Annotated in this window: 49 protein-coding genes (2 of these 49 only partly in view); 22 read left to right on the forward strand and 27 right to left on the reverse strand. The window is 66.7% G+C overall.

Annotation, left to right across the window (positions count from 1 at the left end):
* Positions 1–609: the 3' end of an arylsulfotransferase family protein gene (locus NDI79_RS15785; RefSeq protein WP_310929552.1), read on the forward strand. 783 nt of this gene lie to the left of the window's left edge; only the last 609 of its 1,392 coding nucleotides appear in the window; the start codon falls outside the window, past its left edge; the stop codon is at positions 607–609.
* Between the two features lie 2 nt (positions 610–611).
* Positions 612–2,204 (forward strand): glycosyltransferase family 39 protein, encoded by a 1,593-nt coding sequence (locus NDI79_RS15790; protein ID WP_310929554.1) that lies wholly within the window; start codon positions 612–614, stop codon positions 2,202–2,204.
* A gap of 22 nt (positions 2,205–2,226) precedes the next feature.
* Here the strand turns inward: NDI79_RS15790 and NDI79_RS15795 are convergent, their stop codons facing one another.
* Positions 2,227–3,366, reverse strand: coding sequence for a hypothetical protein (locus NDI79_RS15795; protein WP_310929555.1), 1,140 nt, complete (start codon positions 3,364–3,366; stop codon positions 2,227–2,229).
* A gap of 98 nt (positions 3,367–3,464) precedes the next feature.
* A complete protein-coding gene (locus NDI79_RS15800; RefSeq protein ID WP_310929557.1) occupies positions 3,465–4,052 on the reverse strand; it encodes an NAD(P)/FAD-dependent oxidoreductase in 588 nt (195 codons plus the stop codon).
* Positions 4,053–4,333: 281 nt separating this feature from the next.
* Here NDI79_RS15800 and NDI79_RS15805 point away from each other — a divergent pair, with 281 nt between their 5' ends.
* A complete protein-coding gene (locus tag NDI79_RS15805) occupies positions 4,334–4,951 on the forward strand; it encodes a VOC family protein (RefSeq protein WP_310929559.1) in 618 nt (205 codons plus the stop codon).
* Between the two features lie 38 nt (positions 4,952–4,989).
* On the opposite strand, the gene NDI79_RS15810 is transcribed toward NDI79_RS15805, so the two are convergent.
* The 5 genes from NDI79_RS15810 to NDI79_RS15830 form a co-directional block, all read right to left on the reverse strand.
* The gene (locus NDI79_RS15810) at positions 4,990–5,811 is read right to left on the reverse strand and encodes a DUF7260 family protein (protein ID WP_310929561.1); all 822 of its coding nucleotides are present in this window, start codon (positions 5,809–5,811) and stop codon (positions 4,990–4,992) included.
* A gap of 123 nt (positions 5,812–5,934) precedes the next feature.
* Positions 5,935–7,005, reverse strand: a complete 1,071-nt coding sequence (locus NDI79_RS15815; protein WP_310929563.1) for a Gfo/Idh/MocA family protein — start codon at positions 7,003–7,005, stop codon at positions 5,935–5,937.
* A gap of 86 nt (positions 7,006–7,091) precedes the next feature.
* On the reverse strand, positions 7,092–8,315 hold the full coding sequence (locus NDI79_RS15820) for an ABC transporter substrate-binding protein (protein WP_310929565.1): 1,224 nt from the start codon (positions 8,313–8,315) through the stop codon (positions 7,092–7,094).
* Between the two features lie 67 nt (positions 8,316–8,382).
* Positions 8,383–8,760 (reverse strand): RidA family protein, encoded by a 378-nt coding sequence (locus tag NDI79_RS15825; RefSeq protein ID WP_310929566.1) that lies wholly within the window; start codon positions 8,758–8,760, stop codon positions 8,383–8,385.
* Positions 8,757–8,885 carry a hypothetical protein gene (locus NDI79_RS15830; RefSeq protein WP_310929567.1) on the reverse strand — a complete coding sequence of 43 codons (129 nt, stop codon included), beginning with the start codon at positions 8,883–8,885 and terminating at the stop codon, positions 8,757–8,759. Before NDI79_RS15830 ends, NDI79_RS15825 begins: the two co-directional genes overlap by 4 nt.
* A 116-nt stretch (positions 8,886–9,001) precedes the next feature.
* On the opposite strand from NDI79_RS15830, the gene NDI79_RS15835 reads away from it, so the two are divergent.
* Both NDI79_RS15835 and NDI79_RS15840 read left to right on the forward strand, forming a co-directional pair.
* Positions 9,002–9,721, forward strand: a complete 720-nt coding sequence (locus NDI79_RS15835; RefSeq protein ID WP_310929568.1) for a helix-turn-helix domain-containing protein — start codon at positions 9,002–9,004, stop codon at positions 9,719–9,721.
* A 114-nt stretch (positions 9,722–9,835) separates the two neighbouring features.
* A complete protein-coding gene (locus NDI79_RS15840) occupies positions 9,836–10,873 on the forward strand; it encodes a zinc-dependent alcohol dehydrogenase family protein (RefSeq protein WP_310929569.1) in 1,038 nt (345 codons plus the stop codon).
* A gap of 86 nt (positions 10,874–10,959) precedes the next feature.
* Here NDI79_RS15840 and NDI79_RS15845 read toward each other — a convergent pair whose 3' ends face one another.
* Positions 10,960–11,244, reverse strand: a complete 285-nt coding sequence (locus NDI79_RS15845; RefSeq protein WP_310929570.1) for a HalOD1 output domain-containing protein — start codon at positions 11,242–11,244, stop codon at positions 10,960–10,962.
* Between the two features lie 319 nt (positions 11,245–11,563).
* Between NDI79_RS15845 and NDI79_RS15850 the strand changes: the two genes are divergently transcribed.
* Complete coding sequence (locus NDI79_RS15850) at positions 11,564–11,791, forward strand: HVO_2142 family zinc finger protein (protein ID WP_310929572.1); 228 nt, start codon at positions 11,564–11,566, stop codon at positions 11,789–11,791.
* 52 nt (positions 11,792–11,843) lie between these two features.
* On the opposite strand, the gene NDI79_RS15855 is transcribed toward NDI79_RS15850, so the two are convergent.
* A complete protein-coding gene (locus NDI79_RS15855) occupies positions 11,844–12,338 on the reverse strand; it encodes a halocyanin domain-containing protein (protein WP_310929573.1) in 495 nt (164 codons plus the stop codon).
* 924 nt (positions 12,339–13,262) lie between these two features.
* On the opposite strand from NDI79_RS15855, the gene NDI79_RS15860 reads away from it, so the two are divergent.
* Positions 13,263–14,765 (forward strand): alpha-N-arabinofuranosidase, encoded by a 1,503-nt coding sequence (locus NDI79_RS15860; protein ID WP_310929574.1) that lies wholly within the window; start codon positions 13,263–13,265, stop codon positions 14,763–14,765.
* A 103-nt stretch (positions 14,766–14,868) separates the two neighbouring features.
* Here NDI79_RS15860 and NDI79_RS15865 read toward each other — a convergent pair whose 3' ends face one another.
* On the reverse strand, positions 14,869–17,571 hold the full coding sequence (locus NDI79_RS15865) for a glycoside hydrolase family 2 protein (protein WP_310929575.1): 2,703 nt from the start codon (positions 17,569–17,571) through the stop codon (positions 14,869–14,871).
* Between the two features lie 374 nt (positions 17,572–17,945).
* Between NDI79_RS15865 and NDI79_RS15870 the strand changes: the two genes are divergently transcribed.
* The 4 genes from NDI79_RS15870 to NDI79_RS15885 are packed head-to-tail and all read left to right on the forward strand — an operon-like array spanning position 17,946 to position 21,714.
* Positions 17,946–19,229, forward strand: coding sequence for an extracellular solute-binding protein (locus tag NDI79_RS15870; protein WP_310929576.1), 1,284 nt, complete (start codon positions 17,946–17,948; stop codon positions 19,227–19,229).
* A gap of 21 nt (positions 19,230–19,250) precedes the next feature.
* A complete protein-coding gene (locus NDI79_RS15875) occupies positions 19,251–20,174 on the forward strand; it encodes a carbohydrate ABC transporter permease (RefSeq protein WP_310929577.1) in 924 nt (307 codons plus the stop codon).
* Complete coding sequence (locus NDI79_RS15880) at positions 20,167–21,027, forward strand: carbohydrate ABC transporter permease (protein ID WP_310929578.1); 861 nt, start codon at positions 20,167–20,169, stop codon at positions 21,025–21,027. Before NDI79_RS15875 ends, NDI79_RS15880 begins: the two co-directional genes overlap by 8 nt.
* A gap of 33 nt (positions 21,028–21,060) precedes the next feature.
* The gene (locus tag NDI79_RS15885) at positions 21,061–21,714 is read left to right on the forward strand and encodes a hypothetical protein (RefSeq protein WP_310929579.1); all 654 of its coding nucleotides are present in this window, start codon (positions 21,061–21,063) and stop codon (positions 21,712–21,714) included.
* Between the two features lie 137 nt (positions 21,715–21,851).
* Here NDI79_RS15885 and NDI79_RS15890 read toward each other — a convergent pair whose 3' ends face one another.
* Positions 21,852–22,991: an ABC transporter ATP-binding protein gene (locus tag NDI79_RS15890; protein WP_310929580.1), complete on the reverse strand. Its 1,140-nt coding sequence runs from the start codon at positions 22,989–22,991 to the stop codon at positions 21,852–21,854.
* Positions 22,992–23,536: 545 nt separating this feature from the next.
* Between NDI79_RS15890 and NDI79_RS15895 the strand changes: the two genes are divergently transcribed.
* The gene (locus NDI79_RS15895) at positions 23,537–24,475 is read left to right on the forward strand and encodes an endo-1,4-beta-xylanase (protein ID WP_310929581.1); all 939 of its coding nucleotides are present in this window, start codon (positions 23,537–23,539) and stop codon (positions 24,473–24,475) included.
* Positions 24,476–24,505: 30 nt separating this feature from the next.
* On the opposite strand, the gene NDI79_RS15900 is transcribed toward NDI79_RS15895, so the two are convergent.
* The 4 genes from NDI79_RS15900 to NDI79_RS15915 all read right to left on the reverse strand — a co-directional run bounded on the left by NDI79_RS15900 (position 24,506) and on the right by NDI79_RS15915 (position 30,030).
* Positions 24,506–25,435: an NAD-dependent epimerase/dehydratase family protein gene (locus tag NDI79_RS15900; protein WP_310929583.1), complete on the reverse strand. Its 930-nt coding sequence runs from the start codon at positions 25,433–25,435 to the stop codon at positions 24,506–24,508.
* A gap of 70 nt (positions 25,436–25,505) precedes the next feature.
* Complete coding sequence (locus tag NDI79_RS15905) at positions 25,506–26,522, reverse strand: GDSL-type esterase/lipase family protein (RefSeq protein WP_310929584.1); 1,017 nt, start codon at positions 26,520–26,522, stop codon at positions 25,506–25,508.
* A gap of 96 nt (positions 26,523–26,618) precedes the next feature.
* Positions 26,619–28,382, reverse strand: a complete 1,764-nt coding sequence (locus NDI79_RS15910; protein WP_425499623.1) for an ABC transporter substrate-binding protein — start codon at positions 28,380–28,382, stop codon at positions 26,619–26,621.
* 166 nt (positions 28,383–28,548) lie between these two features.
* Positions 28,549–30,030 carry a family 4 glycosyl hydrolase gene (locus NDI79_RS15915; RefSeq protein ID WP_310929587.1) on the reverse strand — a complete coding sequence of 494 codons (1,482 nt, stop codon included), beginning with the start codon at positions 30,028–30,030 and terminating at the stop codon, positions 28,549–28,551.
* A 132-nt stretch (positions 30,031–30,162) separates the two neighbouring features.
* Between NDI79_RS15915 and xacR the strand changes: the two genes are divergently transcribed.
* Positions 30,163–30,918 (forward strand): HTH-type transcriptional regulator XacR, encoded by a 756-nt coding sequence (xacR, locus tag NDI79_RS15920; protein WP_310929588.1) that lies wholly within the window; start codon positions 30,163–30,165, stop codon positions 30,916–30,918.
* Positions 30,919–31,291: 373 nt separating this feature from the next.
* Here xacR and NDI79_RS15925 read toward each other — a convergent pair whose 3' ends face one another.
* The 5 genes from NDI79_RS15925 to xacF form a co-directional block, all read right to left on the reverse strand.
* Positions 31,292–32,071, reverse strand: coding sequence for an SDR family NAD(P)-dependent oxidoreductase (locus tag NDI79_RS15925; RefSeq protein ID WP_310929589.1), 780 nt, complete (start codon positions 32,069–32,071; stop codon positions 31,292–31,294).
* 115 nt (positions 32,072–32,186) lie between these two features.
* Positions 32,187–33,554 carry a glucuronate isomerase gene (gene uxaC / locus NDI79_RS15930; RefSeq protein ID WP_310929590.1) on the reverse strand — a complete coding sequence of 456 codons (1,368 nt, stop codon included), beginning with the start codon at positions 33,552–33,554 and terminating at the stop codon, positions 32,187–32,189.
* A gap of 58 nt (positions 33,555–33,612) precedes the next feature.
* Entirely contained in the window at positions 33,613–34,578 is a 966-nt protein-coding gene (locus NDI79_RS15935) for a mannonate dehydratase (RefSeq protein ID WP_310929591.1), read from the reverse strand.
* Positions 34,578–35,030, reverse strand: a complete 453-nt coding sequence (locus NDI79_RS15940) for a universal stress protein (protein ID WP_310929592.1) — start codon at positions 35,028–35,030, stop codon at positions 34,578–34,580. The genes NDI79_RS15935 and NDI79_RS15940 overlap by 1 nt, the downstream gene beginning before the upstream one ends.
* 80 nt (positions 35,031–35,110) lie before the next feature.
* Positions 35,111–36,556: a 2,5-dioxovalerate dehydrogenase gene (gene xacF, locus NDI79_RS15945; RefSeq protein ID WP_310929593.1), complete on the reverse strand. Its 1,446-nt coding sequence runs from the start codon at positions 36,554–36,556 to the stop codon at positions 35,111–35,113.
* Between the two features lie 168 nt (positions 36,557–36,724).
* On the opposite strand from xacF, the gene gfo6 reads away from it, so the two are divergent.
* Positions 36,725–37,816, forward strand: a complete 1,092-nt coding sequence (gfo6, locus tag NDI79_RS15950) for a D-xylose 1-dehydrogenase Gfo6 (protein WP_310929595.1) — start codon at positions 36,725–36,727, stop codon at positions 37,814–37,816.
* 32 nt (positions 37,817–37,848) lie between these two features.
* Here the strand turns inward: gfo6 and NDI79_RS15955 are convergent, their stop codons facing one another.
* The 5 genes from NDI79_RS15955 to NDI79_RS15975 form a co-directional block, all read right to left on the reverse strand.
* Entirely contained in the window at positions 37,849–38,199 is a 351-nt protein-coding gene (locus NDI79_RS15955; RefSeq protein ID WP_310929596.1) for a hypothetical protein, read from the reverse strand.
* 130 nt (positions 38,200–38,329) lie between these two features.
* Positions 38,330–40,633 (reverse strand): ABC transporter ATP-binding protein, encoded by a 2,304-nt coding sequence (locus tag NDI79_RS15960; protein ID WP_310929597.1) that lies wholly within the window; start codon positions 40,631–40,633, stop codon positions 38,330–38,332.
* Positions 40,634–40,639: 6 nt separating this feature from the next.
* A complete protein-coding gene (locus tag NDI79_RS15965) occupies positions 40,640–41,665 on the reverse strand; it encodes an ABC transporter permease (protein ID WP_310929598.1) in 1,026 nt (341 codons plus the stop codon).
* Positions 41,655–42,653: an ABC transporter permease gene (locus NDI79_RS15970; RefSeq protein ID WP_310929599.1), complete on the reverse strand. Its 999-nt coding sequence runs from the start codon at positions 42,651–42,653 to the stop codon at positions 41,655–41,657. Before NDI79_RS15970 ends, NDI79_RS15965 begins: the two co-directional genes overlap by 11 nt.
* 30 nt (positions 42,654–42,683) lie before the next feature.
* Positions 42,684–44,444 carry an ABC transporter substrate-binding protein gene (locus NDI79_RS15975; protein ID WP_425499624.1) on the reverse strand — a complete coding sequence of 587 codons (1,761 nt, stop codon included), beginning with the start codon at positions 44,442–44,444 and terminating at the stop codon, positions 42,684–42,686.
* A gap of 244 nt (positions 44,445–44,688) precedes the next feature.
* Here NDI79_RS15975 and NDI79_RS15980 point away from each other — a divergent pair, with 244 nt between their 5' ends.
* The 3 genes from NDI79_RS15980 (at position 44,689) to NDI79_RS15990 (ending at position 49,384) form a co-directional block, all read left to right on the forward strand.
* Entirely contained in the window at positions 44,689–46,755 is a 2,067-nt protein-coding gene (locus NDI79_RS15980; protein ID WP_310929601.1) for an alpha-glucuronidase family glycosyl hydrolase, read from the forward strand.
* Between the two features lie 111 nt (positions 46,756–46,866).
* Positions 46,867–48,981: an endo-1,4-beta-xylanase gene (locus tag NDI79_RS15985; protein ID WP_310929602.1), complete on the forward strand. Its 2,115-nt coding sequence runs from the start codon at positions 46,867–46,869 to the stop codon at positions 48,979–48,981.
* Between the two features lie 169 nt (positions 48,982–49,150).
* Positions 49,151–49,384 carry a hypothetical protein gene (locus NDI79_RS15990; RefSeq protein WP_310929603.1) on the forward strand — a complete coding sequence of 78 codons (234 nt, stop codon included), beginning with the start codon at positions 49,151–49,153 and terminating at the stop codon, positions 49,382–49,384.
* A 23-nt stretch (positions 49,385–49,407) separates the two neighbouring features.
* On the opposite strand, the gene NDI79_RS15995 is transcribed toward NDI79_RS15990, so the two are convergent.
* Positions 49,408–50,313 carry a HEAT repeat domain-containing protein gene (locus NDI79_RS15995; protein WP_310929604.1) on the reverse strand — a complete coding sequence of 302 codons (906 nt, stop codon included), beginning with the start codon at positions 50,311–50,313 and terminating at the stop codon, positions 49,408–49,410.
* 104 nt (positions 50,314–50,417) lie between these two features.
* Between NDI79_RS15995 and NDI79_RS16000 the strand changes: the two genes are divergently transcribed.
* The 3 genes from NDI79_RS16000 (at position 50,418) to NDI79_RS16010 (ending at position 54,730) form a co-directional block, all read left to right on the forward strand.
* Positions 50,418–51,722 carry a DUF7405 family protein gene (locus NDI79_RS16000; protein WP_310929605.1) on the forward strand — a complete coding sequence of 435 codons (1,305 nt, stop codon included), beginning with the start codon at positions 50,418–50,420 and terminating at the stop codon, positions 51,720–51,722.
* Positions 51,719–53,407, forward strand: a complete 1,689-nt coding sequence (locus NDI79_RS16005; protein WP_310929606.1) for a CRTAC1 family protein — start codon at positions 51,719–51,721, stop codon at positions 53,405–53,407. Before NDI79_RS16000 ends, NDI79_RS16005 begins: the two co-directional genes overlap by 4 nt.
* Positions 53,408–53,491: 84 nt before the next feature.
* Positions 53,492–54,730: a mandelate racemase/muconate lactonizing enzyme family protein gene (locus NDI79_RS16010; RefSeq protein WP_310929607.1), complete on the forward strand. Its 1,239-nt coding sequence runs from the start codon at positions 53,492–53,494 to the stop codon at positions 54,728–54,730.
* Between the two features lie 211 nt (positions 54,731–54,941).
* Here NDI79_RS16010 and NDI79_RS16015 read toward each other — a convergent pair whose 3' ends face one another.
* Positions 54,942–55,721 carry an SDR family NAD(P)-dependent oxidoreductase gene (locus tag NDI79_RS16015; RefSeq protein WP_310929608.1) on the reverse strand — a complete coding sequence of 260 codons (780 nt, stop codon included), beginning with the start codon at positions 55,719–55,721 and terminating at the stop codon, positions 54,942–54,944.
* A gap of 118 nt (positions 55,722–55,839) precedes the next feature.
* Here NDI79_RS16015 and NDI79_RS16020 point away from each other — a divergent pair, with 118 nt between their 5' ends.
* Together NDI79_RS16020 and NDI79_RS16025 are read left to right on the forward strand one after the other, a co-directional pair.
* Complete coding sequence (locus NDI79_RS16020; protein ID WP_310929609.1) at positions 55,840–56,883, forward strand: zinc-dependent alcohol dehydrogenase; 1,044 nt, start codon at positions 55,840–55,842, stop codon at positions 56,881–56,883.
* Positions 56,884–57,071: 188 nt separating this feature from the next.
* On the forward strand, positions 57,072–57,671 hold the beginning of the coding sequence (locus NDI79_RS16025; RefSeq protein ID WP_310929610.1) for a GntP family permease. 795 nt of this gene lie beyond the right edge of the window; 600 of the gene's 1,395 nt are visible here — the first part of the coding sequence; the start codon lies at positions 57,072–57,074; the stop codon falls past the right edge of the window.

Below are 57,671 nucleotides of genomic sequence, written 5' to 3' on the forward strand. Positions count from 1 at the left end.
ACGCTCGGGACCGACGACAACCACTCGATACTGTACGAACAGCACAACCCCGACTTCATCCCCGCCGAGGAGGGCGGACCGGCGCTGCTCGTCGCGGACTCCGAGAACGGCCGCGTGATAGAGTACCAACGCGAGGGCGGCGAGTGGGTCGAGTCGTGGACGTGGGTCGACCGGCGGATGCAGTGGCCGCGCGACGCCGACCGCCTGCCGAACGGTCACACCCTCGTCACCGACTCGAACGGCGACCGCACCTTCGAGATAGACGAGGAGGGCGAAGTCGTCTGGACCGCCTCCATCGGCTTCCCGTACGAGTCCGAGCGGCTGGGAACCGGCGACGAGAGCGCCGGCGGGGAGAGCGCCGCGAGCCTCGGCCTCCCCTCGCGGACGGCCTCGGACCTCGAACCGACGCTGACCTCGCGCGTCGCGTCCGTCGTCCCGCCGACGGTGCGTAACGCGATATCCTACGCCTTCCCGCGCTGGGTGGGGCTCCTCGAAGGCCTCGCCGCCCTCGCGCTTCTCGGGTCGCTCGTCGCGTGGGGTGTGCTGGAGTACCGCTGGTCGGACCGGACCGTTAGCTTTCAGTCGCCGCTGCGCGTCCGGAGGAAGTAGACGTGGCAGATCCTTCGCTCCGCTCCCGGTTCGCCCGGTCGGTCCGGTTCGAAGACGACCTCCCGATAGACGTGCGCGACGGGGTGTGGCTCGCGCTCGCGGTCCTCCCGGCGCTGGTCTCCGTCGCGGTCTACCTCGCGACGAACCCCTACCCGGCCTACGGTGCGGGCCTGTACGCGCAGATCGCCCGCGAAATCGTCGCCAACGGCTACCTCCCGCCGGCGCGCATTCCCGGCTACACGGCCGACGGCGTCCCGTTCGCCTACCCGCCGCTGCAGTTCTACGTGTTCGCCGTGCTCCGCGATATCGGGGTCGGCCCGGTCGCAGTGGCGCGGTTTCTCCCCGCCGTGGCCGTCGTCGCCGTGCAGGTGCCCGTGTACGTGCTCGCGCGCGACCTGCTGGACTCTCGGCCGGCGGGGACCGTCGCGGCGGCGGGCGTCGCGCTGAACCCGCAGATACTGGAGTGGCATCTCTCGGCGGGCGGCGTCGTCCGCGGCTTCGCCTTCCTGTACGCGCTGACGGCCATCTGCGCTGGCTACCGGCTGTTCACGACCGGCGACCTCCGCGCGCTGGTCGCGGGCGTCGTCGCCTTCGGACTGACGGTGCTGTCGCATCCGACGTACACCCTGTTCACCGTCGTGAGCTACCTGCTGCTCTGGCTCGCGCTCGACCGCTCGCTCGCCGGTCTCGTCCGCGGCGCCGCCGTCGGCGTCGGCGGCGCGGTGGTCGCCAGCCCGTGGCTCCTCTGGGCCGTCTCCACGCACGGCCCCGGCGTGTTCACCTCCGCCGCGGGGACGCACGGCGGCATCGGCGGCGGCGTCGGGGCGATATTCGGCGGCATCTCGGTCTACAGCCTCGTTCCCCTGCTCGCCGCGGCCTACCTCCTCGTCGTCCGCCGGGACCTCCTCCTCCCGGCGTGGGTCGTCGTCGCCGAACTGCTGTTCCAGCAGCCGAGGTTCGTCTACACCGTCGGAACGTTCGCCCTCGTCGCCGTCGGCTTCGACCTCGTCCGGCGCTTCTCCCTCGCCGAACGGCTCGGCCGGACCCTCGGCGGTCGGGCGGACGGCACCGACTGGCGCGCCGCGGGCGTCGCGGCCCTCGTCGTCGTCGCGTCGCTCGGCGGCGGCACGGTCCTCGCCTACCAGAACACCCTCCCGTCGGACCCCTCGACGCCGGAGTTCCTCGACGACGAGGCGGTGGACGCGATGGCGTGGGCCGAGGCGGAGACCCCGCCGGACGCCACGTTCGTCGTCCTCGGTGACGCCGCCGAGTGGTTCCCGGCGCTGACCCAGCGGACGATTCTGGTCGGCATGTGGGGCGTCGAGTGGGAGGAGCCGGAGGTGTACGAGGCTCAGACGGACGCCTACGTGAACGCCTCGACCTGCCAGAGCGTCGGATGCGTCGAGACGGCCATGCAGTCGGTGGACGCCAACCCGGACTACGTCTACGTTCCGAAGGGACGCTACACGGTCCGCGGCGCCAGCGAGGTGCAGTTCGGCACGCTCGAACGCTCCTTCGAGGCCTCGCAGCGCTGGGAACTCGCCTTCGAGAACGACGGCGTCGCCGTCTACCGCTCGCTCGCCCGCGGCGAGTAGCCGCCTCGCCGACTCTCCTCACTCACACGACGCCGAACAGCGGTAGCCCGAGCGCCACGAGCCACGCCACGGCCCCGGCGCTGATGGTCTGTCTGTCCTGACGCGCGACGCCGACGGCGAACAGGCCGAGCGCGCTGACCAGCGCGATTCGGTGGAGGACGAACTGCACGGAGACGGCGTTCGCGCCGACGGCGCCGAGGTCGAGGACGACGCCGGCGCCCAAGCCGGCGGCGGCGAGCAGCGCCGACTGCGTCGCCGGCCGGTCGCGCGCGAAGACGGTGACGAGGAACGGCGGCCCGGCGACGATGACCGGGTAGAGCGCCGCGGCGAACAGTTTCGGGGTGACGCCCGGAATCGCGTGCTCCAGCGCGATACCGGCCGACCGGACGCCGAGGATGAGGCCCGCGAGCGTCACCGGCAGGACGGCGGCGTCGGCGACGTCGCGGTGCCGGTGTCCGAACGGGACGACGGAGGCGACTGCGCCGGCCGCGCCGGCGACCGAGACGAGTTCGATGATGGTTATCCAGCCGTCGCTGCCGCCGCCGCCGAGGCCGTGGTACTCGCGGCTGATGCGCTCGACGAACGGTTCATCGCGCAGGTCGCGTTCGAGGAAGCGCGCGCCGGGAGCGACGCCGGTGACGGTGTGCCGCAGGCGGAGCCAGTCCCAGTACTCGGTGTGCGCCTGGAACGCGGTCCAGTTGCCCGACGGAGCCGGATACGCCCGGATGTGTATCCGCTCGCCGAGGTAGGTGCCGGTCGCCAACTGGTACTCCGACTCGAACCAGCGGCCGGTGATGTTCGGGTCGACGGTGACGTACGTGTAGCGCGACGCGCCGCGGGCCGGTTGCCACTCCGACTCGCTGATGGTGGCGTTGTCGTCGTCGACGACGGCCGTCCAGTTGGTCTCCGCGCGGCGCTCCAAGGCCATCCTCGTCCGGTCGGGGTCGCCGACGATGAGGACGTTGAGCGCGAGGGTTCGGCCCGTCACGGACCGACTCCGACTCGTGTACGGCCACACCTGCGTTCCCGTCTCCTCCGGTTGGATGAGTTGGTCCTCCCGCGGCAGCACCGTCTCCTCGCTCCCGGGAGCGCCGAGCAGGATGCTCCCCGCGAGAGCGAGAACGACGAGGGCCACGAGCGCTGTTCGTCGGTGGTATCGCACGGTCCGATACTCCCACCGCGTCCGACGCTCTTTGCAGTTTCCGTTCGGATCGCGCGAAAATGTCGAAATGTAGAGAAAACGGACCGCGCGGCGCCGACTCAGACGTCGTCGTCGACCATGGCGCCGAACGTCTCGTCGGCGTCCGCCGGCACGTCGAAGTCGTGGTAGTTCTCGCCCTTCTCCGTCGAGAGGATGTTGAGCGCGGCGGCGGCGCCGTCGCCGGCGGCGATGACGGCCTGCCACTCCTCGGTGCGGACCATCGCGCCCGTGGCGTACGCGCCCTCGACGCTCGTCTCCATCGTTACGCCGACGTCGACGGTGTCCTCGTCCGTCAGGTCGCAGCCCAGCGACTCCGCGAGGTCGCGCTTCGCGCCGGTCGCGAGGACGACGTAGTCCGCCTCGCGGTCCTCGCCGTCGACGGTGACGGCGAAGCCGTCGCCGTCCGACGACACGTCGGTCACCTCCGCCTCCTCGCGTTCGACGCCGAACGTATCCACCTGCCGGCGGAGCGTCTCCAGGAACACGGTGCCGTCCTGCGACCCGATGCCGGGGTAGTTGAACAGGTGGGCCTTGTGCATCCACGTCGAGTCGGTGTCGAACACGGTGGTCTCGAGCCCGTTCTTCTGTGCGAACAGCGCGGCGCTCAGGCCGGCGGGGCCGCCCCCGACGACGATGACGTCTGTCATGGCTACGAGTACTCACGTGGAGGTGAAATGGGTTTGTACAGGTGAGAGCCTCGCCGCTACCGGGACCGCTCAGACCCCGGGGCGCCACCCGCGCAGGAACGCCGCCGACAGGCCGCCGACCGACAGCGCGAACGGGACGGAGACGCTTCGGACCACGAGGACGGACGAACGAGCGCGTCGACGGTGTCGTCGGGCGGGGACGGACGGTCGTGACCCGCGTCACACGTGGGGACTCGGATGTCACTGGCCCGCTTATTACGTTCACGTTCGTAAGCCGATATATGAGCGAAGAGAACCCCGTCACCGCGGAACTCCCGGACAGCCCCTTCCACACCACTGGTACCGACCACATGACCATCTGGGGGAGCAACGAGGAGGACACCGTCGCCTTCTACCGCGACCTCCTGGGGATGCGCCTCGTCCTCCGGCAACCGAACCTCGACGACCCCTCGCAGACGCACCTGTTCTTCGACACCGGCGACGGTCGCATCGTGACGTTCTTCGTCAGCGACGACCGGCAGTCCAACCGGATGGGTCAGCGCGGCGGCGTCGGCTCCGTCCACCACCTCTGCTTCAGCGTCGCGCCGGAGGAGTTCGGCGAGATGGTCCAGGCCATCGAGGACGACGGCCGCAACTACAACATCTTCGACCGGGGCATCTTCTACTCGCTGTACACCCACGACAACAACGGTCTCGTCATCGAACTCTCGACGGACAAGTACGACATCCCCGACGACCGGCGCGCGGAGGTGCTCGCGAAGACGCAGGAGATACGCGAGGCCGACGGTGCGGAGTACGCTAAGGACGAGCACCTCGCGGAGGCGCTCGAATCGCTCGGACTCGACGCGACGGCGCACGACCTGCCGGACGCCGAATCGGGCGTCGGCGGCGTGGAGTAGTCGGAGCGCCGCCGCCTCCCCTCCGACCGCTTTCACCCTCAGGCGCGCCGGACGAGGTGCGCCCGCACCGCTCGCTGACACGACTCGCAGACGCCGTCGAGACGGGCCACGGCGCTCAACGCGGGATAGTTCACGGGAAGCCCCTGATACAGGTACAGCGCCAACGCCCGGTGGCCCACCTCGACGGCCGCCGACCGTCCGGTCGACTCCCGCAGGAACGACTGTCTGTCCGCGACCGTCGCCTCGCACCGCTCGCGGTGCGCCGCGAGGGTCCGGTGCCGGTCCCGGAGCGCGTCGAATCCCAGTTCCGACAGCGGCGTCCGTTCCGCCGCGGCGACCCACGAGGTGACGTCCTCGACGTCGGCCGCGGCGTCGTCCAGCGACGCCGCCTCCCGGTCGAGCGCCCGGTCGGTGACCGCGACGCCCGCCCGCTGGGTCCGCGCCTCCGCGACGACGGCCCGCTTGGCCTTCGGGGTGAACGCCGCCCCCGTCGCCGGCGCGAGGGCGTCGGCGACGGCGTCGGTGAGTTCGTTCCGGATGGTCGCCGAGAGCGACTCGGGGTCGTCCACGTCGGCGATGCTGTGCGGGCGAACCGTCTCCGCGAACGCCTTCCGGACCGCTCGACACCCGTCGCCCCCCGTCGCCGCCGCGCGGAACTGCGCGCCGGTCGTCGCAGTCGCCCTCGGCGCCCCCGACGGCGCCGGTTCCGTCGGCACCGCGGCGACCCGGCGGACGAACGACTCGTAGGCCGTCCGCTTCGCTTCGAGCGCGGTCCCCTCCTCCCGCACGCGGGCCGCGGCGCGGTCCACGCGCGTCTTGACGTCTGTGAGCGCCGCCCGCGCGGTTCGGCCTCCTTCCATATTTTTAGGCCAGCCTAAACGAACAAAGCGGTGCCGGGTTCGGCAATACTACTGAAAATCCGCGATAGCTCCCGCCGGTGCCGCGGACGGACTCCCGCCCGTCCCGCGACGGGTTCGGTCCCGTCAGTCGAGGGCCACGTCTTCGGGGTCGACGGCGACGAACGACCCGTCGCTCCGGGCGGACTCGTAGGCCGCCTCGGTGACGGCCGTCACGCGCAGGCCGTCGAGCGCCGTCGCCGCGGGTTCCTCGCCCGTCTCGATTGCTTCGAGGAACGCCTCGGCCTTCGTCTGCTGGTCGGCGCGCAGGAGGCGCGGGCGGTGCTCGCCGCTCTCTTCGTCTATCTCGACGTACTCGCTGGGTTCCCAGTCTTTACTGTTGAGCGCTATCGCCCCCTGCTCGTCCCACATCCGGATGTGCTCGCGCATGCACGGCGTCTCGCCCGACAGCGAGAACGTCGCGGTGGCGCCGTTCGTGAACCGAACCGTGACGTTCGCGCGGCCGTCGACCTCTTTCTCGTCGTCGACGAAGTGCATGTTCGCCGAGACGGCTTCGGGGGTGAGTCGGGTGCTCCAGAGCACGCCGTCGAGCAGGTGGCTCCCGGTGTCGTACAGGTAGCCGCCGCCGGAGAGCGCGGGGTTCTGCCGCCAGGCACCCTCGAAGCGGTCGACCCAGTCCTGCGAGACTTCGGCGGTTATCCAGCGCGGGTCGCGGTCCTCCTGGTCCCACAGTTCGCGGGCCCGGATGAACGCCTCGTAGAGGTGACGCTGGTAGCCCACCATCAGCACCTCGTCGCGTTTCTCGTCGCGTTCGACGAGGTCGCGCGCCTGGTCGAGGTCGGTCGTCAGCGGTTTGTCACAGAAGACGTGCAGGTCGCGGTCGAACGCGGCGATAATCTGGTCGTAGTGGAGCGTGTGCGGCGTTCCGATGAGGACGGCGTCCAGCGATTCGGCGTCGAGCATCGTCTCGTAGTCGGTGTACTGCGACTCCGAGTCGACCTCCAACTCCTCGCCGGCCTCCGCCAGCACCGTCTCGTCGATGTCGACGAGGGCGACGACGCTCGCGTTCTCGTGTTCGACGAACCCCTCGCCGACGGTCTTCCCGATGTAGCCGCCGCCGACGACGGCGATTCGGAGCGGACCGTCGGTGCCGTCGTTACGAATCGATTCCTCGTTCTTCACACTCGTATCGCTCATGCACCGGACGACTCCGGGGGGGCCAATAGGTGCTTTGTTTCGGGTCGGAGCGCCGGGGAATCGAAGACCGGCGCCCGACGACCCGCTCAGAACTCCCCGTTCACGATGTCGGCGACGCGCCCCCGGTCGAACAGTTCCGCACCGTCGGTCACCTCGCCGAACTCCTCGGGGTAGAGCTGTTTCGCCGCGCGTTCGGTGAGAAAGAGGTTGTGGACGGGACCCTGGTTGAGGTAGCCGCCGCGGTAGACGCGCCCCTCCCGCACGGCCGTCAGTTCGCCGCCGACGGCGTGGTCGCGCATGTACGCCAGCACCGTGTCCCGGAACTCGGTCGCCGAGTCGCGTTCGTGTCCGCGAATCAGTATCACGTCCGGGTCGACTTCGAGCAGGGTCTCGTAGTCGAGTTCGCCGCGGTTGGTCGTGCTCAGGTTCTCGACGTCCGTGCCCTCGAGGGCGTCGGTGACGCCCAGGTCGCGCCACTGCTTCTTACTCGTCCCCTTGTCGTGCAGGCGGTACGGCGAGAACGTCTCGGGTTCGTCGGTTCCCTCGTAGGTGAGAAACACGTTCGGCCGTTCGGACTCCGGCGGCAGTCGCGACTGCACGTCCGCGAGGAACTCCTCGTGCAGCGACGCGAACGCCTCGTAGCGCTCCTCCTCCCGGAACAGGCGTGCCACCTTCTCGAAGGCCTCGTACAGCGTGTAGTAGCGGTAGTCGTGCCACTCGTCCGAGCGGCGGAAGACGAGGTTCCCGAAGAACGGCGCGACGTTCGTCGCCACCTCCTCGACGTCCTCCTCGCCCCAGTCGAACCAGTTGACGAGCATGTACGGGTCGTACAGGTGCACGTCGGCGTCGAGTTCGTAGAACTCCTCTTTCGTCCGGACCTCCGGGTGCCGCGCTATCGCCTCGCGGTCCACGTCCACGCCGGGGAGTTCGTCGTAGACGTCGGTGTAGTAGCGGTCCGCGCCGCCGATGCCGGCGATTCCGTCGCCGCGACCCAGCGCCACCGCCATGTCCGCGTAGCCGCCGTCGTAGGCGACCCAGCGCTCGGGTACCGAGTCGAACGCGACCTCTCCCATCGGCTCCATCGACACCGTGTAGGACTCCGTTCCCGTCACGGTCGAGTTCTCAGTCCCGGCCGCAGTCGGGGTTTCCGTATCCGCGTCCGTCGCCGCTCTATCCGCGTCCGCCGCCGTCGACTCGGACCCGCCCCCCGCGGCGCATCCGGCGAGCAGTCCGGCGCCCGCCAGCGCCCCGCCGTACGTCAGATACTTCCGCCGCGTCGTCCGCTCGAATCCCTCGTCGTCTCGTGCCATGACTTTAGGCAAACCTAAAACGATAAAGCCGTTCCGATATTTCGGCGAGCCTAAAATAGGCCGTCCGTCAGCGCTCGACGGCCGTCGCCTCGATTTGGACCGCCGCCCCGTCCGGCAGGTCGGCGACGCCGACGACGGTCATCGCGGGTCGGCGCCCCTCGAAGTACGACTCGTAGGCCGCCTCGATGTCGTCGATGCGGTCCGCCTCCGTCGTGTAGACGGTCGTCCGAAGCACGTCGTCCATCTCCACGCCGGCGCGTCGAACCGCCGTCTCGACGCGTTCGAGGGCGTCGACCGTCTGCTCTCCGACGCTCATCTCGTCGGCGTTCGCCCGCGTCGGGAACTTCCCGTCGAAGAAGACGAGTTGGAGGTTCCGCTTCCGGACGCCGTACCCCGCGGTGGCGTCGAGGTTGTCGCTCTCGTACCGCGTCACGTCGCCGTTCATCGGTCCACCTCCGCGTCGCTCGGTTCGGGGGTGTCGGTCGGCGGTGATTCCGTCTCTCGGAAGCGCGTCGTGTCGCTCATGATATCACGCTTGTCCCCCCGCATCCATCGACCTGTCGTTAGCACCTGCTAACTCCGATATCGGCACCGAACTATCATCCTATTCGAGCGCTGCTCGTGTCTTTCCTGCACGTTCGAAACAATTAGCACAAGCTAAGTCCGACCGGTCCGAACCCGGTCCCATGCGAGAGTTCGAGTTCGTCGTCACGTTCGAACGGGGCGCGGACGACCTGATGGACCTCTTCTTCGAGTACCCGTCGCTCACCACGCGGTCTTCCACCTGCTTTACCACCCACGACCGGATGTGGCGCATCGACCACGTTCGGGGAGAGCAGGAGGCGCTGGCGTCGTTCGACGACCTGTTCCTCGACGAGGGCCGCTGCAACGAGTGCTTCGACGTGGTGAACTGCGACACCTCGCGGATGTACCACGTCCTCGACCGGAAGAAGAACGCCCGGACCGTCTACACCTTCCGGGAGGAGGTTCACCGGTGTCACTCCATCCCCCACCACGTCGTCGACCACCTCGGCGACGGCGTCGTCTTCGAGTCCCGGCGTACCGACGGCGAGTACCGCTGGCGCATTCTCTACCCCGGCGAACAGCCCATCGGCGACCTGTACGACGCCATCGAGTCGAACCTCCGGGAGGGACTCACTCTCGAAGTGTCGCACCTCTCCCGCGCCGGCAACTGGGACGTCGACTCGCGCGTCGCCGCGCAGTTGTCGCCCGCCCACTGGGAGGTGCTCGAAGCGGCCGTCGAACACGGCTACTACTCCCGCCCGCGGGACGTCACCGTCGCGGAGTTGGCGTCGCTCCTGGACGTCCCCCGGTCGACGGTACAGTACCGACTGCGGACGGCCGAGGACCTCATCGTCGAGCAGTTCGTCGACGCGGCGCTCTGAGGGCGGCGAGCGAGGGTGCTCGGTTCGGACGGCGCGCGGAGTCGCGTCCGCGTCGCTGTCAGAAAGCACGGCCGCAGTGCGGAGTTTTTTGCGTCTCTCGCGCGCAGTCGACGTATGCGCGCAGCAGTCTACCACGGCCCCGAGGACGTACGCGTCGAAGACGTCGAGGACCCCGAACTCGACTCCCCCCGAGGGGCCATCGTCCGCGTGACGCACACCGCCGTCTGCGGGTCGGACCTCTGGTTCTACCGCGGTCAGAGCGACCGAGACGCCCCCTCGCCCGTCGGGCACGAACCGATGGGCATCGTCGAGGAAGTCGGCGAGAAGGTCCGGTCGGTCGAACCCGGCGACCGCGTGTTCGCCCCGTTCGTCATCAGTTGCGGGCAGTGCGAGTTCTGTCGGAAAGGACTCCACACCTCCTGCGTCGACGGCGGGTCGTGGGGCGGCGACAACGGCGGCGCGCAGGGGGAGATGGTCCGCTGCCCGCGCGCCGACGGAACGCTGGTCCGCGTCCCGGACCGCCACGCCGACGACGAGGACACCCTCAGAGCGCTCCTCCCGCTGACGGACGTGATGGGGACGGGCCACCACGCCGCGGTCAACGCGGGCGTCGAGGCGGGTTCGACCTGCGCCGTCGTCGGCGACGGCGCGGTCGGACTCTGCGGCGTCCTCGCGGCGCGGCGACTCGGCGCGGAGCGCATCATCGCCATCGGTCACCACGAGGACCGCCTCGAAATCGCCGAGGAATTCGGCGCGACGGACCTCGTCACCGAACGCGGCGAGGCGGCCGTAGAGCGCGTGACCGAGATGACGAACGGCGGCGTGAACCACGTCTTGGAGTGCGTCGGCGCCACTTCCGCGATGGAGACGGCGACGGGCGTCTGCCGACCCGGCGGGACCGTCGGCTACGTCGGCGTCCCGCACGGGATGGGCGACGGCCTCGACCTCCACGAGTTCTTCGGGAACAACATCTCGCTGCGCGGGGGCGTCGCCCCCGTCCGCGCCTACGCCGAGGAACTGATGGCGGACGTGCTACAGGGGACGCTCGACCCCTCTCCGGTGTTCACGAAGACGGTCGATTTGGACGGCGTTCCGGAGGGGTACGCCGCGATGGACGACCGCGAGGCGGTGAAAGTCCTCGTCAAACCGTGAACGGCCGCTCACGGGCGGTTTCGAGCCGGTAAAAGCCGACGTTCCGGGTGCCGGACGGCGTCTCATCCCCGCCGTCCGACGAGGGGTTACGTCGGGGATTCTCCGGAGAACTCGTAGTCGATTCCGCCGTCGGGCGTCACCGTCACGCGGCCGCCCTCGTAGTCGAAACTGATCTCGAAACTCGCGCTCGAGGACGCCTTCAACAGGTTCTCGATGGCGTCGGGATCAGTCACGCGCGAGAGCGGTCGGAGCTCCCACGGCCGGCAGCCCTTCGTCTCTGCGACGAGCGACACGATTTCCAGCGTCGCGCTCTCGCGAATCTGCGGGTCTCCTGCCGCGGAAGTTCCTCCGTTGGATGACGATTGTGACATAGATGTTCTCCCTGTCGACGGCCCTCCGAACGTCGCCGCGTCGGGAGTTCCCCGAGCGCGTGGTCCGAACGACCGCGACTACACTCTAACGTGATAGTTCGAGTGGTATAACAGTTACCGTGAAATTCTCAGTAATGGTTCCTTCCCGCAATCGGTGGGAACGTCACGCATTCCCTGCGACCGGACGTCCACGTTCCCCGCGTATCCCGGCCGCCCTCCCGGCGGATCGTCGCTCGCCCTTAAACAGTACCAAGACGTTTGAATGTCTCTATATCCTTGACCGATACGTTGACATTCTCTTCGGGGCATCTGTTCGAGCATGAGCCTCGAACGTCCCCCGGACGTCCCTCCCCAGTGGTGTTCGGACTGCGGTGACGAACTGCTGTTCAGCGGCGTCCAGTCCGCCGGCTACGCCCAGTTCTTCTGTCAGAACTGCCGCTACCGACGCGACGTGTACGTCGGAGACCCGACGAACGCCTCGATTTCCGGCGACTCCGGTTCCGAGAACGCCGTTCCCGACGACTCCGCGCCCGCGGCGGACGACTGATTCCGGCGAACGCCGCGTCTTCGAGGCGGTTCGAGCGACGCGCTCACCCGACTCACTCGACGACGACGACGCCTTTCATCCCCATCGACTGGTGCGGCAGGCAGGCGTACTTCGAGACGCCCGACGCGTCGAACGCGTGCGAGAACGTCGTTCCCTCGCCGCCCGTGAGTTCGCTCCTGAACGACCCGTCCTCGGCGACGACGTTGTGCGCGCCGCCGGCCCCCGTCCACTCCCACGTGACCGTCGTTCCCGACGAGACGCGCACGACGACCGGAGCGAAGGCGAAGTAGCCGCCGTTCCCCTCGGTGCCGACGCGTACGCGAACGTCCGAGGCGTCCGTCCGGTCGACCAAGGTATCCGCGTTCGCGACGCCCTCCAACCACCCGTCGAACGTCCGGTCGTTCGGTTCGGTGTCGCCGCGCGCCGTCGTCTGTCCCCCCTCGGCCCCCGTTCCGCCGCCGAGACATCCGGCGAGCAACGGCCCGGCGGCGAGTGTCGCGGCGCCGCCACGGAGGAAGCGCCGTCTGGAAATGCGTTCGTCGTTCACGAGTATTCCTGCTATCAGTCGTTGCGCCGGTATTTCTCGGTTTCCTTCCGAACCGGCGTCGGTCGAACTCGACGTACCGCGGACCCAGTCGGTATCTCTTCATTCTTCTTCGTGCGACGAAATTGCTTCCGAAGCGACCGTGTACAGCCACCGTGCCGTTCGTATGCCACTACTTCCGCTGTACTCTCCCGACTAATTACAAATACTTCTATCTTTTTGAGATATAGAAGTATCTCCGGACGCGGTGTCAGACCGGCGTATGAAAAAGTGCTACCGATGTTTTGCACGAATAATACAGAGAACTGGGAAATATGGGGGACGATATGGGTAAAAGCGAGTGGAAAGATAAAGAAGAGTTTGAAAAGATATCGGTCTCGGCATCAAATGGAGCTTGATAGACTATACTGATACCGAAGATAGATATATTTAATTGCACAAAACTACCTTTGCGCGTTACTATTCCACCTTAGTGTTCTGAATTGGAGAACAGCAATTGGGGTATGGTACCGACCCTCGTAACCGTCCATTCGCCCCTCTCGCCGTCCTTTTCTATATATTACAGCCATAGTGTTGTCTCTTTCAGCTACCTCGCCAACACATCCCGCTCGAACCGTATACTCTCCGGTCCGCCTTGAACAGTCTTTCCAGTCCAGGCCGTGACGCCGCTCCGAGACCGTTCTTTCGTTGAGAACGGAGGTCCAAAGAGAAAAATACCGATTTGGGGAGTAACTCACCATCTGTCTCGGTATCTAACCGAATTCTCTCTGTTCTCCCTAACAGAATACGCATTGTCACAAATTGTCAATATATGGTCACACTGAGTGATGTTCCGCCTCTCAGTCAGTCGATTATCTCGCGAATCCGTCTCGAAATAGCACGAACTATCGATTCATTTATGCCCACGGGGGAAGCACCGACCATCGCATGACGAACGCGCAGGTCACAGTCCATACCCAAGCGGTTATCGACCGGATCGAACCCGAAGTCCACGGTCATTTCTCCGAGCATCTCGGTCGATGCATCTACGATGGCGTCTGGCGGAGCGAGGGCGACGACGAGGACGGCTACCGCGACGACGTCGTCTCCCTTCTCGAATCGCTGGAGATGCCCGTACTCCGGTGGCCGGGCGGTTGTTTCGCCGACGACTACCACTGGGAGGACGGCGTCGGCCCCGTCGAGGACCGGCCCCGCCGCCGCAACCTCTTCTGGGCGCAGGACGTCGGCGAGGCGCCGGAGGAGTCCAACGAGTTCGGAACCGACGAGTTCCTGCGACTCTGCGAACGTCTCGACACCGAACCCTACCTCGCGGCCAACGTCGGGTCGGGGGACCCGCAGGAAGCGGCCGACTGGGTGGAGTACTGCAACTACGAGGGCGACACGGAACTCGCCGACCGCCGCCGGGAGAACGGTCACGAGGACGGATACGGGGTGGAGTACTGGGGACTCGGCAACGAGAACTGGGGCTGCGGCGGTCGGATGAGTCCCGAACAGTACGCCCGCGAGTATCGCCGGTTCGCGACGTACGTCGGGAGCATGGACAACCTGATGCTCGAAGACGACCTCGAACTCATCGCGTGCGGCTTCGAGGACCCCGACTGGAACCACCGGTTCATGGAGGAAGTCGGCAACAGCGCGTGGGGGGTCAACTTTCCGCTCGACCACCTCACGCTACACCACTACTACGGCCGGACGATGAGCGTCGTCGACCCCGAGACCGACGAGGAGAACTACGACAAGATGCTGGTTGAGGCGCTCGAGATGAGCCACCACATCGAGCGAATCGCCGCGGCCGTCAACGCGGTCGCGACTACGGATGACATCGGCATCATCATCGACGAGTGGGGCACGTGGCACACGGAAGCCGTCTCCGAGAGCGGTCTCGAGCAGCCCGGAACCGCTCTCGACGCGCTGTCGGCCGCCGCGGTGCTCGATATCTTCAACCATCACGCCGACGTGATGACGATGGGGAACATCGCCCAGACGGTGAACGTGCTCCAGTGTCTCGTCGAGACGGACGGCGACGACGCGTGGGCGCGACCCACCTACCGCGTGTTCGACCTGTACGCGCCTCACAAAGGCAACGACGCGGTCACCACCTCGGTCGACGCGCCCGCCCGCGACGTCGACGACGAAGAACTTCCGCTCGTCGGCGCCTCGGCGTCGCTCGGCGACGACGGCACGTACGTCACGCTCACCAACCTCGACGTCCGAGAGGCACGCACGGTCGAAGTCGTCCTCGAAGGTGTCGACGTCGATGCGGCCGACGTGGACGCGGAGGCGCTCTTCGCCGACAACGAACTCGACGTGGCTGTCACCGCCGATAACGCCGAAGAGTTCACGCGCCGAGAACTCGACGTCTCGGTCGAGGACGACCGACTCGTCGCGGACCTCGAACCCGGAACGGTCGCGGGCATCTCCGTCCGGTAGTCGGACGGACCCGCCATCCCTGGTTCCCGTATCTTCCACTCTTCCGCTTTCCTCCGGCTTCACGCCGTACGCCGCACGCTCCGCAATACGCCGTGCGCTCGACTCAGCTCCCGTCGTGAAGTTCGTCTGCGAGCGCAGCGAGAACCGCGGTCGCGGTCGGGTGCGAGCCGTACCCGTCGACGACGCGAAGGGTACACGCGCCCAGTCGGCCCTCGCCGGTCGGCCGCGAGAGCGCGATCGCTCCGGTGTTCGCGAGCCACCCCTCGGTGTACCCCGCGAGCACCTCGTCGTCGGGCTTGGGGTCCGAAACGTACGCGTAGGGGTAGAGCCCCTCGAACGACCACCCCGGAACCACGTCGACGTCGGCGAGGAGCGTCTGCGTGACGAAGGACGCACAGAGGTTCCAGCTCTCCTCTTCGGGGAGGTCGGCGACGGAGAACTCCTCGCCCCCCGCCAGCCGACCCTCGGAGTCGGGGAGGAGCGCCGCCGCGCCGCCGCCCTCGACGAACTCGCGGGTCGCGTCGTCGAGTCGGGTGACGAACGCCACGTCGCCGTCCGCGGGGTCGTCGACGACCGACGCCCCGTCCGACTCGGCGAACGTCTCGCGGAGGCCGTCGTGGTCGGTGTAGACCGCCCGGTCGCCCACCCCGGCGTCGCGCGGGACGACCGTAATCGACGCCTCGTCGACGGCGTCGACGCCCGCCCCGACGAGTTCGGCGGTGATCGACCCTTCGCGGACCCCGTCGACGGGGGGAGCGTCGACCGAAACCGCGTCCGCGACTCGTTCGCATCCGAACGGTTCGACCGAGACGTCGACTTCGCTCGTCTCGCCGAACGCCTCCCACCGGAGGCTGCCCTCGACGCGTTCGTCGGTGTCGTTGACGACGGCCGGGTCGAACTCGACTGTCTCCTCGGCCCAGCAGACGTGTGTCTCGGGGCGGACCTGCACCGCGACCGGCGCGTTGGCCCGCGCGAACGCCTCGACGGATACCTTCTCCTCACGCCGGTAGTCAAGGAGGCCGTTGAACTCCCATTCGATGTCGGTCAGTTCGGTGACGGCGTAGCCGGCCACGCCCTCGTGAAGTCGCATGTCCGCGATGCTCTCAGCGACCGACAGGAGTTCGCGGCGCTGCCAGGCGTCGGCCACGTCGTCGAGGCTGTCGAAGGTGTCCGAGAGGTGACTTGCCTCGAACCGGTCCCGGACGCCCGCGGGCGACTTCAATCCCGAGAGGAAGTCGTGGTGATACCAGTGCGGTTCGCCGCCGTAGTGGGATTCGAGCGCGTCAACCGACGGGAGGCCCCACGTCCCGAACTCGGAGACCAGAAGCGGCGCCCCATCGGGCGCCGGGCCGTCCCCGCCGTGATCCTCGTACCCGCCGTAGTTCTCCGCGGGGTTCTCGACGATGTGGTCGAGTTGCCCGCGCCACGCGTCGGCGCGGTCGGGGACGACGAAGTACTCGTGGTAGTCGTTGAGGTCGGTAACGACGTGCGCCCACCCGGAGTTGTCGCACACCAGTCGAGTCGGGTCGCGTTCGCGCGCCGATTCGACGAACGACGCGAGAAACGCCTGCTTCTCGCCGTCGGTCCACAGCGATTCCTCCTCGTCCTCGTAGATGCCGCCGATACCCCACTCCTCGTTGTAGAGGCTCCACGCGATTACGCTCGGACGGTTGAAGTCCCGTTCGACCAGTCCCGCGAACTGGTCGCGGACGGCCTCGCGAGACGCCTCGGTGTAGGCGCTCGGGTTCGCCGGCTCCTCCCACACGAGCATCCCCATCTCGTCTGCGAGTTCGAGGAATCGCGGGTGAGCGGGTTTGATGTGTTTTCTGAGGAGGTTGAACCCCATCTCCTTGGCGGCGCGTATCTCGTCTTCGAACGTATCCAGGTCCGCGGGGCGATAGAGCGTGTCCGGGTAGTACGCCTGGTCGAGCGCTCCCCGGACGAACAGCGGGTCGCCGTTGAGGAACAGTTCGTCGCCCGACCGCTCGATGCTCCGCATACCGAAGGTATCGGCGTACGTGTCGATGCGGTCGCCGTCGCGTTCGAGGCCGACGGCGACTTCGTACAGGTGGGGGTCGTCGGGCGTCCAGTAGTCGGGGTCGTCGAGCGAGAGCGTCGCACTCGCCGCTCCGTCGTCGTCGACGGAACACGTTTGAGTTGCTACCGTCGTCCCGCCCGAGCGGACCTGAACGGTGGCCGAAAGGCGGGTGAGCGACCTCTCCCCTCCGGAGTCCGTCACCCGGGCATCGACCCGGACGGTGTCGTCTCGCAGGTCGGGAGTGACGCGGGCGTCCCGCACTCGTGTCTCGGGCACGACCGCGAGGTCGACCCGCTGCCACAGTCCACTGACTCGGGTGTACCACGGAGCACCCTGCTTCCCGTGGGGAATCTCCGAGAGGTCCTCGGGATCCTCGACCCGGACCGCGATGGTGTTCTCTCCGTCGACCAGCGCGTCGGTTACGTCGAACCGGAACGGGAGGTAGCCCTCCCGGTTGCGACCGACCTGTTCGCCATTGACCCAGACGGTGGCGTCGTAGTCGGCCGCGCCGAAGTACAACTCCGCTCGTCGGTCGTCGTCGACGGCGTCCACGTCGACCGTCCGTCGGTACCACGCGACGCCGGTGTACGCTCGGAGATCCTCCGCTTCCTGCCACGCGTGGGGAACCGACACCCTGCGGACGTCGTCCCACGCCGCGTTGGGGTCATACCACTCCTCTGTCAGACCGGCGTCCTCGGGATCGGTCGTGAACTGCCAGTCGCCGGAGAGTTCGCGCGTCGGGTCGCGCACGAGTGTCGTGCGTTGCATACCGGTGTAAGGCCCGTCATTCCATATCACACTTTGCACTCGTCTCGGTGGATAGCGTCAGGATAGTCAACCCTCGAAGATGCTGGGGCGCGCAGGTCGGGTGCGGCGATTCCGGGAAGCCGTGGAACCGCGCGGGCCCGAAAACTACCTGCCAGAGCGGAGAAATACCGGAGCAAAGGCCGGGAGACGGCGGTGACGGAGCGCCAAATTAGTAGCCATCCGACACGACCTCCGGCAAGCTCCAATTGAATGGGAACATTTATTATAATTAGAGGGGGTCCTCTAGTGTGATGTCATCCGGTAACACGAGAGATACAGCAGATGACACGCCGAAGCGAGACGCGTCATCGAGCCGCGTCGACCGGCGACAATTTATGAAAGCAACCGGCGTGACCGGTCTCGCCGGTCTCGGCGGTCTCGCTGGCTGTCTCGGAATGGGCGGCGGCGGGGGCGGCGGTGGCGGCGGTGGAGGCGGCGGCAACGGGAGTATCGAACTCAACTACTGGACTCTGTTCGGTGGCGGCGACGGAGAGGTGATGAAGTCTATCATCGACAAGTTCAACGAGGAACAGCCGCTGGGCGACAACATCAGCATCAACCGCCAGCGGACCCCGTGGGAGGAACACTACAACCGCCTGTTCACCTCGATGACGGGCGGGGACCCGCCGGACATGGCCGTCTCGCACGCCTCGTACCTGCGCCGGTTTCAGGACACGCTGGTCGACATCCAGGACAGGGTCTCCTCGAACGACTACGTGGACTCGATCCTGAGCGCCTGTCAGCTTGACGGCGGGCAGTACGCCGTGCCGATGGACTCCCATCCGGTCGGGCTGTACTACAACGTCGATATCCTCAACGAGGCCGGTGTGGAGCCGCCGATCGAGAACTACTCGCAGTTCGAGGAGGCGTGCAACGCCATCCTCGAGAACACGGACGCGCTCCCGTTCAGCCCCGACCCCTACTGGGGAGGCGGCGGCGGATTCAGACAGTGGTTCATGGGTCTCAACCAGTACGGCGGGTCGATGTTCAACGACGACCTCACGGAAGCGACCTTCGGCGACGAGGCGGGAACGGGGTCGTTGGAGTTCCTCGCGAGCGTCTCGGGTGAGCGCGGCTGGGATCGCCCGGACATCTCCGAGGACCGCGTGGCCCAGAGCTTCCGTAACGGCTCGGTCGCCATGACCGTCAACGGGACGTGGTACGTCAACGTGATGCGCGAACAGGATTTCGAGTGGGGCTTCGACAAGCCCCGCGTGTTCCCGGAGGCAGACCAGCTCCGGTCGACCGCCGACAGCCACACGATCGTCGTCCCGCAGAAGTCGAATGCGAGCGACGAACGGGTCCAAGCGGCCGTCGACGCCGCCGAGTGGATCACGCAGGAGAACCCCTCGTGGGGCGCGGAGGCCGGCCACCTGCCGGCGTACAACCCCATTCTGAACAGCGACGAACTCCAGAGCGCCGACATCTGGGAGAAGACGCTGAAGTCGTTCACGGAGATGGCGAACGACGGACAGTTGGCCTACTGGCCGCAGTTGCCGAACGCCGACTTGTACGCGGGGAGCAACTGGACGTGGGTGACCGACGCCTACTCGCAGAACACGGAAGCCCAGCAGGCCATCCAACAGGGCGTCGAGACCTGGAACTCCAACCTCGGGTAATCGACGAGGAACTCACATATAATGTCAGTCATCGATCGATTCGGCGGGGTCGTGGGAACGCTCAGTTCCGACAGTCGGTCGCGTCGGGAGTTCGTGGAGGGCGTCCTCTTCTCGCTCCCGTATCTCATCATCTTCGCGGTGTTCCTGCTCTACCCGCTGTTGATGGGGGGATACATGAGCCTGTTCGACTGGAACGCGATCGCCCCCGCGGAGTCCGTCTTCCTCGGGCTAGAGAACTACGCGACACTCCTCAACGACTCGCAGTTCTGGAACGCGCTCGGCAACACGTTCTACTTCGCGCTCCTGACGGTGCCGTCGATCGTCGTGGTCGGGTTGGGGCTCGCGTTGGGCGTCAACCGCGATATCAGGGGACAGGGGTTCCTCCGCGCGATCTTCTTCAGTCCGTACATCCTCACGGTGTCCGTCACGGCGCTCGTGTGGATCGACATGTACTCCACCCAGTACGGGGTGCTCAACCACTATCTCGGGATGGTGATGGCCAACCCACCCCAGTGGCTCCAGTCGCGACTGTTCGCGATGCCCGCCATCGCCATGACCACCGTCTGGTGGCTGGTCGGCTTCAGCTTCGTCATCCTGCTCGCCGCCAGACAGAGCGTGCCTACCTACCTCTACGAGGCGGCCAAACTCGACGGCGCGGGGACGTGGCGACAGTTCCGCGACGTGACCGTCCCCCAGATGCGTCACGCCATCTTCTTCGTCGTCGTCATCAACCTCATCTGGGCGTTCCAGGTGTACGGCCAACCGTACATCATGACGTCGGGCGGTCCGAGCCAGACGACGGAGACGCTCGTGATGTACCTGTACCAAGCGGCGTTCAACCAACGGAACTTCGGCTACGCGGCCGCGATCGGGTACGTGCTGACGGGGATACTCGTCGCCGTCTCCATCGCGAACTACTACCTCCTCGGAGGCGACAATGAGTAAAACAACGACAAGCCGGTTCGCATCGTTCGACGTCGGTGGAATAACCGCCCGGAGCGCCTTGGTACACATCGCGATGTACGGGGCCGCGTTCCTGTTCGTGGTCCCCTACATCTACATGATCTCGACGTCGTTCATGACCCAACAGGACGCCGTCGCACAGGGGATGAACTGGATTCCCGACCCGGTCACGATCGGGTCGTACGTGCAACTGTTCGCCGGGTCGCAGATCATCCAGTGGTCGATCAACACGCTCATCATCTCGTCGGTGACGACGCTGCTCGTGTTGCTCGTGGACTCGATGATAGCCTTCTCGCTCACGCGACTCGAGTGGCCGGGCCAGCGCTACATCCTCGCGCTCATCATCGCGAGCTTCATGGTTCCCGGCTTCGTGAACATCATCCCGCTGTATCTCGTGGTGTCCGACCTCGGCCTCCTCAACAACTACCTCGCGGTCATCCTCCCGTTCGCGGCGGGACCGCTGGGGGTGTTCCTCCTCGCGCAGTTCTTCCGCGATATCCCGTACGAACTGCAGGAGGCCGCCCAACTCGACGGCTTCTCCAACTTCAGGATCTACACCCGGATGATCCTGCCGCTGTCGAAGTCGATTCTGACGGCGCTGGCGCTGTTCATCTTCGTCTGGAGTTGGAACCAGTTCCTCTGGCCGTTGATCGTCCTCCAGAGCGAGGCGGCGTACACGCTACCCATCGGCGTGGTCGTCCTGCAGGACAACTTCACCTACCAGCCCGCGCTGACGATGGCCTCGGCCGTCGTCGCCTCGGGCCCGCTGTTCATCCTGTTCTTGCTGCTGCAAGAACAGCTCATGACCGCCGTCGAGATGCAGGGCGTGACGTAACACTGTTAACGTTCCACGCCCCTCGTTGGGCAAATGAGGGACGCTGATACGAAGACGGTGTACCGATCGTTCGTCTCCGCGGCGCGGTTCTTCTACGAGCACGGACCGCGGCTGGTCGCGGTGAGCGTGCTCTGGTTCCTCTGCTCCCTCCCGTTAGTCACCGTCGGTCCGGCGACGCTCGGCGCCTATGCGGCGGTCGCGTCGCTCCGCGAAGGACACGCGTTCGACCGAGAGCGGGTCGTGGCGACACTCAAGCGGCACGGTGTCTCGGCCGTACTGCTCTCGGGGGTTCCGCTCGTCTTCGCGGCTATCGCGGCGCTGTACGCGCGGCGCTACCTCCTCACGCGTTCGACTGTCGCGCTCGTGCTGGGTGTCCTCACCACCTACGCCGCGGCGTACGCGGCCTTGGTACTGATTCCAACCTTCGCGGGCCTCGTCGCCGGTGAGGACCTCGAAACGGCGCTCAGGGCCGGCGTCAGGTGGACCGGACGGAACGCGGCCAGCAGCGTCATGATCGGACTGGGGACGGTTCTCCTCTTCGCCGTGACCGGCGCGCTGACCATCGCGTTCGCGGTCGTCTTCGGCGGCATGGTCGCCGCGTTCCATCTCGAAGCGCTGCTCGGCCCGCCGCCGAAGTCTGAGGCGGCGGAGGACCACTGGTCGCCCTACGAGAGCGCTCGCCGGTAGCCCGAACCACACTGCGGCCGACGTCGACGAAGGGTGTGAGGCGGTGAGGTTAGCGCGAAGAAGAGCTCAACGGGACGAGAGGGTCGGCACCGCGGCGCCCCGACGATGACGATTCTGGGCCCGGACCTCGAAACGGCTCACGTCCGCTGTGGGGTGGGTTCGTGCGCCGTCTCGGTGGCACGACCGGTGTCGACCATCACGTTGTTACCGCTCGCACGGTCGAAGATGTGCATCTTGTCCTCGTCGAACGTGACGCCGATTTCGTCGCCCTCGTCGTACCGGTAATCGCCCATCACGCGCATCGTGAACTCGACGCCGTCCGACCGGAGGTAGAAGTAGTTGTCGTCGCCGACGGGTTCGTGCACGTCGAGTTCGGCCGGTATCGCGTCGGCGGACCCCCGTTCGGCGAAGTGGAAGTGTTCCGGACGGACGCCGAGCACGAGGTCGTCCGAGACGGCTCGTTCGCGGATTCGGTCCCGTGTCTCGGCGGACACCTCGTAGGAGAACGCCTTGCTCTCCAGCGTGGCGCCGTGCAGTTCCACGTCGAAGAAGTTCATCGACGGCGATCCGATGAAGTCGGCGACGAACAGGTTCGCGGGTCGGTTGAACACCTCCTTGGGTGTTCCCACCTGCTGGAGGTCACCGCCGTCGAGGATCACCACGCGGTCGGACATCGTCAGCGCCTCCTCCTGGTCGTGGGTCACGTACACCGTCGTCGTATCCAGGTCGTCCTGTATCCGCTGGAGTTCCGTCCGCATGTGCGCGCGGAGTTTGGCGTCGAGATTCGAGAGTGGTTCGTCCATCAGGAAGACCTCCGGCTCCCGAACGATTGCCCGGCCGGTCGCGACGCGCTGTTGTTGTCCGCCCGAGAGCGCGGCGGGTTTCTTGCCGAGTTGGTCTTCGATACCCATCATCTCCGCCGCCTCCTCGACGCGATCGGCTATCTCGTCGTTCGAGAGGTCCGAGGTGAGCTTCAGCCCGTACGACATGTTCTTCCTGACCGTCATGTGGGGGTACAGCGCGTAGTTCTGGAACACCATCGCTACGTTGCGGTCCTGCGCCGGGACGTCGTTCACCACTCGGCCACCGATGCTGATGGACCCGTCGGATATCTCTTCGAGGCCGGCGAGCATCCGCAGCAGCGTCGATTTCCCCGACCCGGAGGGACCGACGACCGTGATGAACTCCCCGTCCTCGATGTCGAGAGAGAAATCGTCGACAGCCACGATGTCTCCGTCGTACACCTTCCGAACGTCCTCGAATCGTACTTCGCTCATAATTACCCGTTACGTACTACGCAGTGTAATTTATAATGATTGTGGTCGCCGGGACTTCGATTCTCTACTCGCAGGAGACCGTTCGTTCGAGCCTCGGCGAAGGAAGAGGGACCGTACGGATCGTTTTCCTCGTGGTTGTTCTTGCTATCGCGGAATAGACGCCGATCAGGGCGTGAGTGACTACCACCCTTCCCGGTGAACCAGTAGATAGCCGTCCCTCGTAGCGCTCGGTGCCAGCGTTGCGGCTGATCCGCTGGTTGCGCAGGCGGTATAACGGTAGAATCGGTGAGACTGCGGAACCGGCGGGAGCGCGGGACCGTCAACCGGAACGCGAGCGTTTGCCGCCGTCCGGCGGACGACGGCTTCGTGCGTCCGTTCGCCGACTGACCGGCACGGTCCGGAGCACTTCCGGGGTCACTCCCTGGATCTCAAGCGGGACGTCCGGAACGCCGAGGGACGCGCGGATAGCGGAACCCGTTCGACTCCGTCGGACGAGCGCTCGCACTCGGGCGAATCTTCAAGAGGCGAACCGCCGACGGACGACCATGGGAACGCTCAGGGACGCGGCCGCAGACGCCGGCGTACGAGTCGGTGCGGCCGTCGACGCCGACTCGCTCAGAACCGACACCGACTACCGGCGGACGCTCTCGTCCGAGTTCGACGCCGTCGTCGCCGAGAACGCGATGAAGTGGGGGCGGCTCAGTGATGGCGAGGGATGCTACGACTTCACAGACGCCGACGACATCGTGGCGTTCGCGAACCGAAACGACATGTACGTCCGCGGGCACACGCTCGTTTGGCACCGGATGTACCCCGACTGGCTCCGACCGTGGTCGCGGTCCGAGGCGTCGGCCCGTCGAACGCTCAGAACGCACGTCCAGACCGTCGCCGGTCGGTACCGCGGACGCGTCGACGCGTGGGACGTGGTGAACGAGGCCGTCGCGGACGACGGCGGCCTCCGGGAGACGCAGTGGCTCGCGTCGCTCGGTCCGGAGTACCTCGACCGCGCGTTCGAGTGGGCCGACGACGTGTCCGACGCCGACCTGTTCTACAACGACTACGGCGCGGACGGCCTCTCGGCGAAGTCCGACGCGGTGTATGACCTCGTCTCGGAGATGGTCGCCCGCGACGTGCCGATAGACGGCGTCGGTCTGCAGTTACACGTCTTCGACGAAACGGTCCCGCCGGCCGACGTCGCCGCCAACGTCGAACGCCTCACCGAACTCGGTCTGACCGTGCACGTCACCGAACTCGACGTGGGCATCGGCGAGGCCGTCGTCGACGCGGACGAACAGGCCGACTACTACCGCGACGTCGTCTCGGCCGCCGTCGACGCCGGCGCCGAGGCCGTCGTCACGTGGGGCGTCGACGACGGACAGTCGTGGCTGCCGGCGCGGGGGTGGGGGGAGGCTCCGCTCCTGTTCGACGAGCGGTTCCGGCGAAAACCCGCTTACCACGGCGTCGCGGACGCGCTCTCGAAGTAGCGCTCCGAGCGGCTCGAACTGTTCGCGCCGTCAGAACCCGGGGCCGTCGACGTTCTCGTCCGCCGCCTCCCGCCAGTCGTGCTCCGGCGCCCACCCCAACTCGCGTTCGGCCTTCGCCGTGGTGAACGCGCAGGCGTCGCCCTCCACGTCGCAGGGCGGCGCGTCGTCGCCGAAGAGGGCGTCGAGGAGGTCGGCGGTATCCAGACCGAGGTAGTTCTCCGCGGCGTGGCAGAGGTACGCCTCGTGACCCTCGATATCGGCCGTCAGGGCGGACGAGAACATCGACGCGAGGTCGCGCACGTCGATGTACGACCAGAAGTTGCCGGCGCCGCCGTGCTGCGAGACGCCCGACGGGAGGTCCCGGAGCGCCTCGATGTCGAACCCCTCCCGGTTCCCCGTCGCCTCATATCGACCCGGGTACTGCACCCACGAGGGTCGAATCGAGGCGACGGGAACGCCGTAGCGCCGGGCGGTCCGCGCGGCGACGGCCTCGCCCGCCTCCTTCGAGACGCCGTAGGAGTCCTGCGGTCTCAACGGATGCTCCTCGTCGATGGGGACGTAGTCGGGGGCGGGGCGACGCTCGGCGAACGGGAAGCCGTACGCCGACTCGCTGGAGGCCCACGCGACCCGCGCGCCCGTCCGCCCGGCGGCGTCGAGGACGTTGTAGGCGCTCAGGACGTTGTTCGAGAACACCCGCACGCCGGCGTGGTTCGTCGGGTCCGGGATGGCCGCTAAGTGTGCGACGGCGTCGGGGTCGACGTCGGCGAATAGCTCCGCTGTCTCGCCACGGTCGGTCAGGTCGACCTCGAAGAAGTTCGCGCCCTCCGGGGCGTCCCCGGACGGGAGTCGCTGGTCGAGTCCCACTACCTCGTAGCCGTCGTCGAGCAGTCGCCGCACGACCCACCGTCCTGCGCCGCCGAGCGCGCCGGTGACGACGACGCTCCGCGTGTCGGTTGTCATTACCTCGTAGACGCCCGACCGCGACTTGAATCCCGGGGACGCGGCGGGTTCGACCCCTTCGCACGACCCCTCAGGCGGTCACCCTTCGGAGGTGCCGCGACAGTCCCTCGCCGATAGCCCGCATCCCCTCGTCTCCCGGATGGAGGAGGTCCGCGGACAGTCCCGAGAGGGGGAGCAGGTCGGGGCCTTCGACCAGCGAGAGGTTCCCGTGCGGCGAATCCGTCACGACGGTCCGCAACGTCTCCCGGTACGCCGCGGCGTGTTCGGCGTCCCCCGATGCCGTCACGTCGTCGAAGTAGGGAAAGAGCGTGACGCACGCGACGGGTTTGTCGGGGTGCGCCGCCGCGACGGTGTTCACGAACGGTTCGACGCGCGCCTCGAACTCCTCGACGGGGAACCCGCCGGTGTTCGCCATGTTCACCGACAGCGACAGCGTCGCCACGTCCCAGTCGTCGCGGGCGGCGATGTGCTCGGCCATCGCGGGTTCGCAGTACGCCGACCCGGAACAGCCGAGGTTCAGCGCGTCGTACCCGCGGTTCCGGGCGACGTGCGAGACGTAGTTCGCGTGGCCCGCGGACGACGCGGCTCCCTCGGTGATCGAGGTGCCGTACGCGAGGTATCGCTCCTCGGGCAGTTCGTCGTCGGCCGGCGGGCGGCACGCCCCCGAGACGTCGTGCACGGCGACGGCGTCGAACCGCTCGAATCGTATCCGGCAGACGCGCGGGTCGAACCGCCCCGTCACCTCCGTCGTCAACTCGCCGACCCGCGCCGGGACGGAGAGGGCGAGCGTCGTCGGTTCCGGACCGATTTCGGTCGGGTTCCACGGCTGGAACGGCCCCCAGAACACCCGGACCCGAGACCGCTCGGCCGCCGATAGGGTGAGTTCGATTTCCGCCTCGTCGCCCTCGGGAACGAACCTGAGTTCGCTGCCGGTCGGATGGCGGACGCGCTCTCGCGCCGTCTCGTTCAACCCCGCTCCCACCTCCGCGGGGACGCGACACAGTCGGTCGCCGCCGTCGGTCCACTCCGCGGGCACCGTCTCGGCGACGTTGTGGAGCGAGACGGACGGGTACGCTTCTAACTGCATACCGTCACGCTCGCACACCGGGCACATGACTCTGCTGGACGCCCGCCCTCGCCGCTTCGACCCCCCGTCGCTCCCGCCGCTCGGCGATTCCGAGTCTCAGTTGGGGTCGTACTGCAGGTCGCCCTCGTGGACCCACCAGAACTGGGGCCACTTGACCCGTCGATTCACGCTGTCCGACGCGGGTTCGGTCCACTCGTCGTTCGTGGTCCAGGACTGCTCGAACTTCGAGACGAGTCCGAGGAACGGCAGTTCGATGTGGCTGTGCCACGCCGACTGCTGGACGTACTGTCTCGCCTCCTCGTCGCTGGGCTGTCGGGCGATCTGCCTCGTCACTTCGAGCGGATTGATCGTCATCTCGCCGCCGCCGCGGGCCGGAATCGTCTGCTCGGTGTCTGCTTTCTCGCGGTAGCCGTGACCGCCGCCGATATCGGACGCCCACAGCTGATAGTACAGCGGGAAGTAGGGGAACGCCGAGCGCGACCCGCCTGGTAGCCAGTAGAAGCTTCCCATCTTGAAGTTGCCGCCGGAGTACTGACTGAACCAGTCGTTCGTCGGCCGAGTGCTGACGGAGAGGTCGAAGCCGAACTCGTTGAGTTGGCTGGTGACCGTCTGCGTCATCGTCGTCCAGTCGCTCCATCCCGCCGGCGAGTAGTATTCGCCCGCGAGCGTTCGTCCGTCCTTCGCCCAGACGCCGTTCTGCTTGGAGTAGCCGGCCTCTTCCATGAGCTGCGTCGCCTTCTCGGTGTTCGAGGACTCTTCGCCGTACGTCTCGAAGTCGCCGTACCAGTCGCCGAGCCAGTACTCCTGGTCCTTCGGTGCGATACCGCAAGGAATGGGCGCGGTGAACTTCGTCCGCGGTCCCGCGTTGTCGACGATGTCCTTCCGGTTGATGACGTGCGCGATGGCCTGCCGAACCTTCCGATTCCCGAAGTCCGGGTCCTGGTGGTTGAAGACGATGCCGTAGCCCCACTTGGCCGGGATGTTCACCTCCACGACGTGGTCCGGATACTGCTCGGCTATCTCGGGCGGCGTGAACGCGCTCGTCGCCGCATCGACCTCTGTCCCCGACATGAGCGCCTGATGCTGAGCCGATCCCCCGCCGGTGTTCTCGATGAGGTAGGTACCGAAATTGACGTTGTCGGACTTGTAGAACTCTGGGTTCGGCTCGAACTCGAACGCCTGGCGGTCTTTGTTCACGAGCGAGAACATGGCGCTGGAGACCGGATCCTCCCACGCCCACTGCAGGAGTGCCGAGGCCTCCTGGTCCAGCCACTGCTCGTGGACCTCCTTCTTCGTGTCGGCGAAGAAGTTAGTTAGCTCGAAGCGGATGATACGGGGGTTCGTCGGTCCCGAGAGATGCAGTTTCCCCGTCCGTTCGTCCACCATCTCGTAGTCGTCGACGTAGCCGAACAGCGAACTGCCCGTCTTCTCGGCGAGTTGGAGTTGTACCTCCAGGTCCTCGGTGGTCCAGTCGTCGCCGTTGTCCCACATGAGGTCCTCGCGGAAGGTCATCGTGACCTCCTGCTCTTCGATCTGCAGGTCCGAGAGCGCCCCGTAGAGGAATTCGTCCTCGTTGAAGGAGTATTTCAGGAACGGCGCGAACACCATCCGTCCGGCGGGCCAACTGTAGTTCTGGCTGGCGAACGAATTGAAGTGCAGGTCGACCGGGTTGCCGTCGTAGGCGTTCCGGAACGTCACGTCGTAGATCTGTCCTTCGCTACTCGTCCCGGGTGTGTTGTCCTCGCCCGTTCCTCCGCCGTTAGACCCGCCCTCGCTTCCCCCGCCTCCGCCGCCGCCGTCGCCGCCCCCGGAGCAACCGGCGAGCGCCGCCACGCCCGACGTCCCGGCAACGGCCAACATCCTCCGACGGCTGATCCGTCGGCTACAGTCGTCTCTCTCGCTCTCGTCTGTCATCACGTCTCGTATGTAAAATCAGCAATGATTAAGGGTTTCGAAACCGGAACCGTCGGCCTTCCGGCTTACACGCTCGTTCCCGGTCTTCCCGTATCCGCTCTCCACCGCCGGATCAGTACGCGTCCGCTTCCGCCAGCGTTTCGGACGCTTCGAGGTCCCACCCGTCGAGGTACGCTTCCTCGGCGGCGACGAGTTCGGCGAACAGGTCCCGCGCCGCCTCCGTCTGGAGGGTTCTGACCTGCGGGTCGAGGAGAAATCCCCGGAACGCGTGGTCGACGTCTCCAGTCCGCGAGGCCTCGACGACGGTTTCGATGGTGTCGACGTGCCCCTGCACCAACGAACGCACGGGACGGGGGAACCCGCCCGCGCTCAGCGGTCGGATTTCACCGGCGCGGACGAGGGCGTTCGCCTCCACCACGGTATCGCGCTCGATACCGTCTACCTGCCCCCGATTGGGCAGGTTGAGGTTCGTGACGACGTCGTCGCCGCCCGCGAGGGCGTCGAGGACGTCGAGGAGCACCTCGCCGGAGGCTTCGAGTTCGAACTCCCGGTCGCCCGAGAGCCACGCCTCCACGTCCGTCGTCTGCTCGGACTCGGCGGGGGTCCAGTGCTTCGCGCGGAAGTCGCTGCCCGTCCGCTTGACGCCCCAGCGGTTCAGCCCCTCCGCGCCGCCCTGCAGAAACCACGTCGCGTACTCGACGATGTGGCGGTCCCCGGAGAACGGGAGCAGGCCGAACCGGCGGTACAGTTCCCACGACACCTGCCACGGGTCGGCGAACGGGCTCTCGTCTTCGAGGTCCTCGGACGCGAACCGTCGAGCGCCCTCCTCGCCGCGCGCCAACTCGTCGAGCAGGGGCCACAGGTCGACGCCGTCGCAGTACGCCTCGTCGACCCACGTGAAGTGGTTGATTCCCTTCACGTTCACCGAGATATCGCTCCGGTCGGCGTCCATCCCGAGGTGTTCGCCGGCCAACTCCGCCAATCGGTCGCAGCCGTGGAGCACTTCGTGGCACATCCCGACGGCGTTGATGTCGGGGTACTCGTCGTACAGGGCGCGCGTGACGAAGTGAACTGGGTTAGTGAAGTTGAACACCCACGCGTCCGGGCAACGCTCGCGGATGGCGGCCGCGAACTCCCGGTACGTCGGGACGGTGCGCATCGCGCGGAGGATGCCCCCCGGCCCGATGGTCGCCGCTACCGCCCCGTAGATGCCGTACTTCTTCGGCAGGTCGAGGTCGTGGACGAACGTCTCCGTGGGGTCGTACTGCGTCGAGAGGAGGACGACGTCCGCACCGGTCAGCGCCTCGTCCAGGTCGTCCGTCGCCGCGTACTCCCACTCCGCGGTGGCCGCCGCTCGTTCCCCGACCCAGTTACCGAACTCGGCGTTCCGTTCGGCGCTCTCGACGTCCACGTCGTACAGGCGAACGGTCCCGTCGAAGGGCGAGAGAGCGAGGTCCTGCACGAGGTTCGGTACCCACTGGCGACTGCCGCCGCCGACGTAGGCGACGGTGAGGTCGTCCGCGTCGAGACGCGTCCCGGCGGTCGTCCGCGATTCCGACGGCTCCCGACCGCGGTCTCCGATAGCTGACTCCATGTGGTCGGACGGGCCCGCCGTCACAAAGTCGTACCGGAGGGCAGGTCTGCCAGTCACTTTACCTCGCCGCTCTCGCAGACAGGTGTTCTCTAAACCAGAACGCTTATGGTGGAATGATGATGATGGTCGACCATGAGCGCCAAACACCCGGTGCGGACGACCGAAAAGACGCTCGCCCTCATCGACGAGTTGCGAGTGCGAGGTTGCTGCGGCGTGACCGAGTTGGCGAACAACCTCGAGATGGGGAAGAGCGCCGTGCACAACCACCTGACGACGTTGCAGGAGCACGGGTACGTGTTGAAACGGGACGAGGAGTACCAACTCGGATTGAAGTTCCTCGAAGTCGGCGGCTACGTCCGGAAGTCGATGGAGTTCTATCAGGTCGCCGAACCGGAGATAAAGGCGCTCGCGGACGAGACCGGTGAACTGGCGAACTTAGTGGTCGAAGAGCAGGGGATGGCCGTCTACTTGATGCGGTCGAAAGGGGAGGACGCCGTCGACCTAGACACGTACGCGGGCATGCGCGCGTACCTACACACGACGGCGCTCGGAAAGGCCATCCTCGCTCACCTCCCCGAGTCGCGCGTCGACGAAATCGTCGACCGCCGCGGACTCGAACGGGAGACGCCGAAGAGCATCGGCACCCGCGAGGAACTGTTCGACGCCCTCGACGACGTCCGCGAACGCGGGTACGCCATCGACGACGGCGAGCGACTGGCGGGGCTTCGCTGTCTCGCCGCCCCGGTGAAAGCTTCGTCGGGCGAAGTCCTCGGGGCCATCAGCGTCTCGGCCCCGGCGAGTCGCGTCAGCGACGACGACCTCCACGGGGAACTCCCCGAACGGGTCCTCAGCGCGGCGAACGTGGTCGAACTCAACATCAACTACTGACCGCCGTTCCCCGCCTCGGAACGCGGGGGTTTCCGAGCGCTCACCTCTCTTTCGTCCCATACGACCGGCTCGTTCTCTCCTCCCTATACGTTACGAAACTAATCTTGTAACGACGCTGTGGCCGACGCCGGAAAGCTGTTCTGTGATAGGGAACGACGGAACTCGGGGCTGGCAACGGCGAAGCCTCCCGCCGGCCGCAGACGCGTCGCTCGTACGTGTGAGAGAGGCGCCACCGAGGCGAGTGGCGCCGGGACAGCGCGTTCGGAGCTACGTTGCCAGAGCCGTCGACGGCACTCTCCGGGAGCGCGTGACGGCGATTCGTACGTTCTCGATGGAGGTACTCAGTCGTTTCGGTCGGCGCGGCACCGCCCGCTTACTGACCGCCCGCCCCCCATCCGTACGCCTGCCACCCGCCGTCGGCGTGCAGCACCTCTCCGGTGACGAAGTTGTCCCGGCCGACGAGGAACGTCGCGCACTCGGCCATCTCCTCGATGGTGCCGAACCGGTTCAGCGGCGTCCGGTCGCGGATGTCGTCGTCGGTGTAGTCGGCGGACCCCTGCGTCTGTCCGGTTATCTCGGTCCAGATGAACCCGGGAGCCAGCGCGTTGACGTGGATGTCGTGCTCCGCCCACTCCACGGCGAGCGTCTGTGTGAGGTTGTTCACGCCGGCTTTCGCGGCGCAGTACGGCGAGCGCATCTGGAGACCGCGGCCCCCCATCAGCGAGGAGATGTTGAGGATGGCTCCTCCTTCACCCTGGTCTATCATCCGTCGACCGACCGCGCGACTCGCGATGAACGTGCCCACGAGGTCCACGTTGATGACCTTGCGCCACTCCGCGACGTCGAACTCGGTCGCCCTGTCGATGACCGTGAGACCGGCGTTGTTCACGAGGATGTCGACGCTCCCGAACCGCTCCGCGGTCGTCTGCACGAGGGCTTCTATCGCGTCCTCGTCGGTCACGTCGGCTTCGACGCCGATGGCCGTGCCGCCGTCCGCCTCGATGGCCGCCGCCGCCTCCTCGGCCCGTTCCTGCGACCGCGAGTTGACGACGACGTTCGCGCCCTCGGCCGCGAACCGCTCGGCGATTCCTTTTCCGATTCCCTGACTCGATCCGGTGACTATCGCTGTCTCACCGCTGAGTTTACCCGTCATCTCTGCTCGTTATCTCCGACGTGCGAACCTTTACTGTGTCGGTGTGCCGGGGGCGTCCGGCCGTCAGGTCGGTACTCACCGCGAGCGAGGGCCTCCGTCCGCGTCGGTCGCGGCCTCAGAGACCGTACAGTTCCTTCGGTCGGTCGTACGCCACGCGTTCGACGAGTCGTCTCGCGTTGTCGTGCGGCACGCGTCCGCGCTCGACCATCCGGCCGATGACGTTCGCGAGTGACCGCCGGAACATCTCGAAGCGCGACCCGTACGAGACGAGTTTCCGCGAGTCGCTGACCATGCCGGCGTAGTTCGCGAGCAGGTCCACCGCGGCGACTCGCTCCAGTTGGTTCTCGATGCCGAACGGGCTGTCGTTGAACCACCACGCCGGCCCGACGCTCACGTTCGGGTACGTCCGGGCGAGCACCGTCGCACTCGGGTAGTGCGTCGGGTCCAGCGTGTAGAGGACGACTTCCATCTCCCCGTCGAACTCGTCGAGGAAGTGGTCGAGGTCGCCGACGAGGTCGACGTCCTGCGTCGAGACGTCGCCGCCGGCGTTCGCCCCGAGCGACTCGTACAGCGACTCGCGGTAGTCTCGGACCGCCCCGACGTGCAACTGCGTCACCCATCCGGCGTCGGCGTTCAGGCGGCCGACGAACCCGAGGAGGTACGCCTTGAAGTCGCGCACCGCCGCCTCGTCGATACCGTCGCCGCGGCGCGCTTTCTCGTACACCCCGGCGGCGCGCTCGCGGTCGACGGGCTTCGACACCGGCGTCGTTCCCGTGCCGACGTCGCAGGCGACGCAGCCGCGTTCGGCGAAGTACTCGTGCGTCTCCGCGAGGGCGGCGAGAAAGCCCCCGAACGTCTCGACGCCGCTCTCGGTCGCCTCGTCCAGTTCGGCGACGAACGTCGACCACTCCGGGTTCTCTATCTTCAGCGCGCGGTCCGGTCGCCACGTGGGACGTATCTCGACGCCCTCCACCTCCGTCTCCGCGCGTTCGTGGTACTCGAGGCTCGACGTCGGGTCGTCGCTGCTGCAGAGCACCTCGACGCCCATCTCTCGGAGGACCGCCTGCGGTCGCTTCTCGGGGTCGGCCAGTTGCCGCTTCGTCTCCTCCCATATCTCGTCGGCCGTCTCCGCGTTCAGGGGTTTCTCGATGCCGAACCGGCGCTTCAGGTCGAGGTGGACCCACTCGTACGTCGGGTTGCCGGCGAAGTCGGGGAACACCTCGGCGAGGGCGGTCCACTTCTCGCGGTTGCTCGCGTCGCCGGTCACCTTCTCCTCGGGGACGCCGCGCTTGCGCATCAGTTGCCAGACGTAGTGGTCGGTCGCCCCCTCGACCGCCCAGATGTCGCTCCACGGCTCGTTTTCGACGACCTCGACCACGTCGATGTGGTTGTGCGGGTCGACTATCGGGAGGTCCTCGATTGCGTCGTAGAGCGCCGCCGCCGCGTCCGTCTCCAGCAGGTAGTCCTCGTCGATAAATCCCATATCTGGCTCTCTGCACCGGGCGACAAAAAAGTTCGCGAGGCCTCCGGAACGGACCCGACTACCCCTTCTCGGAGCGCTCCGCTCGCTCCGTCAGCCCCTTCATGTAGCCGACGGCGAACAGTCGACCCATGTCGGTGTAGCCGGACATCGCTCCCGCTCGGTCCTCCTCACCGAGCATCTTCGGGACGTGGTCGGGGCGGATGGGCCCGTCGAAGCCGACGTCCCGGTAGGCGTCCATCGCCGCCGGCATGTCCGTCTGTCCCTCGTCGTGCCACGTCTCGACGAACGACTCCGCCCCGCCCTCCACGTCCCGGAAGTGGACGAAGTGGATGCGGTCGCCGAACTCCCGAATCGTCGCGGGCACGTCGGCGCCCATCGCCGAGAAGTTGCCCTGACAGAACGTGAGCCCGTGGTTCGGGCTGTCGAAGAGGTCGAGGATGCGCCGGACGTTCTCGACGGAGTTCACGAGGCGCGGGACTCCTCGGGCCGATTCGACCGGCGGGTCGTCGGGGTGGAGGGCGAGTTTCACGCCCGCCTCCTCGGCGACGGGGACGACTTCGTCGAGGAAGTACTCCAGGTTCTCCCACAGTTCCGCTTCGGAGATGTCGATCGGGTGGTCCGGTCCGCGTTCGGACTGCTCGTGGTCGTACGCCGTCGTCCGCGAGTCGCCGCGCAGGCGGACGGAATCGGAGGTCCGAATCACGCCGACCGGGTTCTCCGTCCACACCCACGAGTAGACGCCGATTCCGGCCCGTCCCATGTTCCGGAGCAACTCCTTGACCGTCGCTATCTCCTCGTCTCGACCGTCCTCGCCGAGCACCGTCTTCGTCATCGGCGGCCGGTCCTCGACGACGTCCAAGGAGAGACCGTGGTCGGCGAAGCGGTTTCTCGTCTTCAACAACGAGTCGTACGTCCACCACTCCTCTTCCCCCCAGAACCGGACGACCGCGGTCGAGAGCCCCAGCTGCCGGGCGAGCGTCCACCGCCGGTCCGGACGCGGCGGGAGCATCAGCGTCGTGTCCATCACTCCACCTTCACCGTCACGTACCCCTCGAAGTTCAGGATGAGCCGCTGGGTCTCGTCGCCGAAGACGGCCTTCCCCGTCGGCGACCGACGGCGACCGAGGGTGAACACGTGGTCGCAGTCACGACTCTCCGCGGCCTCGATGACGTGACGCGCCTCCAGTTCCTCGTTCACATCGGCGACGACGGACCACGCCACGTCGCCGTCGAGCGTCTCCGTCGCCATCCGCTCGGCGAACTGCCGCGCGACGCCGAGGGCCTCCTCGTCGCTGTAGTCGCGGTTCTCGATGCGTCCGATTTCGTCCAGCGTCTCGATAGCTTCCTCGTACTCCTCGCCGGTCAGCGGCGAGTACAGGACGAGTTCGGTCCCCGCGCCGGCGGCGTACGCCGCGGCCTCGCGGAGCAACGCCGCACATCCCTCTCGATCCTCCATCACTACGAGTGCGTCTCTCATACACCGCGAGTTCGAGACCGACCTATTTAATGATTCATGTGAAGAAATACGCGACGCCTCGAAGACCCGCGTCGGGGGCCTCAGTAGCTGTCGTAGACGGTCTTCTCGATGGTGTAGAAGTCGAGTCCGGCGTCGCCCTGTTCGCGCCACGTCTCCGAGGAGGAGCGCTTGACGCCGCCGAAGGGAACGTGCAGTTCCAGACCGGTCGTCTTGTCGTTGACTTTCACGACGCCCGCTTCCGCCTCCTCGACGAAGCGGTTCGCCTCCGTGTGGTCGTCGGTGACGACGCTCGCCGAGAGGCCGTACTCCACGTCGTTGGCGACATCCAGCCCTTCGTCGAAGTCGGACACCTTGATGACGGCGACGACGGGGCCGAACACCTCTTCTTGGGCGATGCGCATGTCGTTCTCCACGTCGGTGAAGACGGTGGGCTCGACGAAGTGGCCCTCTTCCACCTCGTCACCCTCGGGGACGTCTCCGCCCGCCGCGAGCGTCGCGCCCTCGTTCTGCGCGATGTCGATGTACTCCAGTGTGGAGTTCAGTTCGTCCTCGCTGACCTGCGGGCCCATTTCGTGCTCGTTGCCGGGGCCGATGTCGATGGACTCGGCGCGGTCGACGAGTTCGTCGACGAACTCGTCGTAGACGTCCTCGTGGACGACGGCGCGAGAGCAGGCGGTGCAGGACTGACCGGTCGTCCCGAACCCGCCGTTCGCGACGATATCCGCGGCTTCCGCGGGGTCGGCGGAGTCCATCACGACCGTCGGGTTCTTCCCGCCGAGTTCGGTCTGGACGCGCTTGCCGGCGTCGGTCGCCTGTTCGTACACCATCTCGCCCACCTGGCTGCTGCCGGTGAAGGAGACGGCGTCGGTGCCCTCGTTCTCGATGAACTCGTTACCGACCGTGCTGCCGGGGCCGGTGACGACGTTGAGGACGCCGTCGGGCAGACCCGCCTCGTCCAGCGCGCGGGCGATTTCGACGACGACGCCGGGCGCAACCGAGGCGGGCTTGAGCACGACGGCGTTGCCCGCCGCCAGCGCGGGGGCGAGTTTCCACGCCGGGATGGCGATGGGGTAGTTCCACGGCGTGACGAGGGCGGCGACGCCGACGGGCATCTCGCGCGTGTAGAGGTTCGTGTCCGGTCCGCTCGCACCCTTCACGGTGCCGCCGAGGTCGGAAGCCTTCGCCGAGAAGTAGTGGAAGATGTCTATCGCGCGCTGGACCTCGCCGGCCGCCTCGCCGCGCGCCTTCCCCTCTTCTGCGACCAGTTTGTCGGTCAGTTCCTCCTTGCGCTGACCGAGGAGCGTCCCGGCCTCGCGGAGGATGCGCCCGCGTTCGGGGCCGGGCGTCTTCGCCCACTCGTCTTTCGCCGCGACGGCGGCGTCGACGGCCTCCTTCGCGTCCGACTCGTCGGACTGCTGGTACGTCGCGACGGTCTCGCTCGGGTTCGCCGGGTTCTGCACGTCGACGGTGTCGCCGGTCGATGAGTCTACCCACTCTCCGTTCACGTAGTTTTTCTCTGTCGTCATCACCTATCCGTTCATCGTTCTCTCATACTATTCTTACGGTTCTGTCACCGCGTGTCACGGCGCGTCTCTCGCCGTCCCCGATTCCCGGCCGCCGTCCGTCTCCGACCGTTCGGACGGCCGCGCCGTCGGTCCACTACACTTTTGCCGGTCGGCCCGAACCTCGGTACCATGTCAGTCGATGATTACCTACACGACCTCCGGGACCGCGACTGGGAGGAGTTGGAGGACGGGACGCTCCGCCTCGCCATGGTCGGTCTCGGATGGTGGACGCGCGAGCAGACGATTCCCGCCGCGGAGGACTCGAAGTTCTGTGAGACGACGGTGCTCGTCAGCAGCAGTCGCGAGAAGGGCCGGGACGTCGCCGACGGCGTCGACACCGTCGAGGCGACGCTCACCTACGAGGAGTTCGTCGACGGCGAGGCCGTCGAGGCGTACGACGCCGTCTACGTCTGCACGCCGAACGCGAAGCACCTCCCGTACGCGCGGGCGGCGGCCGAGCACGGGAAGCCCATCCTCTGTGAGAAACCGATGGAGGCGACGAGCGAACGCGCCGAGGAACTCGTCGCGGCCACCGAGGACGTGCCGCTGATGGTCGCCTACCGGATGCAGACGGACCCACAGGTGCGCCGGATGCGCGAACTCGTTCGGAACGGCGCCGTCGGCGACCCGGTTCTCGTCCACGGCCACATGGGCCAGCAGATGCTGGAGTTCGTCTCCGGCAGCCCCGACCAGTGGCGTCTCGACCCCGAACTCGCCGGCTACGGCGCGTCGGTGATGGACCTCGGCGTCTACCCGTTGAACACCGCGCGGTTCGTCCTCGACGCCGACCCGGTGAGCGTGACGTCGCAGATGCGTTCGGAGGACGAGGCGTTCGAGAAGGTGCCCGACCAGTATGCGACCTTTACTATCGAGTTCGACGACGGCACCTACGCCGCCTGCACCGCCAGCCAGCACGCCTCGCTCTCCGGACACCTCCGAATCGTCGGCACCGAGGGCGAACTCTCCTTGGAGCACTCCTACCTCGGCATGTCCGACCAGCACCTCCGCTACCGCACGGCAGAGGGACGCGAAATCGAGATAGACGACGAGCGCAGCGACGTTTTCGGCGACGAGATGACCGAGGAGTTGGACTACTTCGCCGACCGGGTGCTCAGAGAAAGGCCGTTCGCGGCCGACGCGGAACACGGCCTCCTCGACATGCGGGCGCTGGCGGCCATCTACGAGGCGGCCGAGACGGGCGAGACGGTGTCGGTGAACTGAACCGACCTAAACTGAAGCGAAGCTGAACCCTCCTACTCCTCCTCTCGGCCCTGCCGTTCGAGGATGTCGACCAAGCGATTCGCGAACTCGACCGTTCGAGCGGGCAGGCCGTACTTCTCCGTACTCATGTCGTACTCGCGGAGGTCCGACACCGTCTCGGGCGTGTGGTTCAGCGACGTCGCCGTCTCGCGCACGTCGACTTCGAGGACGCCGTCGTCGGCGTCTAACCACGGCTGCGTCCGTTGTCGCTCGTCGTACTCGATGACGTACGTCTCCCCGCCGACGGCGTCCACCACGTCGTCGACGGTGCCGACCTCCAGTCGGTCCTCGTCCGCGACGAGGAAGAGGTCGCCGTCGACGCACTCCGGTTCGTAGCGTTGCATACCCGCGGTGTATCTCGCCCCGAGTAATAATAGCGTCGTCACCCTCTACGGTCGTCCGCCGGAAGGAAGAGAACGGCGCGCGGGCGCCTTGACTCGACTCCGGCCGCGGCGGTGGGTTCGGGTGACCCGTTCAGTCCGAGTTCGCCGTCTCGGAGTTCGAGTCGCTTGTCTCCGCGGCCGCGTTGGCGAAGAACTCCTCTCTGCTCTCGGCAGCCCCCTCGAGCGGTTCGCTGTCCCAGTAGCGGTGGTTCGGGTCCTCGCGGAAGCAGGCCGCCTTCCCGTCGCCGCCGTCGACGTCCTCGAGCGTCGGGTGCTCCTCGCGGCACGCCTCGCGCGCGACCGGACACCGCGTGTGGAAGCGACACCCGGACGGCGGGTTCACCGGGTCCGGAACGTCTATCTGCCGTATCGGCGGCTCCTCGGCCTCCATCGCGTCCAAGTCGAGGTTCGGCGTCGCCCACCGCAGCACCTCCGTGTAGGGGTGTCGCGGGTCGTGGATGAGACGCTCCGCGGTGCCTATCTCGACGATTTCGCCGAGGTACATCACCGCGATGCGCCCGTCGCCGTGTTCGGCGAAGTACCGCGCGTTCGAGAGGTCGTGACTGATGAACAGGAACGAGGTGTCGAACTCCTCCTGCAGTTCGAGCATCAGGTCCATTATCTCGATGCGCAGCGATACGTCGACGGCGCTGATGGCCTCGTCGGCGAGAATGGCGTTCGGATTCATCAACAGCGCCCGCGCGAGGACGACGCGTTGCTTCTCGCCACCCGACAGTTGGTGCGGGTAGCGTTCGAGGAAGTCGCCCGCCGGCGTCATCCCGACGCGCTCCAACAGCGAGTGCATCCGCTCGCGTCGTTCGGCCTGGCTGATGTTCGGATGCGTGTGCCGCAGCGGTTCCGAGAGGATGTTTACGATGCGGCGGTTGGGGTTGAGCGCGCTTCCGGGGTCCTGGTGGATGATCTGGAGGGCGCGGCGAATCTCCTCGTGGGTGATTTCGACGTCACCCTCGCCGTCCTTCGCCTCCCAGATGTCCTGTCCCCGGTACCGTATCGACCCGCCGGTCGGACGCTGCAGACCGATCATCGTCTTCCCGAGCGTCGTCTTCCCGCATCCGGACTCGCCGAGCAGACAGACGAGGTCCTGCTCTTCGATGTCCAGCGAGATGCCGTCGACGGCGCGGACGACGCTCGCGTCGCTCCGGAACCGGTCGAGCAATCCCTGCTCCTTCTCGAAGTGGACCTCCACGTCGTCCAGCGAGAGTAGGGGGGTCTCTCCCGGGCGGGTCGCTCCGCCGCCCGTGGCCCCCGGCCCGGACCCGGATCCGGATTCGCCCCCGGGAACCTGTCCGTCCTCGATGGTCGCGGCGTCCTCACCGAAGTTGAGCGGAATCTCTTCTTGTGCCTCCTGCCAGTGGTGGCAGGCGGTGCGGTGGGTGCCGCCGTCGCCGACGGCCGCCAGCGGCGGGTCGACCTCCCGGCACTCGTCGGTGGCGAGCGGACACCGCGGGTGGTACCGGCAGCCCTGCGGCACGTTCACCGGCGCCGGCCCCTCGCCCTCGATGGGTTGCATCTCCTCCAGCGGCGCGTCGAGGTTCGGCGTCGCGTTCAGCAGCGCCCTCGTGTACGGGTGGGCGGAGTCGCCGATGATCTCGTCTCGCGGACCGATCTCGGCGAACTGGAACGCGTAGATGATGGCCATCCGGTCGGCCAGGGAGGCGATGAGCGGCAGGTCGTGCGTGATGAAGATGATGGTGAGGTCGTACTGGCTCTGCAGGTCGTCGAGCAGTTGTAGAATCGACCGCTGCATCAGCAGGTCCAGCGCCGCGGTCGGTTCGTCCATCACCAGCACTTCCGGGTCGAGCACCATGCTCAGGGCGATGAGCGCCCGTTGTTGCATGCCGCCCGATAGCTCGTGCGGGTAGGAGTCGAGCACCCGGTTCGGTTCGAGGTAGAGGTTCTCCAGGAGTTCCCGCGCGAAGTCGAGTCCCTCGGAGACGTTCTTGTCGTGCGCCTTCAGCGTCTCCTCGAAGTGGGCGCTGATCTTCATCGTCGGGTTGAACGAACTCATCGCCCCCTGGAACACCATCGACACCTCCTCCCAGCGGAACTTGCGGAGTTCCTCGTCGGAGAGTTCGAGCACGTCGACCGAACTCCCGTCTTCGCGGTTGTAGGTTATCTGTCCCGTCAGGAGGCCCGGGTCCGGCACGGCGTCCATGAGCGCCGACGCGAACATGGACTTGCCCGACCCCGACTCGCCGACGATGCCGAGCACCTCGTGGCGGTCGATGTCGACGTTCACGTCCTCCATGACGTACGTGTCGCCGCCGCTGTAGGTGACGTGCGCGTCCCGTACCTCCAAGATGGGGTCGTTGACGACCCCTTGCGATGCCGCGTCGTCGGTCGCTGACGTGTTCGTGTCTGTGTTGGTTGCCATGTTATATCATACCCACGTGGACGTGGATTCGTTCTCGCCCTCTTCGTCGACGGACTCGGACTCGCCGGTCAACCGGGTGCGCACCCGGGGGTTGAAGATGCGGTCCATCCCCTGACTCACGAGGATGAGACCGAAGGCGAGTCCGACGATGGCGACGATGGGGACGAGCAGCCAGTGGAGCGCCTGCATCGTGAACAGGCCGCCCTGGTTGTACGCGTTGTTCAGCGTGACGCCCCAGTTCTGACCCGTGTACGGCAGCACGCCGATGAAGTACAGGCCGACCGAGGCGAAGATGGTGTACCGCGCGGCGAGCACGAAGTTGACCATCACGTACGGCATGATGTTGGGCAGGACGTCTTTGAGGATGATCCTGGACGTCCCCGTACCCATCGTGCGTGCGGCCTCGACGTAGCTCGCCTCCCGAATCGACAGCACTTGCGAGCGGATGGAGCGCCCCAGCCCCGCCCAGTAGTTGATGGTGAGTATCATCCCGAGGAAGATGGGGTTCTCCGGGCTGAACGTGATGGCGAGGATGATGACGAGCGGGAGCCCCGGAATCGCCATGAAGAAGTCCGAGACGGACGTGATGACGGTGTCGATGGCGCCGCCTTTGTACCCGGAGACGGTACCGACGAGGACGGCGATGCCGGTGGCCCAGACGCCGCCGGCGAGCACCATCAGCAGGATGAACGGCGTCGAGTCGATGATGAGTGCGAGCAGGTCGACGCCCGACTGGGTCGTCCCGAGCGGGTACGCCCAGTTCTGGAACGGCGGGAGGAGTCGCTCGGCCTGACTGGGTGAGGGGTCGCGCCACAGACCGAGAATCTCGACGAGCGCCATGAGCAGGTAGACGCTGAGGATGACGATGCCGATGCGGGTGCGCCGGTCGGACCACGCGACGGCCGCGGGTTCGTACACCGAGTGACGGTAGAACTCTTCGAGCCGGTCGCGGCGGCTCATCTCGACCGACGACGACTCGGAGCGCCAGTCGATATCGTCCGAGGAGGACGAGGAGTCCGCCTCAGTAGCCATCCGAATCACCTGCGCTGATGCGCGGGTCGATGAGACCGTACGTCAGGTCGGCCACGTAGACGGCGACCACGAGCGTGACCGTGATGATGAGGAAACAGCCCATCATCAGCGGGTAGTCGTTGGCCTGGACCGCCGAGATGAGGTAGTAGCCGAGACCGGGGTAGGAGAATATCTGTTCGAGGACGACGGTGCCCCCGAGACGGAAGCCGATGAGCAGCAAGAGTCCGGTGTACATGGGGAGAATAGCGTTCTTCGCGACGTACCGAGTGGCGATGCGGCTGTCCGAGAGCCCGCGGAGGCGCGCGACCTCGACGTACTCCTCGCCGAGCACTTGAATTCCGTTCCCGCGCATGTTGAGCGCGGTGGAGCCGATACCGCCGATGGTGAACGAGAGGATGGGAAGCGCCGCGTGGTGGAGCACGCTCGCTACGTACTCCACGCTGAGAGACGCCTCGACCCCCCTGTCGACCGCGTTCCCCGTCGGAAACATGTTCAGCTGGAAGGCGAGGAAGAACAGGAAGACGACCGCGAAGATGTAGTAGGGAACCGCCATCAGGAAGATAGAGCTTCCCGAGGCCATCTGGTCGAAGGTGGAGCCTTCCCAGTACGCCTGCACGGCGCCGATCAGAACCCCGATGACGAACATCAACACGGTGGACGTCACGACGAGGAAGATGGTCCACGGGATAGCGCGGGCGAGAACCTCCATCACAGGTTGGTTGAGCGAGATAGATCGCCCCAGATCCAACTGAGCGACGCCGACGAGATAGTCGAGGTACTGCTGCCAGAGCGGAGCGTCCGGCCGGATGTTCTGCAGGGCCTCGATGCGTGCGTTGACCTGCTCGACCGGAACCCCCTGCCGGATGAGCTGGATTCTGAGCTGGGTGAACGGCCCGCCCGGGAGCAGTCGGATGAGCCCGAAGGTAAGCGTCGCGACGGCGAGAACGGTCAGCGGAATCCTGAGCGTGCGTCGGAGATAGTAGTTCATATTGGTGGATAGTGTCGGGTGGTCACGCGGCTATTGCTTGTACTGCAGTTCGCCCTCGTGGACCCACCAGAACGGCGGCCACTTGACGCGTCGGTTGGTGCTTCCCTCGGCGGCGACCGTCCAGTCGTCGTTCGTGACCCACGACTGCTCGAACTTCGAGACGATTCCGAGGAACGGCAGTTCGATGTGGTTGTGCCACGCCGACTGCTGGACGTACTGTCTCGCCTCCTCGTCGTTGGGCTGCCGGGCGATCTGTTTCGTCACTTCGAGCGGGTTGATCGTCATCTCGCCGCCGCCGCGGGCGGGAATCGTCTGCTCGGACTCGGCCTTCTCGCGGTAGCCGTGACCGCCGCCGATGTCGGTCGCCCACAGCTGGTAGTACAGCGGGAAGTAGGGGAACGCCGAGCGCGACCCGCCCGGCAGCCAGTAGAGGCTTCCCATCGTGAAGTTGCTGTTCGAGTACTGGCTGAACCAGTCGTTCGTCGGCCGGGTGCTGATGGAGAAGTCGAAGCCGAACTCGTTGAGTTGGCTGACGACCGTCTGCGTCATCGTCGTCCAGTCGGTCCAGCCAGCCGGCGAGTAGTACTCCCCGCCGATCGTTCCGCCGTCCTCGCTCTGCCACTTTCCGCCCTGCTTGGAGTAGCCGGCCTCCTCCATGAGCTGCGTCGCCTGCTCGGTGTTCGTGGACTCGGGACCGTACGTCTCGAAGTCGTCGAACCAGTCGCCCAGCCACGACTCCTGGTCGCGCGGCGCGATGCCGCAGGGCGTCGGCGTGACGAACTTCGTGCGCGGTCCGGCGTTTTCGACGACGGCCTGCCGGTCGACGACGTGCGCGACGGCCTGCCGAACCGCTCGGTTCCCGAAGTCGGGGTCGTTGTGGTTGAAGACGATACCGTAACCCCACTTGGCCGGAATGTTGACCTCCACGACGTTGTCCGGGAAGCGGTCCGCTATCTCCGGGGGCGTGAACAGGCTCGTCGCCGCGTCGACTTCGCTCCCGGAGATGAGCGCCTGGTGCTGGGCGGTGTTCCCGCCGTAGCTCTCGATGAGGTAGGTGCCGAAGTTGACGTTGTCGGACTTGTAGAACTGCGGGTTGCGTTCGAACTCGAACGCCTGCTGGTCTTTGTTCACGAACGAGAACATCCCGCTCGCCACGGGGTCTTCCCACGCCCACTGCAGGAACGCCGAGGCCTCCTGGTCCAGCCACTGCTCGTGCGTCTCCGCCTTCGTGTCGATGAAGAAATTCGTCAGCTCGAACTTGACGATCTGCGGGTTCGTCGGCCCCGAGAGCATCAGCTTGGCCGTGTGGTCGTCGACAATTTCGTAGTCGTCCACGTAGCCCCAGAGGGAGCTTCCCGTCTTCTGGGCCAGTTGGATCTGGACCTCGAAGTCCTCGGTCGTCCACTCGTCGCCGTTGTCCCACATGAGGTCGTCCCGGAAGGTCAGCGTGACCTCTTGATCCTGTATCTGGAGGTCGGAGAGCGCGCCCATCAGGAACTCCTGCTCGTTGAACGAGTACTTCAGATACGGTGCGAACACCGCTCGGCCGGCGGGCCAACTGAAGTTCTGCGTCGCAGAGGAGTTGAAGTGCAGGTCGACCGGGTTCCCCGTGTAGGCGTTGACGAACGTCGCGTCCGCCACGGAACCGCCCGAAGAACCGTCCGTCCCGGCGTCGGTACCCCCGGAGCCGCCGGAGCCGCCGGTTCCGGCTTCGCCCTCTCCCTCGCCACCGTCGCCGCCCGAACAGCCGGCGAGCGCGGCCAGGCCCGACGCGCCCGCCGCCGCCAGCATCCGCCGCCGGCTGATTGTTCTGTCGTACTCGCCACGCCCGCTCCTGGATGACATAACATGTCATTCTTGTCCATAATGGTTCATAAGTATTGTGGATCATCGTTAAAGCGGTTCCCTGAACCGGAGTGGCGGCCCTCTCTCGCCCTCCAGCCTTCTCGACCGCTTTCCGTTCGCCCGTCCCCGTCGACGATTCTGACCATCACCATGGTTTTATTCGACGCCGACGAGTCGACGGTCGCACCCGATGAACGACTACGACGACTGCTGGCTCCGGTACGACCGCGCGGACGCGGACCGCCTCGACTCGTACCGCCGACTGTGTCGACACGCGTACGTCGCCGAGAAGTCCCCCGAACTGAGCGCGGTTCGCGACGAACTCCGGCGGGCGATTCCGGGCCTCCTCGGTGAGGACCCGCACCTCTGGCAGCACCCGCCGTCGACGGCCGGGGGGTTCCTCGCTATCGGTACGCCCGACGATATGCGGATGGTCGCCGACTCGGTGCCGGTCGACGAGGTCGAGCGTCTGACCGACGGCGGGTTCCTCCTCCGGACCGTCGAGTGGGAGGGTCAGCGCTGCGTCGTCGTCACCGCTCCGACGGACCGAGGGCTGGTGTACGGCACCTTCCACCTCCTCCGACTGATGAGCGTCGGCGACCCCGTCGACGACCTCGACGTCCGCGAGGAACCGACGTACGCCAACCGACTCCTGAACCAGTGGGACACGCCGTTCCACCGGTCGGTCGAGCGGGGGTACGGCGGCGAGTCCATCTTCGACTGGGAGCGGCTTCCCGACCTGCGGGAGCGATACGAGGACTACGCCCGGTTGCTCGCCTCGGTGGGAATCAACGGCGTCGTGCTCAACAACGTCAACACGGAGAAGCCGCCGCGACCGAGCGCCGGCGAGGCGTTCGACGCGTTCGAGGGCTGGCAGTTGCTGGAGTCGGGACGGCTGGAGGCGATGACCGGACTCGTCTCTGTCTTCCGGCGGTACGGCATCCGGACGTACCTCTCGGTGAACTTCGCCTCGCCGATGCTCGTCGGCGGCCTCGACACCGCCGACCCCCTCGACGACGAGGTCCGCGAGTGGTGGCGAGAGAAGGCCGACGAGGTGTACGACCTGATACCCGACTTCGGCGGCTTCCTCGTCAAGGCCGACTCCGAGGGGCAACCCGGTCCGTACGACTACGACCGCGACCACGTCGACGGGGCGAACGCCATCGCGGCGGCGTTGGACCCGCACAACGGACGCCTCTGGTGGCGCGCGTTCGTCTACGGTTCCCACGAGGACCGCGCGGTGCAGGCGTACGACACCTTCGAACCGCTTGACGGCGAGTTCGCGGACAACGTCACCGTGCAGGTGAAGAACGGCCCCATCGACTTCCAGCCCAGAGAGCCGGTGTCGACGCTGTTCGGCGCGATGCCGGAGACGGACCTCGGACTGGAGTTCCAGATAACCGGCGAGTACACCGGACAGGGCGTCCACGCGACGTACCACCTCCCCATGTGGGAGGAGGTCTTCGAGTTCGACACGCACGCCGACGGTCAGGGAACGCCGGTGAAGTCACTGTTCCGCGGCGACGGCGAGGGCGTCGTCGGCGTCGGCAGCGTCGGCGAGGACGACACGTGGACCGGTCACTACCTGATGCAGTCGAACCTGTACGCGTTCGGGCGCACCGTCTGGGACCCCGACCGCTCCGTGGAGGAGATAACGGACGAGTGGGTCAGACAGACGTTCGGCGCCGACGAAGCCGTCGTCGACGCCGTCTCCGAGATTCTCCGCGACTCCTGGGAGGCGTGCATCGACTACGAGACGGGTGGCCTCGGACTGATGCACATGATGTACAACGGCGAGGCCTTGCTCGAAAACCACTACGACCCGTCGCCGGGGGAGTGGCCCGGCTACCACGGCGTCACCGAGGACGGCGTCGGCGTCGACCGGACGAGCGGGGGGAGCGGGTACGCCCCGCAGTACCGCGACCCGGTCGCGGAGCGCTACGAGTCCGTCGAGACCTGTCCCGAGGAACTCCTCCTGTTCTTCCATCACCTCCCCTGGGAGCACGAACTCTCCGACGGGACGACCGTCGTCCAGCGACTCTACGACAACCTGTTCGCGGGCGTCGAAGAAGTCGAGCGACTGCGCGACCTGTGGCGCACGTTGGAGGGCCGGGTGGACGAAAAGCGGTATCGTCACGTCTCCGAGCGGTTCGACGAGCAGGTGGCGCAGGCGAAGCGCTGGCGGGACACGCTCGCCCACTACTTCTACGACCACGCCGGCATCCCCGACGAAGCGGGTCGAGTTCCGAACCGGTAGGCCGCAGGCGGCGACGCCGCGCCCCTTTCATCTAGACCGTCTGTTATCTCAGATACTCGACTAGTTCCTCACAATTATATAACACGGTTGTGAGTCTCAGAAGCGCAGCTAATGTCAGACGATAATGCAAATCTTCGAAGCGGACGGCGACCGTTCCTGAAATCCATCGGCGTCCTGGGCGCCTCCGCGGTGTTCGGGTCGGCCGCAGCGAGCGCGCAGTCGGACGACTCGCTCGGCGCGTACCACCGGACGCTGCGCGAGGAACTGACGGCGTCGAGCAGACAACAGAAACAGCTCCCGGCGGGGGAGTACGTCTACGGAACGACCGAGGAGGATGCCATCGAGGCGTTCTCGCTGGTCGGCGGCGGCGACGAGTCGACCATCTCCGTCGACTCCGACGCCGTCCCCATCACGACGGGCGAACGGCTCGAACTGCCCGGCGACGGCGGAAGCCCGTCGGACTACGCGTATCGCGGGGAGATATCGGACCGCTCGTTCGAGGAGGGCGACCTGTTGTTGGCCGTCGCGTACGTCCGAAGCGACACGTCGGACGCCGAGGTGACGGCGAACTTCGCCTACCACTACACCGACGAGGACGGTGCCGACGCGACGAGCGAGAACTTCGTCCAGCGGGGGGCGCACTTCGAACCGTGGGACCAGTGGATGCGCTACTTCTTCCCGATAGAAGTGGGCGCGACGCCGACGGAGGACGCCGTGCCGGCACTGGAGTTCTGGACCTGCTACGGCGAACAGACCGTCGACTTCGGCGGCGTCGCCCTGTTCGACTACGGCGACGCGGAGGTGACGCTCGACACCCTCCCGCCGTACGACTACGAGGGGCGCTCTCTCGACGCGGCGTGGCGCGAGGAGGCGGCCGACCGCATCGAGGAGACGCGCAAGCGGGATTTCGAGGTGCGCGTCCTCGGTCCCGGCGGCGAACCGATGACCGACGCGACGGTGGACGTCGAGATGACCGAACACGCGTTCGACTTCGGCAGCGCCGTCTCGGTGGAGCATATCACGGGCGACGACCCCGACGACCAGACGTACCGGAGCACCTTCCTGGAGGATTTCAACAAGGCCACCGTCGAGAACGGTCTGAAGTACCCCGCGTGGGAGAGCGAGGAGGGCTGGGACATCGACAACGAGCGGACGCTGGATACGCTGGCGTGGTTGAATAACCGCGACTACCCGGTGCGCGGCCACTACCTCCTCTGGGAGGAGTTCACCACCGACGGCGGCGGCGGGATGGCGATAGAGAACGGTGAGTCCCTCTCGCCGGCGGAGGTGCGCGAGACGGTCTCCGAGAAGATTCGGAACCACGCCCACGAGTTCGAGGAGGAGGTGGCCGAGTGGGACATGCACAACCACCCCATCTGGCAGAGCAACTTCCGCGACATGGAGGAACTCGGCTGGGACGCCGTCGCGGAGTGGTGGTCCGTGGCGGACGAGGCGACGGACCACGCCCTGTACACCAACGAGATGGGCGCCATCGGCGGGCAGTGGCAGCGAAGCCAGTACCTCGACTACATCGAGCACCTCGTCGAGAACGACTACCCGCTCGACGGTATCGGCTTCATGGGCCACCACCAACAGTGGTACAACCAGATGCTCGACGTGACGAACATCATCGACGGCTTCGAGGCGTTCTCGGAGTTCGGCGTCCCCCTCTTGGTCACCGAGTTCGACATCCAGATATTCAGCCGCCGGAACGCCCAGGACGTCGAGGTGCAGACGGACTACCTGCGCGACTTCCTGACGGTGGCGTTCAGCCAACCCGCCGTCGAGGGCGTCGTCTCGTGGGGCTTCTGGGAGGAAGACCACTGGCGGCCGACCGGCGCGTACTACGACACCGACTGGAGCATCCGCCCGCACGGCGAGATGTACCGCACGCTCGTCTTCGAGGAGTGGTGGACCGAAGAGCGCGGCGAGACGGACGAGGAGGGCGTCTTCGCGGCGAACGGCTTCAAGGGAAGCTACGAAGTGACCGCTCGCAAGGGCGCGCTGTCGGGAGCGACGGTCGCGACGGTGGACGACGAGCACGGCGCGGTGACGGTCGAACTCGAACCGCCGTCCGAGGGGGACGAATCCGAGGGGCACGGCGACGACGAGAACGGGGAGAAGCGGGGACACGACGAGGAGAAAGAGGAGGAAAAAGGAGACGAGAAGAGCGACGAGAAGGAAGGCGACGACCACGACGAGGAGACGGAAACGGCGCACGACTGATCAGTTGACGCCGCCCTCGACACGACCCGAGTCGCCCGCCCACCGGTGAGCGCCGTTCTGAGCCGACACGAACCCGCCGCACGTGCGGAACGACCTGTTCGCCGGAAAGCGCGGCTCCGTCGACCGAACGACCGCCGGATTTTTTATGCGAGTCCGCCGACCAGCAGTCATGTCCAAAACGTCGGCGCTGCTCGACCTCGTCTGCGCCCAGCGCCAGCAGATGAAGGTCGTTCTGGCGCTCCTCATCGCGTCGGGCTTTCTCCTCGGACTCTCACTGCTGTTCGTCGAACCCGGCGACCGGTCGTACCCGCTCCTCGTCATCGACGTAGTCCTCGTAGTCGTCGGACTCGTCTTCTTTAGTACGACCTACTGGTACTGCACGAAGCGCGCCATGAACGAGTAAAGGAGGGTCGCTTCGGCCGCCCGCTAGGATTCTTCTGCCAAGAACGCGGCCGTCTCGGCCGCTATCTCGCGCACGTCCTCGTCGTCGTCCGTCTCGGCGAGGGTCCGAAGTTCCGGGACGGCTCCCTCGTCGCCGAGACGTCCGAGCGCTCGGACGGTGCGTGCACGAACGAACGTCTGCGGATGGTCGAGACGGGCCCGCAGTTCCTCCCTCGCGGGGGCGACGGCCGCGGGGTCGGTCACGGCCAGTTCGCCGAGGGCGTCGACGGCGCCGCCGACGATGGAGGGATCCACGTCGTCCAAGAGGCCGACCAGCCCCTCGACCGTGCCGAGCGCCGACTCCGGTTCCTCCTCGCACACCGCGACGACCACGTTGACGAGCGTCCGTCGGCCGGAGGTCCGCCGCTGACGCTCGGACTCCTCGTGCTCTTCGAGCGTTCGCCGGGTCACCGGGTCCTCGACGGCGCTGAAGTCGCCCGGCGTCGGGTCGGGTTCGGTGGCGCGAATCGCCGCGACGAGTTCGCCGACGAACGGGGCGACGAGGTCCGGGCGCTTCACGACGAGCACCCCGAGCGCGGTGGCCGCGGTCAACTGGACGTCGACGATTTCGCTGTCCGCCGCGTCCGCGAGGCCCGCCGTCGCTCCGTCGAGCGCGTCGGGGTCGCTCCGGGCGACGGTGTCGAGGACCGAGATGGCCCGCAGGGCGACGGCGGCGTTGTCGTCGCCCGCCAGCGGAGCGACGTCGTCGAGGAGTGATCGGACAGCCTCGACGCCCGTCGCGGCGAACGATTCGCAGACCTCCACTCCGCGCTGTCGCACCGAGGGAGTGTCGGACGCGAGGGCGGCCCGGACCTCCTCGTCGTCGATGTCCTCGGGGGTCACGGATTCGGGTTCGATGCCGTCGAGCGGTCTCGACGCGTTCGCGGTCATGGCGGTACGATACGCGCCGGCGTGTAAATACGTGAGGGTCGGTTCGGTCCGCGCCGTCGGAACCGACGAAAATGATTTATCGTCTACGTCTAACTCTTCAGTAGATGACTGGAGACGATTCGCGGGGGCTCTCCCGCCGGACCATGGTGAAGGCGGCGCTCGCAATCGGCGGATCGAGCGCGCTCGCGGCCTGTCAGGAGGCGGAGCGCTCCCCCGACGAGGAGACGACCGAGGGGCCGGAGTACCCGCGCGGGACCGAGGACCGGTCCGCGCTGCCGGCGCGCCAGCACGCGTGGGACGACTATCTGGTGAACAGCGTCCACGGTACCGTGACGCAGAGCCAACACCAGTTGCTGCTCGGTCTCTCCTACGAGGGGTCGGTCCCGCCGACCGACGAAGAACGGGAGCGGGTCGAGAACGCGCTTCGGACGCTCGAACGCGCCTTCCAGTGGGGAAGCGGCCTCGACGCGAGCGGAAGCATCAACGACGGCCTGCTGTTCATGCTCGGGTACGCGCCGCGGTATCTGGAGCGGGTGGGCATCGAACTGGACGAACTCCAGCGGCCCGAGACCGTCCTCGCGGAACTCGGCGAGGACGAGTCGCTGGCCGCCGACTTCGACGCCCTGCTCCTCCTCGACAGCGACTACGCGTCTATTCTCTTGGCCGCCGAGCAGGCGCTGTTCGCGGAGAAGGAGCGGCTCAACGGCGTCGAGGTGGAGCACCGACTATCCGATATCTTCACCGTGACCGAACGGCGGACCGGCGTCCTCGGGAAGGGGCGGCCGGCCCAAGAGATAGACAATGAGGACATCCCAGAGGACGCGCCGCTGTCGATGGGGTTCCGGGCGGGGTTCAGTAACAGCCTTCCCGCCGAGGACGCCGCGACGTTCTCCGCGGGGCCGTTCGCCGGCGGGACGACGCTGGCCGTCTCACGGGTGCGGACGGACCTCGACCGCTGGTACGACCAACCGCACGAACAGCGGACCAAGGAGATGTACTGCCCGGCGCACGACTACGAGGACGTGGGCGACGTGGGCGACGCCCTCGGCGACCACAGCGAGATAACGGAAGAGAACGTCGGGAACCTGGAGGAACTCGCGGCCGAACACGGCATCGTCGGGCACGCGCAGAAAGTGGCCTCGGCCCGCGACGAGGAGTTCCAGACGCAGATTCTCCGGCGTTCGGAGGGCGTCGCCACCGACGACGTGCACGGCTCCGCGTTCAACTTCTCGTCGGTCCAGACGGACACGAGAAAGTTCGTCGAAGTCCGGCGGGCGATGAACGTCGAGGAGTACGACGTGGACGTCCCCGACGACAGGCACGGCATCGTCGACTACCTCGGCACGCTCTCGCGGAGCACGTTCCTCGTGCCGCCGCGGGCGGACCGCGCGCTCCCGAGCGACAGATGAGTCCGCCGCGCACCGGGGCGACCGGGGTTCGACCCCGAACTCGAACGCGCCTCGCCGCGCTATCGCTCGCGCTCTTACTCCTCTCGTCGGGCTGTCTCGGCGGCGTCGCCGACAGCCTCTCGGGCGGCCCGGAGACGACCATCGACTTCCGCGAGCGGACGGACGCCTCGGGCCTGACCTATCAGACCGACGGCGGCGGCGCCGGCAACGGCGACGACGGCGTCTACGTCGCCGACTACGACCGCGACGGCTGGCAGGACGTGCTGGCCGTCGGCGGCGAGCGCCCCGCTCTGTTCCGAAACGACAACGGCACGTTCGAACGCGACGCCGCGTTTCCGACGTTCGACGGGGCGGTCAAGGGGGCGTTGTTCTTCGACTACGACGGCGACGGTTGGGACGACCTGCTGGTGCTCCGCTCCCACGCCGAACCCGTCCTCCTCCACAACGACGGGGGGACGTTCGAGCGCTCCGGGGAGGAGTTGGGTAATCTGACGTATCCGATGGGCGCGACGGCCGCCGACTACGACGGCGACGGCGACTCGGACCTCCTCGTCTACCAGTCGGGCGATTGGAAGCACGGGAAACCGGAGGGCTACTTCGGACTCCACAAGTACGTCCGCGAGGACAACGGCAACCCGAACGTCCTCTACGAGAACACCGACGACGGCTTCGAACGCGTCGCGGACTCGGGGCTGAGCGACGCCGCGCGGTGGAGCCTCGCGGCGAGTTTCGTCGACCTGAACGGCGACGGTCGGCAGGACGTCCACGTCGCGAACGACTACAACACCGACGCGGTGTACCTGAACCGGGGGAACGGGACCTTCGAGGCGCGCCCGATCCGCGGCAACACCTCCCGCAACGGGATGTCCTCCGAAATCGCGGACGTGAACGGCGACGGCGCGCAGGACGTGTTCACGACGAACATCTACCTTCCCCTCGACGAAGTCGAGGACAAAGAGCGCTACGAGCGGCTCAGACTCCTGTTCGGCTACGTCATCAAGTCCGGACGGACGAAGGGGAACACGATGATGGTGAACGACGGGTCGGGCAATCTCACCGACCGCGCGGTCGCGTACGGCGTCCGGCAGGGCGGGTGGGGGTGGGCGGCGAGCCTGACCGACCTCGACAACGACGGCGACCGAGACCTGATACACGCGACGCAGAACGTCGTCAGAATCGACCGCGACGACCCGCACTACACCCTCCCGATGCTGTTCGAACGCGACGGCGACAGCTTCGAGAACCTCGACGCCTCCGAACGAAACCTGACCGAACACGACGGGCGCGGACTCGTCTCGTTCGACTACGACCGCGACGGCGACATGGACGTAGTCATCGCCCCCTACGACGGCGAGGTGACGGTCTACGAGAACGTCGGGGTCGGCGCCGACGCCGACAGCCTCGCCTTCCGCGTCGCCGACGCGAACGGTTCGACCGTCTACGGCGCCGAAGTGACCGTCTCGGGTGGTCCCGACGGGTCGACGGCGGTCCAGCAGACCGTCGGGTCCGATTTCCTCTCGCAGGAGGGGCGCGTCTCCCACGTCGGCGTGGGCGGCGCCGAGACGGTCGACCTCGCCGTCCGCTGGCCCGACGGCACCGAGCGCACGTTCGAGGACGTGGCGACCAATCGCCGGGTGCTGATCACGAAGGGCGGCGTCGAGACGGTCGTCGAGTACGACGACTGAGGACCGCCCCCGCTCTCGGTCCCCTCCCCGTCCCGGAATCGGACCCGCAAGCTTTACTATCGGGTTTCGGGATATACGCACGTAATGGTCGACTACGCGAAGCTACGCGATCCGAACGCGGAGTACACGATGCGGGACCTCTCGGCGGAGACGATGGGCATCACCAACGAGCGCGGCGGCGTCCGCGACGCGGAGATTACGGACGTACAGACGACGATGGTCGACGGCAACTACCCGTGGATTCTCGTCCGCGTCTACACCGACGCCGGCGTCGTGGGGACGGGCGAGTCCTACTGGGGCGGCGGCGACGACGCCATCATCGAGCGGATGAAGCCGTTCCTCGTGGGCGAGAACCCCCTCGACATCGACCGCCTGTACGAGCACCTCGTCCAGAAGATGTCCGGCGAGGGCTCCGTCTCCGGGAAGGTCATCTCCGCCATCTCGGGCATCGAAATCGCCCTGCACGACGTCGCCGGGAAACTCCTCGACGTGCCGGCCTACCAACTCGTCGGCGGGAAGTACCGCGACGAGGTGCGCATCTACTGCGACCTCCACACCGAGAACGAGGCGGACCCCGAAGCGTGCGCCGAGGAGGGCGTCCGCGTCGTCGAGGACCTCGGGTACGACGCCATCAAGTTCGACCTCGACGTGCCCTCGGGTCACGAGAAGGACCGCGCGAACCGCCACCTGCGCAACCCCGAAATCGACCACAAGGTCGAAATCGTCGAGGCGGTCACCGAGGCCGTCGGCGACCGCGCGGACGTCGCCTTCGACTGCCACTGGTCGTTCACCGGCGGCAGCGCCAAGCGCCTCGCGCGCGAACTCGAAGACTACGACGTCTGGTGGCTCGAAGACCCCGTCCCGCCGGAGAACCACGAGGTCCAGAAGAAGGTGACCGACTCGACGACGACGCCCATCGCCGTCGGGGAGAACGTCTACCGGAAGTTCGGCCAACTCTCCCTGCTGCAACCGCAGGCGGTCGACATCATCGCGCCGGACCTCCCGCGCGTCGGCGGCATGCGCGAGACGCGGAAGATAGCCGACCTCGCGGACATGTACTACATCCCCGTGGCGATGCACAACGTCTCCTCGCCCATCGGGACGATGGCCTCGGCGCAGGTCGGCGCCGCCATCCCGAACTCGCTGGCCGTCGAGTACCACTCCTACGAACTCGGCTGGTGGGAGGACCTCGTCGAGGAGGACAACCTCATCGAGGACGGTCGCATGGAGATTCCCGAGAAGCCCGGTCTCGGCCTGACGCTCGACCTCGACGCCGTCGGAGAGCACATGGTCGAGGGCGAGACGCTGTTCGACGAAGCGTAGCTTCGTCGAGCCAGCGAGTCGCAGCGCGAACGAAGTGAGCGACCGTCTCGCGCGGTTCGACGAGGCCTGAAAGGCCTCGTCGGATTCGCAGGGTTCGCTCCGTGGCGATCGACGAAGCGTACCCTCACCGAGCCAGCGAATCTCTGTTTCACACCGTTCATCGAAAATAAACGCGATTCGACGATTGCGACCGTTCTCGGCGTCCCGCCGCTCAGAACGCGCTACTGCCGAACCCGCCGTCGACGGTGGCGACTTCGCCGGTGACGTAGGAGGCGGCGTCGCTGGCGAGGTAGACGGCCGCGCCGACGATCTCCTCGCGGTCGGCGACCCGTCCGAGGGGAGTGCGCTCGTCGATGCGCGTCCGCTTTTCGGTCCCTTCGGCGTACGTGTCCTCGTTTTGCGGCGTGATGACGAAGCCCGGTGCAATGGCGTTCACGCGCACTTCGGGGGAGAGTTCCTTCGCGGACGCGCGGGTGAACGCCTCGACGCCGCCCTTCGCGGCGGAGTAAGCGGGGAGGTTCGACATCGAGAGCGTGGCCGCGAGCGAGGAGATGTTGACGATGGCGCCCGACTCGCTCTGTTCGAGCGCCGGTGCGAACGCCTGCGTGACCCGACGAACGCCGTCGAGGGCGACGTCGGTCACGAAGTCCCAGTCCTCCTCGGAGATGTCCCGAACCGACTCTCGGGAGATGGCGCCCTGCGAGGCGACGACGACGTCCACGCCGCCGAGTTCCTCGACCGCTCGGTCGCGGACGCGTTCGAGCGACTCGGCGTCCGTCACGTCGCAGGTCACGCTCACCGTGTCGACGCCGCGCTCTCGAATCTCTTCTGCGGTCGACTCGACTTTCTCCTCGCTCCGACTCGTCGCCACCACGTCGGCGCCCTCGCTCGCGAACCCGAGCGCGATGGCCTCACCGATGCCGCTGGTCCCGCCGACGACGACGGCGCGCTTGTCCTCGACGGTGACCGGCGTGTGCTCGTACGAATCCATACCCCGGCCGACGACCGCATCGCTCTTTATCCCTGCGGTCGCCCGACGATTCCGCCCGAGGCGGGCGAAATCCCCGCCGACCGACACGCTGATAACGTTCCCGACGGGAGTCGGATACATGCGAGGACTCACCAAGACCAGCCGCGGTCACGGCTCGATGGAACTCGTCGACATCGACCGACCGACCCCCGCGGCGGACGAGGCGCTGATCGAAGTCGACTACGCCGGTCTCTGCGGGAGCGACGCCGGCATCTACGAGTTCGAGTCGGCGTTCGAGCGGATGAACCTCCCGACGGTCATCGGCCACGAGTACACCGGTCGCGTCGTCGAAACCGGCGACGCCGTCACGAAGTTCGCGGTCGGCGACCGCGTCGTCGAGCGGCCGATTCGGGGCTGCGGCGACTGCTATCAGTGCGAAATCGGCGAGGAGAACGTCTGTCAGAACGCCGTGATAACGGGCGTCGACCACGACGGCGCGTACGCGGGCTACGTCACGGCGCCGGAGACGGCGCTCCACCCCGTCCCCGACGGCGTCGACCCGAAGCACGCGGCGCTGGTCGAACCGACGAGCATCGGCGCGCGCGCCGTCATACAGAACTCGCGCGTCGGCGCCGGAGACAGAGTGCTGGTCGCCGGGCCGGGCCCCATCGGTCAACTGACCGCTCAGATAGCAGACGCGCAGGGCGGCGAGGTGGTCGTCGCGGGCGTCGGGCAGGACACCGAGTACCGCCTCCCGCTCGCGGAGGAACTCGGGTTCCCGACGCTCAACGTCGAAGCGGACGACATGGCGGCCCGCCGCGAGGAACTGACGGACGGCATCGGCTACGACGTTGTGTTCGACACGACCGGTCACCCGTCGGGACTGACGATGGCCGTCGAGCAGGTCCGGAAGGGCGGACAGATCGTCCTCATCGGACAGACCGGCGAGACGACGATGCCGTACTCGCCGCTCGTCCGCTCGGAGATCGACCTCCAGTGCTCCTACGCGTCGATGTACGAGGACTTCGAGAACTCCTTCCGGCTCATCGAGTCGGGCGATGTGGACCACGCGACGTTCCTCGACGACCGGTTCAGCCTGCTCGACGCCGACGAGGCGTTCGAGACGTTCCTCTCGGGCGGCACCTGCAAACCCGTCTTCGACGTGTCCGTCCTCCGGGAGTAACGCGGCCGTCTGACCGGCGATACCTTCGACGCGCTCTCTCCTCTCGATACCGGCTCGCTTTCCTCCGGCGCGGCGGCCGTCCTGACCGACCGGGCGAGGGTCGTTTCGCTGTCGTACGACCCGGACGGATACGATACTGGTAAACGAAAACGGTTTTGCAGGGGGGTCGAGAAACGACGGTCCGTGCTATGGTAGTTCAATTCGCACACAGCCCGCTGCTCACGTTCGCAGTCGGTTTGGTGCTCGTGGTACTGTTCTTGGTCGTCTGGGACCTCCCGGCGTTCGTCGGACTGACGCTCGCGGCGTTCTCGGTCGGTCTCGTCAACTCGGCGTTCGTCGCCGACTTCTCGCTGGCGGACGCGGCTACGAGGACGGCGACAGCGTTCGGGAACGGGATGGCCGGCATCGGCATCCCCATCCTGATGGCCGCCATCATCGGCAAGGCGATGCTGGAGGCGGGGTCCGCTCAGCGCATCGTGCGCGGCTTTCAGTCCCTCCTCGGCGAAGACCGCAGCGAGTACGCTCTGTGGGGCAGCAGTACCGTGCTCGCCATCCCCGTCTTCTTCGACAGCGTCCTCTTCCTCCTGGCGCCGCTGGCCCGTTCGATGCGGGCGCGTCGCGGGAAGAACTACGCGCTGTACCTCGTCGCCGTCGGCGCCGGCGGTTCCGCGGCGCACGTGTTCATCCCGCCGACGCCGGGTCCGCTGGCCGTCGCCAGCGAAATCGGCGTCGACCTCGGGATGACCATGCTCGTCGGCGTCGCCGTCGCCCTCCCCTCCGCGACCGTC

It is taken from the genome of Halogeometricum sp. S3BR5-2, assembly GCF_031624635.1.
Classification (GTDB): Archaea; Halobacteriota; Halobacteria; order Halobacteriales; family Haloferacaceae; genus Halogeometricum; species Halogeometricum luteum.

Coding starts and splice junctions, on each gene's coding strand:
- NDI79_RS15955 (WP_310929596.1), bottom strand. CDS start 38,199: ATGCAACGCTACGAACCGGAGTGCGTCGACGGCGACCTCTTCCTCGTC.
- NDI79_RS15985 (WP_310929602.1), top strand. CDS start 46,867: ATGTCAGACGATAATGCAAATCTTCGAAGCGGACGGCGACCGTTCCTG.
- NDI79_RS15815 (WP_310929563.1), bottom strand. CDS start 7,005: ATGAGCGATACGAGTGTGAAGAACGAGGAATCGATTCGTAACGACGGC.
- NDI79_RS15875 (WP_310929577.1), top strand. CDS start 19,251: ATGTCAGTCATCGATCGATTCGGCGGGGTCGTGGGAACGCTCAGTTCC.
- NDI79_RS15905 (WP_310929584.1), bottom strand. CDS start 26,522: ATGCAGTTAGAAGCGTACCCGTCCGTCTCGCTCCACAACGTCGCCGAG.
- NDI79_RS15885 (WP_310929579.1), top strand. CDS start 21,061: ATGAGGGACGCTGATACGAAGACGGTGTACCGATCGTTCGTCTCCGCG.
- NDI79_RS15935 (WP_310929591.1), bottom strand. CDS start 34,578: ATGGACACGACGCTGATGCTCCCGCCGCGTCCGGACCGGCGGTGGACG.
- NDI79_RS15880 (WP_310929578.1), top strand. CDS start 20,167: ATGAGTAAAACAACGACAAGCCGGTTCGCATCGTTCGACGTCGGTGGA.
- NDI79_RS16020 (WP_310929609.1), top strand. CDS start 55,840: ATGCGAGGACTCACCAAGACCAGCCGCGGTCACGGCTCGATGGAACTC.
- NDI79_RS15970 (WP_310929599.1), bottom strand. CDS start 42,653: ATGAACTACTATCTCCGACGCACGCTCAGGATTCCGCTGACCGTTCTC.
- NDI79_RS16015 (WP_310929608.1), bottom strand. CDS start 55,721: ATGGATTCGTACGAGCACACGCCGGTCACCGTCGAGGACAAGCGCGCC.
- NDI79_RS16010 (WP_310929607.1), top strand. CDS start 53,492: ATGGTCGACTACGCGAAGCTACGCGATCCGAACGCGGAGTACACGATG.
- NDI79_RS15810 (WP_310929561.1), bottom strand. CDS start 5,811: ATGGAAGGAGGCCGAACCGCGCGGGCGGCGCTCACAGACGTCAAGACG.
- NDI79_RS15825 (WP_310929566.1), bottom strand. CDS start 8,760: ATGAACGGCGACGTGACGCGGTACGAGAGCGACAACCTCGACGCCACC.
- NDI79_RS15900 (WP_310929583.1), bottom strand. CDS start 25,435: ATGACAACCGACACGCGGAGCGTCGTCGTCACCGGCGCGCTCGGCGGC.
- NDI79_RS15910 (WP_425499623.1), bottom strand. CDS start 28,382: ATGTTGGCCGTTGCCGGGACGTCGGGCGTGGCGGCGCTCGCCGGTTGC.
- uxaC (WP_310929590.1), bottom strand. CDS start 33,554: ATGGGATTTATCGACGAGGACTACCTGCTGGAGACGGACGCGGCGGCG.
- NDI79_RS15845 (WP_310929570.1), bottom strand. CDS start 11,244: ATGTCACAATCGTCATCCAACGGAGGAACTTCCGCGGCAGGAGACCCG.
- NDI79_RS15960 (WP_310929597.1), bottom strand. CDS start 40,633: ATGGCAACCAACACAGACACGAACACGTCAGCGACCGACGACGCGGCA.
- NDI79_RS15850 (WP_310929572.1), top strand. CDS start 11,564: ATGAGCCTCGAACGTCCCCCGGACGTCCCTCCCCAGTGGTGTTCGGAC.
- NDI79_RS15820 (WP_310929565.1), bottom strand. CDS start 8,315: ATGGCACGAGACGACGAGGGATTCGAGCGGACGACGCGGCGGAAGTAT.
- NDI79_RS15895 (WP_310929581.1), top strand. CDS start 23,537: ATGGGAACGCTCAGGGACGCGGCCGCAGACGCCGGCGTACGAGTCGGT.
- NDI79_RS15835 (WP_310929568.1), top strand. CDS start 9,002: ATGCGAGAGTTCGAGTTCGTCGTCACGTTCGAACGGGGCGCGGACGAC.
- NDI79_RS15990 (WP_310929603.1), top strand. CDS start 49,151: ATGTCCAAAACGTCGGCGCTGCTCGACCTCGTCTGCGCCCAGCGCCAG.
- NDI79_RS15805 (WP_310929559.1), top strand. CDS start 4,334: ATGAGCGAAGAGAACCCCGTCACCGCGGAACTCCCGGACAGCCCCTTC.
- NDI79_RS15865 (WP_310929575.1), bottom strand. CDS start 17,571: ATGCAACGCACGACACTCGTGCGCGACCCGACGCGCGAACTCTCCGGC.
- NDI79_RS15890 (WP_310929580.1), bottom strand. CDS start 22,991: ATGAGCGAAGTACGATTCGAGGACGTTCGGAAGGTGTACGACGGAGAC.
- NDI79_RS15965 (WP_310929598.1), bottom strand. CDS start 41,665: ATGGCTACTGAGGCGGACTCCTCGTCCTCCTCGGACGATATCGACTGG.
- NDI79_RS15940 (WP_310929592.1), bottom strand. CDS start 35,030: ATGAGAGACGCACTCGTAGTGATGGAGGATCGAGAGGGATGTGCGGCG.
- NDI79_RS15860 (WP_310929574.1), top strand. CDS start 13,263: ATGACGAACGCGCAGGTCACAGTCCATACCCAAGCGGTTATCGACCGG.
- NDI79_RS16000 (WP_310929605.1), top strand. CDS start 50,418: ATGACTGGAGACGATTCGCGGGGGCTCTCCCGCCGGACCATGGTGAAG.
- NDI79_RS15925 (WP_310929589.1), bottom strand. CDS start 32,071: ATGACGGGTAAACTCAGCGGTGAGACAGCGATAGTCACCGGATCGAGT.
- NDI79_RS15840 (WP_310929569.1), top strand. CDS start 9,836: ATGCGCGCAGCAGTCTACCACGGCCCCGAGGACGTACGCGTCGAAGAC.
- NDI79_RS15980 (WP_310929601.1), top strand. CDS start 44,689: ATGAACGACTACGACGACTGCTGGCTCCGGTACGACCGCGCGGACGCG.
- NDI79_RS15975 (WP_425499624.1), bottom strand. CDS start 44,444: ATGCTGGCGGCGGCGGGCGCGTCGGGCCTGGCCGCGCTCGCCGGCTGT.
- NDI79_RS16005 (WP_310929606.1), top strand. CDS start 51,719: ATGAGTCCGCCGCGCACCGGGGCGACCGGGGTTCGACCCCGAACTCGA.
- NDI79_RS15870 (WP_310929576.1), top strand. CDS start 17,946: ATGAAAGCAACCGGCGTGACCGGTCTCGCCGGTCTCGGCGGTCTCGCT.
- gfo6 (WP_310929595.1), top strand. CDS start 36,725: ATGTCAGTCGATGATTACCTACACGACCTCCGGGACCGCGACTGGGAG.
- NDI79_RS15915 (WP_310929587.1), bottom strand. CDS start 30,030: ATGGAGTCAGCTATCGGAGACCGCGGTCGGGAGCCGTCGGAATCGCGG.
- xacF (WP_310929593.1), bottom strand. CDS start 36,556: ATGACGACAGAGAAAAACTACGTGAACGGAGAGTGGGTAGACTCATCG.
- NDI79_RS15995 (WP_310929604.1), bottom strand. CDS start 50,313: ATGACCGCGAACGCGTCGAGACCGCTCGACGGCATCGAACCCGAATCC.
- xacR (WP_310929588.1), top strand. CDS start 30,163: ATGAGCGCCAAACACCCGGTGCGGACGACCGAAAAGACGCTCGCCCTC.
- NDI79_RS15800 (WP_310929557.1), bottom strand. CDS start 4,052: ATGACAGACGTCATCGTCGTCGGGGGCGGCCCCGCCGGCCTGAGCGCC.